The 57671-nt window shown below is 32.9% G+C and carries 54 protein-coding genes, 2 pseudogenes and 1 riboswitch (1 of these 57 only partly in view); of the genes and pseudogenes, 3 read left to right on the top strand and 53 right to left on the bottom strand.

Annotated features, from left to right (window positions below):
• The 31 genes and pseudogenes from CUL_RS0106555 to CUL_RS0106405 all read right to left on the bottom strand — a co-directional run.
• Positions 1-818, bottom strand: partial view of an ABC transporter permease gene (locus CUL_RS0106555; RefSeq protein WP_005582802.1) — the 5' portion only. The gene continues 28 nt to the left of window position 1, outside the view; 818 of the gene's 846 nt are visible here — the first part of the coding sequence; it begins with the start codon at positions 816-818; its stop codon lies off the left edge, out of view.
• Positions 819-887: 69 nt separating this feature from the next.
• On the bottom strand, positions 888-2051 hold the full coding sequence (locus CUL_RS0106550; RefSeq protein WP_005582803.1) for an ABC transporter substrate-binding protein: 1164 nt from the start codon (positions 2049-2051) through the stop codon (positions 888-890).
• 906 nt (positions 2052-2957) lie between these two features.
• The gene (locus CUL_RS0106545; protein WP_005584446.1) at positions 2958-3272 is read right to left on the bottom strand and encodes an AzlD domain-containing protein; all 315 of its coding nucleotides are present in this window, start codon (positions 3270-3272) and stop codon (positions 2958-2960) included.
• Complete coding sequence (locus CUL_RS0106540) at positions 3269-3982, bottom strand: AzlC family ABC transporter permease (protein ID WP_025640871.1); 714 nt, start codon at positions 3980-3982, stop codon at positions 3269-3271. The genes CUL_RS0106545 and CUL_RS0106540 overlap by 4 nt, the downstream gene beginning before the upstream one ends.
• Before the next feature lie 25 nt (positions 3983-4007).
• A pseudogene (locus CUL_RS16830) lies at positions 4008-4390 on the bottom strand (DUF4256 domain-containing protein).
• 208 nt (positions 4391-4598) lie between these two features.
• Positions 4599-5429, bottom strand: coding sequence for a sulfurtransferase (locus CUL_RS0106530; RefSeq protein ID WP_005584450.1), 831 nt, complete (start codon positions 5427-5429; stop codon positions 4599-4601).
• Positions 5430-5501: 72 nt separating this feature from the next.
• The gene (locus CUL_RS0106525; RefSeq protein WP_005584451.1) at positions 5502-5930 is read right to left on the bottom strand and encodes a 2-thiouracil desulfurase family protein; all 429 of its coding nucleotides are present in this window, start codon (positions 5928-5930) and stop codon (positions 5502-5504) included.
• A 191-nt stretch (positions 5931-6121) separates the two neighbouring features.
• On the bottom strand, positions 6122-6664 hold the full coding sequence (locus CUL_RS0106520) for a flavodoxin domain-containing protein (RefSeq protein WP_025640869.1): 543 nt from the start codon (positions 6662-6664) through the stop codon (positions 6122-6124).
• A 19-nt stretch (positions 6665-6683) separates the two neighbouring features.
• Positions 6684-7067: an FMN-binding protein gene (locus CUL_RS0106515; RefSeq protein WP_005584453.1), complete on the bottom strand. Its 384-nt coding sequence runs from the start codon at positions 7065-7067 to the stop codon at positions 6684-6686.
• A gap of 143 nt (positions 7068-7210) precedes the next feature.
• Entirely contained in the window at positions 7211-7429 is a 219-nt protein-coding gene (locus tag CUL_RS0106510) for a DUF2178 domain-containing protein (RefSeq protein ID WP_005584454.1), read from the bottom strand.
• Between the two features lie 172 nt (positions 7430-7601).
• Positions 7602-9236 carry a chaperonin GroEL gene (gene groL, locus CUL_RS0106505; RefSeq protein ID WP_005584456.1) on the bottom strand — a complete coding sequence of 545 codons (1635 nt, stop codon included), beginning with the start codon at positions 9234-9236 and terminating at the stop codon, positions 7602-7604.
• Between the two features lie 168 nt (positions 9237-9404).
• A complete protein-coding gene (locus tag CUL_RS0106500) occupies positions 9405-9686 on the bottom strand; it encodes a co-chaperone GroES (protein WP_005584457.1) in 282 nt (93 codons plus the stop codon).
• A gap of 233 nt (positions 9687-9919) precedes the next feature.
• On the bottom strand, positions 9920-10609 hold the full coding sequence (locus CUL_RS0106495; protein WP_005584458.1) for a DUF554 domain-containing protein: 690 nt from the start codon (positions 10607-10609) through the stop codon (positions 9920-9922).
• A gap of 112 nt (positions 10610-10721) precedes the next feature.
• Positions 10722-12677 carry an ABC transporter permease gene (locus CUL_RS0106490; RefSeq protein WP_025640868.1) on the bottom strand — a complete coding sequence of 652 codons (1956 nt, stop codon included), beginning with the start codon at positions 12675-12677 and terminating at the stop codon, positions 10722-10724.
• The gene (locus CUL_RS0106485) at positions 12664-13431 is read right to left on the bottom strand and encodes an ABC transporter ATP-binding protein (RefSeq protein ID WP_025640867.1); all 768 of its coding nucleotides are present in this window, start codon (positions 13429-13431) and stop codon (positions 12664-12666) included. The genes CUL_RS0106490 and CUL_RS0106485 overlap by 14 nt, the downstream gene beginning before the upstream one ends.
• A 105-nt stretch (positions 13432-13536) precedes the next feature.
• On the bottom strand, positions 13537-14607 hold the full coding sequence (locus CUL_RS0106480) for a sensor histidine kinase (protein WP_025640866.1): 1071 nt from the start codon (positions 14605-14607) through the stop codon (positions 13537-13539).
• 8 nt (positions 14608-14615) lie between these two features.
• Entirely contained in the window at positions 14616-15305 is a 690-nt protein-coding gene (locus CUL_RS0106475; RefSeq protein WP_005584462.1) for a response regulator transcription factor, read from the bottom strand.
• A gap of 9 nt (positions 15306-15314) precedes the next feature.
• Positions 15315-16202 (bottom strand): DNA-3-methyladenine glycosylase family protein, encoded by an 888-nt coding sequence (locus tag CUL_RS0106470; RefSeq protein WP_025640865.1) that lies wholly within the window; start codon positions 16200-16202, stop codon positions 15315-15317.
• A 159-nt stretch (positions 16203-16361) separates the two neighbouring features.
• On the bottom strand, positions 16362-17627 hold the full coding sequence (locus tag CUL_RS0106465) for a Glu/Leu/Phe/Val family dehydrogenase (RefSeq protein WP_005584464.1): 1266 nt from the start codon (positions 17625-17627) through the stop codon (positions 16362-16364).
• Positions 17628-17792: 165 nt separating this feature from the next.
• Positions 17793-18860 (bottom strand): butyrate kinase, encoded by a 1068-nt coding sequence (gene buk, locus CUL_RS0106460; RefSeq protein WP_025640864.1) that lies wholly within the window; start codon positions 18858-18860, stop codon positions 17793-17795.
• Positions 18861-18890: 30 nt separating this feature from the next.
• Positions 18891-19988 (bottom strand): histidinol-phosphate transaminase, encoded by a 1098-nt coding sequence (gene hisC, locus CUL_RS0106455; RefSeq protein WP_025640863.1) that lies wholly within the window; start codon positions 19986-19988, stop codon positions 18891-18893.
• A 68-nt stretch (positions 19989-20056) separates the two neighbouring features.
• Positions 20057-20959: a bifunctional enoyl-CoA hydratase/phosphate acetyltransferase gene (locus CUL_RS0106450; protein WP_005584468.1), complete on the bottom strand. Its 903-nt coding sequence runs from the start codon at positions 20957-20959 to the stop codon at positions 20057-20059.
• A gap of 91 nt (positions 20960-21050) precedes the next feature.
• Positions 21051-21626: an indolepyruvate oxidoreductase subunit beta gene (locus tag CUL_RS0106445; protein WP_005584470.1), complete on the bottom strand. Its 576-nt coding sequence runs from the start codon at positions 21624-21626 to the stop codon at positions 21051-21053.
• A 1-nt stretch (position 21627) separates the two neighbouring features.
• Positions 21628-23406, bottom strand: a complete 1779-nt coding sequence (gene iorA / locus CUL_RS0106440) for an indolepyruvate ferredoxin oxidoreductase subunit alpha (protein WP_025640862.1) — start codon at positions 23404-23406, stop codon at positions 21628-21630.
• Between the two features lie 190 nt (positions 23407-23596).
• Positions 23597-24964, bottom strand: coding sequence for a sodium-dependent transporter (locus tag CUL_RS0106435; RefSeq protein WP_025640861.1), 1368 nt, complete (start codon positions 24962-24964; stop codon positions 23597-23599).
• 300 nt (positions 24965-25264) lie between these two features.
• Positions 25265-27325: a sigma-54 interaction domain-containing protein gene (locus CUL_RS0106430; protein ID WP_025640860.1), complete on the bottom strand. Its 2061-nt coding sequence runs from the start codon at positions 27323-27325 to the stop codon at positions 25265-25267.
• Positions 27326-27514: 189 nt separating this feature from the next.
• A complete protein-coding gene (locus tag CUL_RS0106425) occupies positions 27515-28723 on the bottom strand; it encodes an electron transfer flavoprotein subunit alpha (protein WP_005584472.1) in 1209 nt (402 codons plus the stop codon).
• 28 nt (positions 28724-28751) lie between these two features.
• Entirely contained in the window at positions 28752-29252 is a 501-nt protein-coding gene (locus CUL_RS0106420) for an electron transfer flavoprotein subunit beta/FixA family protein (RefSeq protein ID WP_269077321.1), read from the bottom strand.
• 405 nt (positions 29253-29657) lie between these two features.
• On the bottom strand, positions 29658-30449 hold the full coding sequence (locus CUL_RS0106415) for an electron transfer flavoprotein subunit beta/FixA family protein (RefSeq protein WP_005584473.1): 792 nt from the start codon (positions 30447-30449) through the stop codon (positions 29658-29660).
• Positions 30450-30470: 21 nt separating this feature from the next.
• The gene (locus CUL_RS0106410) at positions 30471-31610 is read right to left on the bottom strand and encodes an acyl-CoA dehydrogenase (RefSeq protein WP_005584474.1); all 1140 of its coding nucleotides are present in this window, start codon (positions 31608-31610) and stop codon (positions 30471-30473) included.
• Positions 31611-31877: 267 nt separating this feature from the next.
• Positions 31878-32525, bottom strand: coding sequence for a redox-sensing transcriptional repressor Rex (locus CUL_RS0106405; protein WP_005584475.1), 648 nt, complete (start codon positions 32523-32525; stop codon positions 31878-31880).
• A gap of 163 nt (positions 32526-32688) precedes the next feature.
• Here CUL_RS0106405 and CUL_RS16825 point away from each other — a divergent pair, with 163 nt between their 5' ends.
• Both CUL_RS16825 and abc-f read left to right on the top strand, forming a co-directional pair.
• Positions 32689-32904 (top strand): hypothetical protein, encoded by a 216-nt coding sequence (locus tag CUL_RS16825; RefSeq protein WP_025640858.1) that lies wholly within the window; start codon positions 32689-32691, stop codon positions 32902-32904.
• Positions 32905-32981: 77 nt separating this feature from the next.
• Complete coding sequence (gene abc-f, locus CUL_RS0106395) at positions 32982-34889, top strand: ribosomal protection-like ABC-F family protein (RefSeq protein WP_005584477.1); 1908 nt, start codon at positions 32982-32984, stop codon at positions 34887-34889.
• Between the two features lie 160 nt (positions 34890-35049).
• On the opposite strand, the gene tsaD is transcribed toward abc-f, so the two are convergent.
• From tsaD to CUL_RS0106300, 18 genes are all read right to left on the bottom strand, one after another.
• Positions 35050-36069 carry a tRNA (adenosine(37)-N6)-threonylcarbamoyltransferase complex transferase subunit TsaD gene (tsaD, locus tag CUL_RS0106390; RefSeq protein ID WP_005584478.1) on the bottom strand — a complete coding sequence of 340 codons (1020 nt, stop codon included), beginning with the start codon at positions 36067-36069 and terminating at the stop codon, positions 35050-35052.
• Between the two features lie 12 nt (positions 36070-36081).
• Positions 36082-36531 (bottom strand): ribosomal protein S18-alanine N-acetyltransferase, encoded by a 450-nt coding sequence (gene rimI / locus CUL_RS0106385; RefSeq protein ID WP_005584480.1) that lies wholly within the window; start codon positions 36529-36531, stop codon positions 36082-36084.
• Positions 36532-36533: 2 nt separating this feature from the next.
• Positions 36534-37232 carry a tRNA (adenosine(37)-N6)-threonylcarbamoyltransferase complex dimerization subunit type 1 TsaB gene (tsaB, locus tag CUL_RS0106380; RefSeq protein WP_025640857.1) on the bottom strand — a complete coding sequence of 233 codons (699 nt, stop codon included), beginning with the start codon at positions 37230-37232 and terminating at the stop codon, positions 36534-36536.
• Positions 37229-37690, bottom strand: a complete 462-nt coding sequence (tsaE, locus tag CUL_RS0106375) for a tRNA (adenosine(37)-N6)-threonylcarbamoyltransferase complex ATPase subunit type 1 TsaE (protein WP_005584483.1) — start codon at positions 37688-37690, stop codon at positions 37229-37231. The genes tsaB and tsaE overlap by 4 nt, the downstream gene beginning before the upstream one ends.
• Before the next feature lie 285 nt (positions 37691-37975).
• A complete protein-coding gene (locus CUL_RS0106370; RefSeq protein ID WP_005584484.1) occupies positions 37976-38581 on the bottom strand; it encodes an ECF transporter S component in 606 nt (201 codons plus the stop codon).
• A 111-nt stretch (positions 38582-38692) separates the two neighbouring features.
• A riboswitch (FMN riboswitch) is annotated at positions 38693-38811 on the bottom strand.
• Between the two features lie 71 nt (positions 38812-38882).
• A complete protein-coding gene (locus tag CUL_RS0106365) occupies positions 38883-40004 on the bottom strand; it encodes an ATP-NAD kinase family protein (RefSeq protein WP_005584485.1) in 1122 nt (373 codons plus the stop codon).
• 4 nt (positions 40005-40008) lie between these two features.
• Positions 40009-41169 carry an amidohydrolase gene (locus tag CUL_RS0106360; RefSeq protein ID WP_005584486.1) on the bottom strand — a complete coding sequence of 387 codons (1161 nt, stop codon included), beginning with the start codon at positions 41167-41169 and terminating at the stop codon, positions 40009-40011.
• A 54-nt stretch (positions 41170-41223) separates the two neighbouring features.
• Positions 41224-42573: a sensor histidine kinase gene (locus CUL_RS0106355; RefSeq protein ID WP_025640856.1), complete on the bottom strand. Its 1350-nt coding sequence runs from the start codon at positions 42571-42573 to the stop codon at positions 41224-41226.
• A gap of 16 nt (positions 42574-42589) precedes the next feature.
• Complete coding sequence (locus CUL_RS0106350; RefSeq protein ID WP_005584490.1) at positions 42590-44689, bottom strand: Tex family protein; 2100 nt, start codon at positions 44687-44689, stop codon at positions 42590-42592.
• Between the two features lie 116 nt (positions 44690-44805).
• Positions 44806-45910 (bottom strand): peptide chain release factor 2 gene (gene prfB, locus CUL_RS0106345; protein WP_097677629.1). Its coding sequence is split into 2 segments (ribosomal slippage): positions 44806-45834 and positions 45836-45910, totalling 1104 coding nucleotides; the frame shifts between segments, so codons are not numbered across the junction.
• A 40-nt stretch (positions 45911-45950) separates the two neighbouring features.
• Positions 45951-48674 (bottom strand): preprotein translocase subunit SecA, encoded by a 2724-nt coding sequence (gene secA, locus CUL_RS0106335; protein ID WP_025640855.1) that lies wholly within the window; start codon positions 48672-48674, stop codon positions 45951-45953.
• Positions 48675-48769: 95 nt separating this feature from the next.
• Positions 48770-49288, bottom strand: coding sequence for a DUF5317 family protein (locus tag CUL_RS0106330; protein ID WP_005584493.1), 519 nt, complete (start codon positions 49286-49288; stop codon positions 48770-48772).
• A gap of 86 nt (positions 49289-49374) precedes the next feature.
• A complete protein-coding gene (gene hpf / locus CUL_RS0106325; protein ID WP_005584494.1) occupies positions 49375-49905 on the bottom strand; it encodes a ribosome hibernation-promoting factor, HPF/YfiA family in 531 nt (176 codons plus the stop codon).
• 417 nt (positions 49906-50322) lie between these two features.
• Positions 50323-50793, bottom strand: a complete 471-nt coding sequence (locus tag CUL_RS0106320; protein ID WP_005584495.1) for a flagellar protein FlgN — start codon at positions 50791-50793, stop codon at positions 50323-50325.
• 3 nt (positions 50794-50796) lie between these two features.
• Positions 50797-51192, bottom strand: a complete 396-nt coding sequence (fliS, locus tag CUL_RS0106315; protein WP_005584497.1) for a flagellar export chaperone FliS — start codon at positions 51190-51192, stop codon at positions 50797-50799.
• An 18-nt stretch (positions 51193-51210) separates the two neighbouring features.
• Positions 51211-52974, bottom strand: coding sequence for a flagellar filament capping protein FliD (fliD, locus tag CUL_RS0106310; protein WP_005584498.1), 1764 nt, complete (start codon positions 52972-52974; stop codon positions 51211-51213).
• An 11-nt stretch (positions 52975-52985) separates the two neighbouring features.
• Positions 52986-53351 (bottom strand): flagellar protein FlaG, encoded by a 366-nt coding sequence (locus CUL_RS17950; protein ID WP_005584499.1) that lies wholly within the window; start codon positions 53349-53351, stop codon positions 52986-52988.
• A gap of 50 nt (positions 53352-53401) precedes the next feature.
• Positions 53402-54082: a TVP38/TMEM64 family protein gene (locus tag CUL_RS0106300; RefSeq protein WP_005584500.1), complete on the bottom strand. Its 681-nt coding sequence runs from the start codon at positions 54080-54082 to the stop codon at positions 53402-53404.
• 132 nt (positions 54083-54214) lie between these two features.
• Here CUL_RS0106300 and CUL_RS0106295 point away from each other — a divergent pair, with 132 nt between their 5' ends.
• Positions 54215-55114: an FUSC family protein gene (locus CUL_RS0106295; RefSeq protein WP_025640854.1), complete on the top strand. Its 900-nt coding sequence runs from the start codon at positions 54215-54217 to the stop codon at positions 55112-55114.
• 82 nt (positions 55115-55196) lie between these two features.
• Here the strand turns inward: CUL_RS0106295 and CUL_RS19710 are convergent, their stop codons facing one another.
• The 4 genes and pseudogenes from CUL_RS19710 to CUL_RS19700 all read right to left on the bottom strand — a co-directional run.
• Positions 55197-55538: a M3 family metallopeptidase gene (locus CUL_RS19710; RefSeq protein ID WP_236616445.1), complete on the bottom strand. Its 342-nt coding sequence runs from the start codon at positions 55536-55538 to the stop codon at positions 55197-55199.
• A 46-nt stretch (positions 55539-55584) separates the two neighbouring features.
• A complete protein-coding gene (locus CUL_RS19705) occupies positions 55585-55896 on the bottom strand; it encodes a hypothetical protein (protein ID WP_025640852.1) in 312 nt (103 codons plus the stop codon).
• A 62-nt stretch (positions 55897-55958) separates the two neighbouring features.
• Positions 55959-56894: a DMT family transporter gene (locus CUL_RS0106280; protein ID WP_005584503.1), complete on the bottom strand. Its 936-nt coding sequence runs from the start codon at positions 56892-56894 to the stop codon at positions 55959-55961.
• Between the two features lie 542 nt (positions 56895-57436).
• Positions 57437-57671 (bottom strand): annotated as a pseudogene (locus tag CUL_RS19700) (ISNCY family transposase); the annotation flags it as partial.

Here is a 57671-nt window from a genome sequence, read left to right as displayed (position 1 = left end):
CATACAAATTTGTTTCGTTCTATAAATCGAATACTATAATCTAATAGTGAACCTATCATTCCAATACTAATCATACCAGCCATAACTATGTCTATTTTGGCCAATTCATAGGCATGGGTAATCAAATATCCTAATCCTGATATACTCCCTGGTAACATCTCTGCAGATACAAGGCTAGTCCAAGCACTGCCTAATCCCGTTCGCATGCCATTTAAAATAGTTGGTGCAGCTCCTGGGAGTAATATTTTGAAAAAAATATCCGCTTCACTTGCGCCTAAAACTCTAGCTGACTCTATCAAAGTTTTTGGCACCTGTGTAATCCCATGTATAGCACTAGTTACAATAGGATAAAAAGCTCCAAGAAAAATAATGAAAGTCATAGATATTTTAAAATTATGAAGATATATATACCACATACCTTGCTTAAGGCCTAAAACAGTAGCTATACTGCCTACACCAAACCAAGCTAATACTAAAGGAACCCAAGCCACTGGTGGAATAGGTCTAAACAAGGATAATATTGGATTAATTATTTGATCCGCAGTTTTCTTATATCCCATTAATATACCAATAGGAAGACCAATTAATAAGGCAATTATATACCCAATCATAACCCGGATTAGACTAATTATAATATTTACTATTAAAGACCCTAAACCAATCATATTCTCAGTAGGTGTAAGGAAATGTCCTAGTACTGAGCTTAGCTTAGGCAATATTAATTGATTATCTATATGTTTAGCACCATAACCCCACAATATTAAAATAACTACTGGTCCTATCATAGTTTTAACTGCATTTAATATATTCTTTTTCAATTATATCTCCCCATTTTTACAAGAAAAAATTCTACGCATAAAATGCTAGAACTTTTCCTATCATTATATTTAGTTGTTTATATACTTAAAATTATAAAATTCATCCTCAATATCTTCTAACTTTCCACCTTTTAGATCCCCATCAAACTTCTCTAATTCATCTAGCAAATCGAAATATATACCTACACCTTCTTTCCATTTGTCTGAAACCTGCGTAGTGAATACAATACTAGCTGCATCAACAGCTTCTTTCGAAACCCCTATAATTTCAGATAATATCATTGAGGCTTCATCTCTGTTACTATTAATCCACTCTGCACTATATGTAAACAAATCTACTAAAGCTTCAAATACTTCTGGATACTCTGATATTACATCGGCTCTGCCTGCAAAAACACAGCAAGGAAAATCATACCATTGACCTTCAGGTGGAAATTCATTTAACTTTAAAGCTATAGAACCTATGCCTTCAGCCTCTGCCGCCTCAGGATAATGGGATGGTGCTACCCATGCATCTACCTGGTCCCCGGAAAAAGCTGGTAGTAAGTTTTTTGCTCCTTTTAAATCGACCAATAGAACATCTGCATCAAAATCATTTGGATTTTCTGTAACTTTTATATCTGCTTGTTTTAGAGCTGTTTCAAGCACAATTCTAGGTGCCGATACAGGTGAATGGTATCCAATTCTTACAGGTGTCTCGGAATCTAAGATATATTGAGATACTTCCTCCCAGTTATTTAATTCAGTTCCATGTGGGAATACTAATCCAATCCCATCCACGTGAACTGGGCACAGCACTTCTACATCTGTACCTTGATCCTTTGCCGATAACATCCCTGTTACAGAATTAAGAGCACAATCAAGCCGCTTTTGTCCTAACATTACAGCAGACTCTGAACTTCCTTTTGTAACTATAGTATTAATTAATGCTAATTTTTCTCCTTCTTTATAAAGTTCATATTGTTCTTTTTCAATGATTGGCTTCAGCCAAATCCCTGAATCTTTAAATTCTTCGCCCCGAGCAGATGCTACTAACATAACACTAGCATGAAGATCAAAATCCCAAGCCATATTTATAACAGGCACTTCTTCAATAGTATCATCTTTATTGTCATCAATAATATTTTCTTCATTGGAAGTATTAAGCTCCTCAGTTTCCTGTTTTGTACACCCACCCAAAATACTTAATACCAAAGTGAAAACAAGTAAAATAGAAATTACTCTTTTATTCATTACATTATGCCTCCTTAATTAATAGTATTTTATAGGTTGTCCATGACTCCATAAACTTGTATAAATTTGATTACTATACATTGAAATCGCAATTTTTCTTTTGTAATATATGTAAAATATTAAATTATCAGTTACAAAATATCCTAATAAATGAAAATCTAAACCAATTTCATATAAATATTTAACACTTTATAATATTTCTACTGTTTTAATAAACTCTATAAAATAAAAACACTTTCTAAAATGACCCTCCACGGTTTATATTATAGTCTTTTAGAAGAATAATCAAATTGAAAATATCTATAGTTAAACAAGTATCAATCAAATTTTATTATAAAAAATTTGATTGAATATTGTTAAATCAGTTCTATGCGTAAAGTTCACTTTATATCCCTTTGCCCCTTGGTGAAAAAGATCATAACCTAATAAATAAGTTCATACCCTTTTCTACTATTTCAATTTAATATTCCTTTTTATTTTTAAACATTCTACAGCTTGAGAAAAATTATCCCAGTCTATATCATATTTTTTACGTCTTAGAATGCATACCTTTAGTATTACCATTAGATTAATACCCTCTAGGTCCTTTAATAAAAGGTTTTGGATACAATACTCTATTCATGTGAATTGTTTGACTGGCTCTTTTTATGCTCATATAGCCTTAAAATCAATTTCTAGCTGCATTGACTTTGGAAAAGCTATCCTTAAAATATTTCGTAGATTTAATTTTATAATAATCTTGATTGCACTTTTTACAATTTATTAAATATTTTATTATAACATTTATGGAGGAGTTATCTACCGTATATGCAACACTGGTTCAGTTTCACTTAGATCTAATAAGCACTATCAGTTTGGCAGCCTGGCAGACATTAAAACCCATCTTAGAAATTTCTAAGATGGGTTTTATATAATTACAGTGGTATTTATTATTGCAAAAGCTAACAATATTCCCGCTAATACTGATAAAACTAAATTCTCTTTTATATAGGACAAAATTCCTGCCATGCCTATGCCTGCTATAGTCGCAATTTTCATTCCGTTCCCTGCTGTCATAATACCCCTAATTATTAATATACTCAATGAAGTATAGGGTATATAGCTCAAAAATTTCTTTACACTCTTATTTATTTTGCCATCATTCAATGCAATGAAAGGAATTAGTCTAGGCAAATAAGTAACTACCGTCATTCCTAATATCAATAAAAAATAGTTTTTCAATTTTCTCTCTCCTCGTTGTTTTCATTAAAGAATTGTACTCCTAAAATAGAAGATACAATTATCCCCAAAATTATATCCCAACCTGAGGTAAATATATTGGAATAAAATATCAATATATATATTAATGCAGATATTATAGATAAAAATAAAATATTTCTTGATTTTTTTATTTCTGGAAATAATAAGGATGCAAACATGGCATATAGTCCAATACTTAAACTAGTTTGTAAAGAAACGGGTAATATCTCTCCTACTGCATATCCAACCATAGTTCCTAAAGCCCAGGAACAGTAGGCTAATACATTTATAGCAAATACAAAAGGTAAGGTAATTTTTTCTTTATTAAAAGAAATTACTGAAAAGGTTTCATCGGTAATTCCAAAGGCCAAAACCGGCAAATACTTCTTAGGGATACCCTTAAATTCTACTGCTAAAGATGCTGACATCATCATATGTCTAAGATTTAATAAAAATGTTGCAAGAATTATATTGGCTGCTGTTACTCCTGCGCTCATCAAATCCAAGGCCATAAATTGGCTAGCTCCAGCATAAACCATCATTGACAATAGGCTTGTATCCATAAATGAAATAGAAGTATTCTTAGATAATAATCCAAATGCCATTGCTATTGGAAAATAACCTATAACTATGGGTAACCCTATTATTATAGCTTCTTTAATCTTATCTTTAGTATTTTTAGCACTTTCCATAACCATCGCCCTTCTCTACTTTAATTTAGTGAAAATTACTAATATTAGAAGGTGTTTTCACCCAACTGGATGTTTTAGTATCGAATTTTCCAGGTTTTTGCAGCTTTCGGTATTGTTTTTCCGTCAAAATCTCAATACCCATGGCAGCAGCCATATCAATAGCGTTATTTTCAGGTTTATGTTTTTTCCTTGATTCTAATGCTTCACGATCGTAGCAAACACTTCTGCGACCTTTAGGACTTTCTGGTGAACAATCATAAAAAATGTATTCATCAGTTATTTTATCATAGCCAACAACATCCGGTTCTCCACCGGTTTTACCATCTCGTTGAGGGACCACAGTTTCCCAATATTAGCTTCTAGTTTAGCTTGTACTTTAGTCCATTCAAGATCTTTATGGTAGTTCATCTTTTTCTCAAAACGAGTTTTTAATGTTCTGAGTAGCTCTTCGCGTTCTTCTGGTAACAATTCTTTTTTGTTGCTGGTTTTATTTTTCTTTATCATATTATTTACTCCTTTACTGTTTTACTCACAATTGTAAGAATGACAGCCTTCTCCATCAAACTTTGAAACAGATACTAGATCTTTTATATTTACTTTTATGAAATATTTTCCCTTATTTCTCCTTAATAACTACATTGTCATCATAGCTAATCCAATCACTATAGCCACCTGGGTACAGTTTTGGACTAAGTCCAATCTCATCCATAAATAAAACATTTACCGTACCCGTTATACCAGAACCACAATAAACAATTATTTCATCATACCTTTTTAAAGGTTCAAAATAATCTTTTAATTCTTCCATAGACATCATTTTCCCGCCAGCTACTAAGTTCATCCAAGGGAAATTCAAAGCATTAGGAATATGTCCTGGTATTTTATCTAGTGGTTCCTCTTGTCCTGAATATCTTTCATAGGCTCTAGAGTCAACTATAGCAATTTTATCTGAACTAGTAGCTGCCTTAACATAATCCATATCCACTACCATAGACTTATCGATGTTTAAACTCAACGAATCAGACTCTTTAGGCTTTATTATTTCTTCTGTTACTTTTAGGCCGCTATTAAGCCAACCTTTCATACCTTGTTCAAGTATAAATACATTGTCTTTCCCAAAGTATTTAAGAAGCCACCATAGTCTACCTGCCATGGCATAATCTCCATCATCGTATATTGTTATTATGGAATTATCCTTTATACCTAGCTTTTTCATAGCTTCAGCAAAATCTTCCATATCAGGTAGTGGATGTCTACCTCCATAGGTTCCTAATTTTCCAGTCATGGTTTTCTTAAGGGAAACAAATTGGGCACCTTTTATATGGTATTTTTGATATTCCTTAAAACCATATTCAGGATCGTTTAACCCTCCTCTAGCATCTAAAATCACCAAATTATCTTTTGACAAATTGTTCAATAACCATTCTTGAGAAACAAAATTTTTCATATCATCACCTTATATCATATTAGAATGTGTTCTACTATTTTTATACCCATTTTCCCTCGACTTACTGTCCTATTATGAAATAGTTTCTATTTCTGATTCACCTATAACTTTAACTCCATTTTCAACCAACACTTCTGCAGTAACTCCATTGCCATCTATCACTTTGCCAGAGAATGTTCCATCATAGATTTTTCCATAACCACAGGAAGGGCTTCTTTCTTTAAGAATTGCTAGTTTACAATTATAAAATTTAGCAAGTTTTAAAACTTCCTCAGCCCCTCTTTTATAATTTTCACTTACATCTTCACCATTTTTCGTAATTACCCTATCCCCTATTATTTCTGCTGGTTCTCGTGGAATTTTTAATCCTCCAAATATTTCTGGACATACAGGGACTAAGTGGTATTTATCTTTCAAAGCATTGGCCCTTTTTATAAACATACCTTTTCCATCATATCTACAATTTACTCCTAATAAACATGCACTAATTAGAACATTCATGTTCTTTTGCCTCCTCTCCAATATATGATCATTTTTCTATTTATCTATTTATCGCTATTCATCTTATTTTCGTATACAAATATTGCAATAATCATCGCAATAGCTGCATGAACAAATGGAAATATAATGAAATTAATATTACAAGGGCTATTAACCTATTTCTTTAGGATTATGATTTGTTTTTTCTAACTTTAATTTTTATCCATTAAAAATGTAATTAAAGGTTTTATAGTGGTTCTATCAATAAAATCAACCTTTCCACCATATGTAGCCAACAATTCCTTATCTTCATTGGATAATTCATTAGCATCTTTTTTAGAAAGCATAGTTTTAAGCATTGCCATCATAGATTTATGTACAATTCCTAATTTTTTATAATCAATTCCACCTCTTAAATGGAAAAATTTAATACTCTCCCTCAGTTCTTCTGATGGAAAGTTTTTTTCTATAATGGGAGTAAAGATTTCTTTATTTTCAGTGCCAGCTAGTCCTACTGTAAAAACTATTATTCTTTTGTCTTTTAAAATATTATAGTTTTTGGTTATAATAGACACTCCAGCAATTCTACTTGCATATAGGCCACCGCCATAAATAATTGTATCATATTCCATTAATTTATTAATATCCATCTGGGAACACTCATATAAATCTGCCTTTGCATCTTCAGCTATCCATTGGGCATATTTTTTAGTACTACCATATCTGGATTTATACACAACAGCTATTTTATCCATTCATTCTACCCCCTGCCTTTTATTGACCTAAAGCATTTTCTACCGCTTTAAGTATTACTTTACTGCTAACCGTTGCTCCTGATACTAAATCTACATTTAATTTCTGCTTTTCAATTATTTCTTCGATAATTGCTTCAGCTTTTTCTCCAAAACCATTTTGGTGTTCTAAAATTTTAATATCATATATTTCATTATTCTTAACAACAACTTCTACTTCTACCTTTACAGGCGAGAGAATATATTCTCCTGTATATGATCCATCTTGTATACTAGATAAATCCACAGAAGAAACAATCATCTGATTAGCCTCCTTAACAATATTACTGCTTATAATTTGCCATCCTACCCCTATAATCCCAATAAGTGCAAATATAATCATTGGGATTAAAAACTTCTTACCCATATAACTCCTCCTACTGATAATTTTTTTACTAATCAAATTATTAAAAAAAGGCAGGTATTTTAAATATTGCCTGCCTTATTGATATTTTTATTTTACTACTTTGATATTATATTTTCAAGATTCTATTTGGAATTTTATAGTTATTATATTTTCTTATTCCAATATAATTGACTTAATTTCATAACAATAATCATAAAAAGCATCATACCAATTATATAAGCATTTAATTTTTCATTCTGCTTAATTGTAGTAACAATATAGCATATTGCTAAAATGAATATCATAATATTGTGAGTAACATAAGCAGCTTTATGTTTAATCATTATAAGCCTTTCATCTTTCTCTTTCAATTTACATTCCATTTTCATCCTCCTCATAAATAAAAATATCTTATGTACTCATTTCAAAAAAACGGGCTATTTTAAATGCTAGGAGAATTGAAGGATTATATCTACCATTTTCCAGAGAGCCAATATTTAATAAATAATATAAGAAATTAAAACCTCTGAGTTTCCTCAGAGGTTTTAATTAAAATTACATCATTGGCATTCCGCCGCCCATTCCGCCGCCACCCATGCCGGCCATTGGGTCTTCTTCTTCCACATCTACTACAGCAGCTTCTGTTGTTAATACCATTGAAGCAACGGAAGCAGCATTTTGTAGAGCTGAACGAGTTACTTTAGTTGGATCTGCTATTCCTAATTCTATCATATTTACATATTTTTCATTTAATGCATCAAATCCAACTCCTGCTTCTTTTTCTTTAACTTTCTCCACTATAACTGAACCTTCAAGTCCTGCATTTGCAGCAATTTGTCTTACTGGTTCTTCTAATGCTCTAACTATGATGCTTACACCAGTTTTTTCGTCTCCCTCAGTTTCATCTAATAATTTAGCTACGGCTGGGATACAATCTACTAATACAGTTCCACCACCAGGTACCATACCTTCTTCTACTGCCGCTCTTGTTGCAGCTAAAGCATCTTCTATTCTTAATTTTCTTTCCTTAAGCTCAGTTTCAGTAGCAGCACCTACTTCGATAACTGCAACTCCACCTGATAATTTAGCTAATCTTTCTTGTAATTTTTCCTTATCGAATTCGGAGTCAGTTTCTTCAAGTTGAGTTCTAATTTGTTTTATTCTGTCTTGGATATCGGATTGAGAACCTTCTCCATCAACGATTACCGTGTTTTCTTTATCAACTTGAACTCTTCTAGCTTTACCAAGCATATCGATTGTAGCTTCTTTTAAGTCTAAGCCTAATTCTTCAGCAATTACTTGACCACCAGTAAGTATTGCTATATCCTGAAGCATTTCTTTTCTTCTATCGCCAAATCCTGGAGCTTTAACAGCTACACAGTTAAAGGTTCCTCTTAGTTTATTTACTACTAATGTAGCTAATGCTTCTCCTTCTATGTCTTCAGCAATGATTAATAATGGTTTACTTTGTTGTACTATTTGTTCTAATATTGGTAATATATCTTGTATATTGGATATCTTCTTATCGGTTATTAAAATATATGGTTCTTCCATTTCTGCTACCATTTTATCTGTATCTGTTACCATATAAGGAGATACATATCCTCTATCAAATTGCATACCTTCTACTACGTCTAAAGTAGTCCCCATAGTTCTGGATTCTTCAACGGTAATAACTCCATCATTACCTACCTTTTCCATAGCTTCTGCTATTAATTCCCCTATTTCTTCGTCTCCAGCAGAAATAGAGGCAACTTGTGCAATGGATTCTTTTGTTTCTACTTCTTTTGAAAATCTTCTAATTTCTTCTACAGTTTTATCAACTGCTTTTCTAAGTCCATTTTGAAGTATTATTGGATTAGCACCAGCTGCAACATTTTTTAAACCTTCTCTTATTATAGCTTGTGCAAGTAACGTAGCGGTTGTAGTTCCGTCTCCTGCCACATCTTGAGTTTTAGTTGCAACTTCTTTAACTAGTTGTGCTCCCATATTTTCATATCTATCCTCTAATTCTATTTCTCTTGCTATAGTAACACCATCGTTAGTGATAAGTGGGGCACCAAATTTTTTATCTAATACAACATTTCTTCCCTTTGGTCCAAGAGTTACCTTTACAGTATCAGCTAATTGATTTATTCCTTTTTCCATAGAACGACGAGCAGCTTCGTCAAATTTAATTTCCTTAGCCATTATATTCACACTCCTTTTTTTATTCAGTTCACAATTTACAGTTCACAAATCATAATTATTCGAACCTAGCTTTTAGATTTTAAATCCTTCACTGACGCTCAGGATGACAATTTTAATTGACTCACCAATTGTATTCAATTGTGCACTGTACTTTGTGCAATGTTTAAACTATTCTACTACTGCTAAAATATCGTTTAATTTGAGTATTGTATATTCTTCTCCATCTATTTTTACTTCTGTTCCTGCATATTTAGAAAATATTACCCTATCATTTACTTTAATTTGATCCTTTTTCTTCTCATCATTAAGTATGTCTGCTCCTATAGCAACCACTTCAGCCATTTGTGGTTGTTCCTTAGCAGAGCTTGGCAGAACAATACCTGACTTAGTCTTCTCCTCTGCCTCAACTAATTTAATTACTACTCTGTCTCCTAATGGTTTAAGGTTCATATTACTACCTCCTTATATTTTAATGATTTTTCCCATTTTATTAGCACTCATCGTTGTTGAGTGCTAATATGTACAGTTATAATGTTACTTAATAAAAAAAAGAGAATCAAGTCCTAAATTTCCTTAAATTTCATTAATAATCCTGTTTTTTCTAATTATTTGTAGTTTTTCTCTTTTTTTTATTGAATATCACCTAAACCCTTCCCCCTAATCCTTTTTTATTCAAAACACCTTTAAAAAGCAAAAATAGAGACTAAAACATAGTATATCAATGGAATAAAAATAGCTGGTAGCATATTTCCCACTTTTATTTTTTTCAATTCCAATATATTTATTCCTATGGCCATAATGAGAATTCCACCAACTGCAGACATTTCAAGTATTACTTCCGGTGTTAAAAATTCTTTTAAATATGTAGCCAATATGGTAACCAAACCTTGATATATGAAAACTGCCATAGCAGAAAAGGCCACTCCAATTCCTAATGTAGAGGCAAATATTATGGAGGAGATACCATCAAGTATAGATTTAGCAAAAAGGGTGTTATGATCGCCTAACAGTCCACTTTCTAAAGAACCTACTATAGCCATAGCTCCTACACAATAAACTAATGACGCCGTTACAAATCCCTTGGAAAAATTGGAATCTCCTTTACCAAACCTTTTTTCCATTTTATCTCCTAAACTATTGAGTTTCTTTTCAATGCCTATAGTTTCCCCAATAATACTGCCTAAAACAACACTAATAATCACCAAAATAGTGTTTTCAGATTTTATTGCTCCCATTATTCCAATAATTATAACGGAAAGCCCTACCCCATCCATAACGGTTTTTTTATACTCATCTTTTATGCCTTGTTTTATAATTATTCCAATTATGCTTCCTAAAATTATTGCAGTAGAATTGACTAAAGTTCCTAACATATACTCCCCCACCTTTATCATAAGTAAAATTTTATATATAGATAAAGAATACACTATTTAGCAGAATATTTCCAGATAAAAATGAAGAACAACCCGATGGTTGTTCCCTAATTTAATTATATTTTAATTTATTTATATAAATTCCTCTTATGGCTATAAAATATATTATTTGGAATATTGAATATCCTAGCATAACTATTAATCCGTTTTTGAACAAACTACCTTCCAGTAAGTTTGAAAGGGACTTAAGAGCAAAGAAAGAGTGGAATGTACTAACTACAAAGGGTAAGAAGAATATAATCCCAATTTGTTTGGTTATTATCTTATTTATTTCTTTCTTCTTAGTACCTATCTTATTTAATATACCATATTCTATTCCATCCTGTTTTATTTCATTAAATAATTTAAAGTATATTATACTTCCTGATGCTATAAGAAATAGGAAAGCTATGAAAAATCCAATAAATAAAATCAAGCCATAAAGTCTTTTTACTTCTCTATAAGGCATTACTTTTGAGTAAAAGCTCCTCTCGTATCTATCCCCTAACATTCTTCTTATTTCCATAGAAGCTTCATAGGACCCTCGCCAATTTTCCAATTTAAATCCATGGAATAAGAACAAATCCTTTTCTATAATGTTTTTAATTGCATAATCAAAATCCTTATCATTAAAAATTAAAGCATCATAATAACCAAGACTGGGCAATGCCATAATGCTACCATGGACTTCCTTGTCTAGTTTAAACTTCATTCCCTCTCCATTTATGTTTAAAACTATTTCATCCCAATTAGTATGCCTATCCTCTTCACTAATCTTATCTGACAACATAGTTTGTTTAGTATTGTGAGGAAAATTATATACTATTTCATTTTCTTTAATTTGTATTGGTTTTCCTCCTATAGACTGGACAATTTTATTATAGTCAGTATTGGATATTACCACAAATTGTTCTTTTCCTGTCCCTTCTGTTGTAAAATTTGAAAGCACTGCTCCTTTTATTTTGTGGATTGTATTTGTTTTAATATCCTCTTTTTTTAATATTTCTTCTATACTATCCGCTACCTCATCTTCTAAAGTTTCTCCTCTTTGCATTATTGCCATATCATGAATGGTATTTAAACCTGTAAATCGAGTACTTTCAGTGTAGAATGAAAAAATAGTGCCTGTAGCAGTGAAAGTTATTGCACCTAATATAGAAGCTAAAAACAATACCTTAGCCGTATCTTGCAATTTAAAAATCATTTGTGAATAAGCTACTAAATTAGTTTTCTTATACAATATACTTTCATTCCTAAGTATTTTATTAGCCACAGCTATACTAAACTGGGTAAATAAAAAGTAGGTGCCTATTATTACTATTAATGTTACTGGTATCATAGCTAAAGGTACAGCAATACCTTGGACAATCCAGGCAGTGATATAGCCTATCAAAAGCAACCCAATCCCTAGCATAGCCTTAGGTTTAGAAAATTTAGGTATTGTCTTAGGTATTTTACTAGATTTTAGTTGCTCTATTATCTCCTTATCTTTTATATGAAATAGCATAATTATGCTGATTATCTCAAACAAGGTAAAAAAGACTACTACAGTTAAACCTAAGGCTTTTAAGGATATATTTAATGGTAATGCTAAGCCTAAAAAACCTTCCATTATCATGAAGAATAACTTTGAAAACACAATCCCTGTTAATATTCCTGTTCCTATGGATAAGATTGATATTATTGTATTTTCTATAAGGACATATTTCTTTATCTGCTTTCTGGTCATTCCATATAAAGATAGAAGTCCAAATTCTTTTCCCCTTGATTTTAAAAATATGGAAGTAGAATAGCCTACAAATAGTATAGAAAATATTACTATTATGACTTGGCTAATTATCATACCGTTAGCAGCCCCCATCCTTACAACGGGATGCCCATCAGCAGTTCTCACATCTACTGCTGGATGAAATACAAAGTTTGCGAATATAAAAAAAGCTGTGACTGCAAAAGCATTACTTAAACAGTACATTATATATCTATATAAATTTCCCTTAACATTTTTTACCGCCATATTAGATAACTTCATTATATCCACCTCCAAGAAGGGATAATGCATCTAATATCTCGTTGAAAAATGCCTGCCTATTAGATTTTTTAACTAATTCCGTGAAGAACTTTCCATCCTTAATCATTATTATCCTATTGCAGAAACTTGCAGCAAAGGCATCATGGGTTACCATAACTATTGTTCCATTCTTTTCCCTATTTATTTTCCCTAAAGAAGACATCAAATCAAAAGATGCTTTAGAATCTAAATTTCCAGTTGGTTCGTCGGCTAAAATTATTGCAGGATCATTTATAAGGGCCCTAGCACAAGCAGTCCTTTGTTGTTGCCCCCCTGATATTTCGTAGGTTCTCTTATTTAATATTTCTTTAATATTTAACACAGACGCTATGCTATCAAGCTTTTCTTCAATTTTTTTCCTATTCATTTCTTCTAATACCAATGGTAGGATTATATTTTCTTTTACGGACAGAGTATCCAATAGATTAAAATCTTGGAATATGAATCCTAAATTGTTTCTTCTAAATATGGCCAAATCATCTTCCTTTAATCTGTAAGGGTTTTGCCCATTTATTAAAACTTCTCCCGAAGAAGGCGAATCTATAGTAGCAAGGATATTTAAAAGGGTAGTCTTTCCTGAACCTGAAGGTCCCATTACTCCAACGAATTCACCAGATTTTATACTCATGTTGAAATCTTCTAAAGCTTTAACAGATATACCCTTACCTTTTCCCCCATATATTTTAGATAAATTTTTGGTTTCTAGTACGGACATTTTCTTACCTCCCAATTCATATTTACCTATATTATAAAAAAACGAGAGAAATCCTACCATCGATTTCTCTTTCAATCTAATCTATTATCTTACAATCTTGAAAGACTAAGATTCTAAATCGTATATATTTCTTCCTTGATAAAAGATTATATGCACCTTTGTTCCAATTCCCTCTTGGGATTCTATAAATATATCATGACCTAATCTGTCTATTATATATTTGGTAAGGTAAAGTCCCATGCCCGTTGACTCCTTATATCTCCTGCCATTTTCTCCAGTAAAAAAGGGATTAAATACCCTGTCCAAATCTTGCCTAGGTATACCAATGCCAGTATCTTCTATGGTAAGTATTATTCTTTCAGATTCTTCTTCAACCTTAACTTTTATAAATTTTTTCTTATCCTTTTTTACTTTAGTATATTTTATACTGTTAGAGATTACTTGATTTACAACAAATTTTATCCATTTTCTATCGCTTTTTATCCTTTTATCTTCTTCTGAAATTATTTTTGGATATACAGAATTAGTAATAAAAGCATTTTTATTATCATTTATCACATTCCTTACTATTTCCAGTATGTTTATTTCTTCTACTCTAAAATCTTGCTCAAAATCATTGACTCTTAAAGCATATAATGCCATTTCTAATCCATTAGACAGCTTCTCTATCTCCTCTTCCATGCTTTCATAGCTCTTCTTAGTATTTTCGTCTATATTTTTATCCTTTTCATTTTCTAATATAAGTTTAATTACAGATATAGGGGTTTTCATCTGGTGAATCCATCTATTGTTAAAATCTAATTGAATCTTATTTAACCTTTTATATTTATCTAAAGTATTCTCATAGATCATATAATTCTTTGTTAGCAGTTCTTTATAAATATCATGCTCTTTACTTATATTATCAGGTATATTAAATATATACTCTAAGCTTTTGTTATCTTCCAATCCATTATTAATAGCATTATAAAACCTCTTCTTTTTAGAATAGTCTATAGAAATTAGTAGAATTAAAAAAACCAAAGATAAGATAAGGGCATAGACTATATTAGAAATCTTAACCCTTTCTTTTCTAATGATTAAATCTAGCATCATCACTACCATAACAAAAATTGAATTGATAAAATAAAATATTATGAATAAACCCCTGTCCTTTAGATAATCTCTAAATTTCATATTTACACCTACCATGTTTTTACCATAGAATAGCCTTGGCCTCTTTTGGTTTCAATTGCATCCTTTATACCTAAATCCTCTAACCTTCTTCTTAGTCTAGCTATATTAACTGAAAGGGTATTATCGTCAACAAAGTCCATATCGTCCCATAGCTCTTCTAAAAGAGTTTCTCTAGATACTATATCTCCTAAATTGGATAATAATATATATAACAGAGCAAACTCTCTTTTACTAAGTTCAATTTTATTATTATGCCATTCTATGGCGTTTTGAGTTCTATATAGATACAGCCCTTCCACTTCATATATATCTTTAGAGTCATTCTGCTTATATTCTCCATAGGTCCTACGGATAACGCCTTTTACCTTTGCTAATAATAAATCAAAGGAAAAAGGTTTTATAATATAATCATCTCCTCCATTTTCTATGGCCATAACCTGATCCATATCAGAAAATCTAGCTGAAATAAATATAATGGGTACATTGGATACAGTCCTTATCTCTCTACACCAAAAGAATCCATCATAATTAGGTAGATTTATATCAAGTAGGACCAGATGAGGATCTACCTCTAGAAATTCCCTTTTTATATTGGAAAAATCTTTAGCGGCAGATACTATATATCCATATCTTTCTAACTTGTCCTTCGTTAGAGATACGATCTTTTCATCATCTTCAATTATATAAATTCTATACATTTTATCACCTTATTTTTTCTTCCCTATCCCCAATTCTCTAGCATAATAAAATAAATATTGTTGGGCAAATCCCCCAAGGGAACCAAAGTTTTCTTCAGCATAGGCAGAAATCTTTTTAGTGCTGGTATTCTCTTTAAAGTATAAACTTTCCATTATCCTCTTCACCCATACATCTACAGGAAAAGCTTCATTTTTATTTAGGGAAAATAATAAAATACAGTTGGACACTTTGGGCCCTACACCGGGAAGTCTCATTAGTATTTCTTTAGCAGTTTCCGTTGGTAGTTGGAATAGCTTATCTAAGTCTATTTCCTTATTTTTAATCATTTTAGAGGTATTCACAATGTATTTAGCCCTATAACCTACCTTACAATTATCTTCTAATTCCTTTTCATCTATGCTAGCTAAAATTTCTGAACTAGGGAAGGAAAAATACTCCTTTCCATTATATGAGCCTATAGACTCTCCATACTTTTGACTGATTAACTCTATAGACCTTTTTATCCGTGGTATTTGGTTATTGGCGGATATTATGAAGGATATAGTTGTTTCATAAGGTTCTTGATTCAGTATCCTTATACCTTCGCCAAATTTAATAGCTTCATTAAGTATTGGGTCTTTGGATAATTCTTTCTTTATCTCCCCATAATCTCTACCTAAATCAAAATAATCATACCATATGTTTTCAAAATCTTCCATATTAGTATTAGAAAATATAATATCCTTGCCATCTCTTTTTACATTGATTACTTTGCTTTTGTGGATAGCTGTATAACTATCATCTTCCTCCACATGCCATCTAAAAGCCTGACCACATTCAAAAATATGTTTAGGTTCAAAATCCATCATGTTTTTTATTATTATTTGATTATTTTTTTCTATTATATTTGAATCCATTTTACTTCACCTCCGACTTAATTATTATACCCAAAATAATTTAATTAAGACAGTGGACGAGGTGACAGGTACTTTGTCCATAAAAAATGGACAAAGTACCTGTCACCTCGTCCACATAAAAAATGGGACGGCTATACCCGTCCCCACTGTCCGATTTTATTAATACCATCCTCTTAATTTCATTACGTCAGCTACCTTTTTAACTGAAATCATATAAGCTGCTTCTCTTATTGTAACGTCTTTTTCTTGTTTTAGAGCCCATATATCCTTAAAAGCATTAACCATTGCAATTTCTTGTTTTTCTTCTACTTCTTTTTCTTCCCAATAGTATCCATATAAATTTTGCACCCATTCAAAATAGGATACTGTTACTCCACCTGCATTTGTTAAAATATCTGGTGTAACAGGAATTCCTCTTCTCTCTAGTACTTTATCAGCATCTGGTGTAATTGGGCCATTAGCTGCTTCACATACTAGTTTAGCATTGATCTTTTCTGCTACTTCAACTGTTACAGCATTCTCTAAAGCTGCAGGTATAAGTATATCCACATCTAATTCCCAGAATTCATCTAGAGATATTTGTTTAGCTTTTGGATACCCAACTAAATTCCTATGTTCATCCATATAAGCTTTCATATCAGCAAAATCTAAGCCATCTTTATTATATAATGCATAAGTTCCAACGGATGGAGCCCACTCACCAACTGCTACTATTGTAGCCCCTTGGCCTTGAACATTTTTCACTGTATAACTTCCTACATTTCCAAAACCTTGTATGGCAACTTTGGCACCCTTCATTTCAATTCCAAGTTCTCTAGCTGCTTCCCTAGCTATTACTGAAACACCAAAACCTGTTGCTTCGTTTCTACCTTTTGAGCCGCCCCATTCAACTGGTTTTCCAGTAAGTACTCCAAGATTTGATCCACCAGTTAATCTATTATATTCATCTACCATCCACGCCATAACTTGTCCATTACTTCCTACATCTGGAGCAGGTACATCTATTTTTTCACCTAGATATTTATAAAGCCCACGTATATAACCTCTAGAAAGTCTTTCCAATTCACCTTGGGATAAAGTCAACGGGTCAACGGTAATTCCACCCTTCCCGCCACCATAAGGAACACCCATTACTCCACATTTAAATGTCATCCAAACGGATAGAGCTTTTACTTCATCAGGATTTACTCCTGGATGGAACCTAATACCACCCTTACCAGGTCCTATGGCGTCATTATGTACCGCCCTATAACCTTTGAATACTTTCATAGTACCATCGTCCATCTTTACTGGTATTGAAACTTCAATCATTCTTTGAGGTTCCTTTAATATTTCATATACAGCTGGTTCTAAACCTAGAGCATCACAAGCTGCTTTCACCTGTTTCTGAGCGCTCTCCAGTGGGTTTAAACTTTCTTTAGCCATTATACTATACCTCCCTTTAATTGGTTTGTGAAAAGGTTTTCATTTCAACCACTTTATTATAAAAGTATTTAGTTAGTTATTTTATTGCCATATCTATTTTATCACTGGTATGAAATAAGTTCAAGTAAAAACAAATATAATTAAAATCAACATCAACATGAATTTCTACTCAGTATATTCCCTAGCCTCTTCTTCCCCCCTTAATACTCGTAGTATTCCATAAGCTAAAGATTCCATTTCATTTTCTCCTGGCATTATTTCAACTGGTGCAATATATTTTACACGTCTTTTAATCCATGAAGTAACCAATTTAGAGTATGCAATTCCCCCTGTTAGAATAATTATATCCACATTACCTTCTACTACAGTTGCTAGTTCTCCTATGCCTTTAGCAACCTGATAGGCCATGGCTTCATAGATTAATCTTGCTTTCTCATCACCGTCTTCAATCATCTTCTCAACTTCCCTAGCATCTAATGTGCCTAAATAGGCTCTTAATCCGCCATTTCCCCTTAGCTTTTTTTGCATAATACTCTTATCGTATTTACCTGAATAGCATAACTCTATAAGCTCTCTACATGGAACCCTACCAGCTCTCTCAGGGGAAAAAGGACCTTCATCATCCGAAATAATATCTACTATTCGCCCTTTTTCATGGACATTTAGCGATATTCCACCACCTAAATGAGCAACAACTATATTCATATCTTGATACCTTTTACCCCGTTTTTTAGCTGCCTTTATAGCCATAGCTCTTGTGTTTAACACATGACAAGTGCTGGTTCTCTCTATATCAGGCATGCCAGATATCCTTGCTATATGGTGTAATTCATCAGTTCTCACCGAATCATATATATAGGCCTTAATCCCAGCAGCTTTTGCTATTGCATAAGCAATAGGAGCTCCTAGGTTTGAAGCATGCTCCATAGCTGGTCTATGCTTTAGAGTATCCAGCATTGCTTCATTTACTACATAAGCTCCAGAATTTACTGGTGGAAGCATACCTCCCCTTCCTACTACTGCCGATAATTTACCAATATCATAGCCTTTCTCTTCTAAAAATGCCATTACTAGGTCTTTCCTCATTTCATATTGTTCTTGAACATTTTCAAACTTTTCAATGACTTGGACAGGGTGATCTAAGGTTTCGATAAAAACTTCTTCTTCATCCTCATATAATGCTATCTTAGTTGAAGTTGAACCTGGGTTAATAGCCAATATCTTATAGCTCATCATAGGTCTCCTTTCTTCCTTGTCAAATATTTATTTGTTTAATACTGCTTTAAGCTCGGTTATAAATTTCTCCGTTTGCCTTACTGTTCCGGTACTTACTCTTAACCATGTATCCCAGCCCCAAATATTACCTGCCTTTATTATTATACCTCTCTTTAATAGTTCTTCGGATACTACCTTAGAATCCCTATTTACATTTACAAATACGAAATTAGCATTTGATTTTATATACTCAAGTCCAAGGCTTTCAAAGCATTCTTCCATCATACCTAGAGATTTATAGTTCAACTCTACTGTTTTGTTGATATGCTCTTCATCCTTTAATGCTCCCATAGCTGCAGCCTGTGCAAGTCTATTTACATTGAAAGTACCTTTCACCTTGCTCATTTCAGTAGCAATTTCCTTTGATGTAAGTATATAACCTACACGTACTCCTGCAATTCCTGTTACCTTTGAGAAGGTTCGTAGTATAATAGTATTTGGTCTCTTCTTCAATATCTCCAATGTTTCAGGGTAATCAGGATTGACCTTAGCGAAATCATAATATGCTTCATCAAATACGAGGACTACATCTTCTGGGACATTTTGCACAAGGTATTCAACTTCATCCTTTGTCATTATATTTCCTAAAGGGTTGTTTGGATTACAAACATATATTAGCTTAGTATTGCTATTTATCTTTTCAATATATCCTTTAAAGTTTTGTTTATAGTTTTCCATAGGAACAGTTACATTTTTTCCGCCCATGTGTTCTACCCAGATTCCTAGGATAGTAAAGGTAGTACTTGATGTTACAAGCTCATCCCCTGGATTTATGAAAGTCTCTGCAATTATTTGTAATATTTGCTCTCCACCATTCCCAACAACTATATTTTCTACTTCTAAACCATGCTTATTAGCTAATTCTCGTCTTAATTCCACAACTCCTGGATCTGGATATATATTTATATTATTAAGCTCCTTCTTAATTGCTTCAACAGCCTTTGGAGATGGCCCCAATTGGTTTTCGTTAGAAGCCAGTTTTACAACTTCATCTATTCCATATTCCTTTTGTACCTCTTCTATAGGTTTGCCAGGTACATAGGGTCGTAGTTTAGATAATTCCTTTTTAAATAAACTTTTAGACATATTATCATTCTCCTTTATGATTTGTATTGGTCAATAGTAATATCTAACTAAATTATACTCCAATAGTATTAAACAGAAGCTGCCGAAAGCACTAAAGATAGATATTTTTCTTCCATTGAAGAACCTCTTGACGTCAGGACAATAGGAGTTTTTGCACCAACAACAAATCCTGCCATCTTAGAATTACCTGAATATATAAGTGATTTTGCTAAAATATTGCCTACCGTTATATTAGAAGCCAATAATATATCTACATCTCCAACAACAGAACTATTAAAACCCTTTATTTTAGCAGATTCCTCATTTATAGATAGATCATAGGATATGGGACCTTCTATAATACAGTTTTTTATCTCTCCCCTTTCATTCATTTTCTTTAATTCTGCTGCATCTACTGTCTCTGGCATCTTTGGGTTAACCCTTTCCACAGCTGCCAAAACCCCTACCTTTGGTTTTTCATAACCAAGAGACATCATTACATCTACTGCGTTTTGAATTATTTGTTTTTTCTCTTCTAGGTTAGGATACATGACCATACCCCCATCAGTAATAACCAATAGTTTATGGTATGTAGGTATTTCTAAAATTGCGAAATGGGACATAAGTTTCTCAGTTCTAATCCCTTTCTCCTTGTCCACAACAGACCTTAAAAGGTCAGCGGTTTGAATTTTCCCCTTCATTATGAAATCCGCTTTATTGGTATTTACTAATTCAACAGCTTTATAAGCAGCATCTTTGTCATCTTCCACATCTATGATAAGATTATCATCCAGTACATAATCCTTATTATTTAAAATTCCTTTTATTTTTTCCTCATTTCCAATCAGTATAGGATCGACTATTTTATCCTCTTTAGCTTTAAATACCGCTTCTAAAGTATGCTCATCTTCAGCAACTGTTACGGCTACCTTTCTCTTTTTTCCAAATTTGCTGACTTTTGTTATCAATTGATTAAAATTGTTAATTACCATAATTAATCTCCCCAAATCAAATTTTAATTTATTTATTGTTCAGTAAGAAGTTGCAACTTCTTACTAAACAATAAATCTCATTGAATAATAGCTATATTGCACTATTTCCTCTTTGGAATGCTTTTAAATTTATATCAACAAATTTTTCTTTTATATTATCTTTTATTGCTTTTTCCCAATCAATATCCGATAAATCCATTGCTTTAACTAATGCTCCAAGTAATACAATATTCATAACCTTCATATTTCCTAGTTTCTCTGCAATCTCTGTTGCATTTATTACGCTAGTATTAGCTTTGTTTCTAATAGTATCTATTACTCCCTCTGGATAATCTCTTTTACCCATAAGTATAGGAGCTGAAGGAATTTTATAATCGTTTACCACAACTTTGCCATCAGGTTTCAAATATTCTAACCATCTTAAGGCTTCCATGGTTTCAAAAGAAACCAATACATCTGCCTCACCTCTACCAATAATAGGTGAAGATACATCGTCTCCAAATCTTACCTGTGTAGAAACACTACCTCCTCTCTGAGCCATGCCATGAATTTCAGACATTTTAACATCATAACCTGCTTCAACAAGACCTGCAGATAATATTTTACTTGCAAGGATTGTTCCTTGTCCTCCCACCCCTACTAATAATATACTCTTTGTTTTAGCCATTCTATTCACCCACCTTGCTTATTGCTTTAACTGGACATACTTGCATACATACTTCACAGCCTACACATTGTGTTTCATCAATACTTGATTTTTTAGCTGCTTTGTCAAAGTATATTGCTGGGCAGCCTGTGTTTACACACATTTTACAACCAATACATTTATCTTGGTCTACCTTACATACACCTGGTACATATTCAAATTCTTCTATATCATATTCCGATAGTTTTTTAAGTGCACAAGGCCATCTTGAAATTACTACCGAAGGTCCATCAAGATTATAGGCCCAATCAAAAGTTTCCTTGAGTTCATCTAGTTTTAAGGGATTAACAGTTCTAACATGCTCGATTCCTAAAGCCTTTACGATTTCAGGAATATTGGCCATCTTAGTAGATTCCCCTTGAAGAGTATAACCTGTACCTGGGTTGTCTTGGTGTCCAGTCATACCAGTTACCCTATTGTCAAGTATACAGGTAATAGTGTTGCTATTGTTGTATACTACATCTAGTAGACTAGTCATTCCAGAATGGAAGAAAGTAGAATCGCCAATAACACTAACTACCCTCTTATCATCATTATATTTATCGATTAATTTCTCCATGCCATGTCCTAAACTAACACTGGCTCCCATGCATATAGTTGTATCCATAGCATTTAATGGCTCTGCTCCACCTAAAGTATAACAACCAATATCCCCAGATATTATAGTATTCTTTCTCTTACCTAGTTCATAAAAAAAACCTCTATGGGGACATCCTGCACACAGTGTTGGAGGTCTATTTACCACAATGGATTTATCATAATCTATAGTTTCCCTTTCTTTATCAAGTAGTGCTTTTTCAACAATTTCCGGATTTAATTCCCAAATATTAGGAATTTTATCCTTACCCATACAATGGATGCCAGCAGCCTTAATTTGTTCCTCCATAAATGGTTCCAATTCCTCTACCACATATAGAGTCTCCACTTCCTCAGCAAATTTTCTAATTTTCTCCATTGGAAGAGGGTAGGTAAATCCTAGTTTGAAATAGGATGCATTATCCTTGAATGTTTCCTTAGCATATTGGTAGGCTACCCCAGATGAAATTACGCCTATTTTTTTATCATTCCATTCAAAATAGTTTAGATCCGTTTCGTTAGAAAACTTTTCTAATCTCTTAAGCCTTTCTTCTACTTTTACATGTAATTGTTTTGCAACTGCAGGAGCTACGTAGTATTTCATCAAATTCTTTTCATATGGCTTTAGAGGCACTTCTTTTCTTTCCCCCACTTCTACTAAAGATTTGCTATGGCATATCCTTGTAGTCAATCTCATTAAAACAAGTGTATCAAATCCTTCACTTATTTCCATAGCAGATTTAACCATATCTTTAGCCTCCTGGCTATCACTTGGTTCTATCATGGCTACTTTTGCAGATTTTGCGTAGTATCTATTGTCCTGTTCATTTTGAGACGAATGTAATCCGGGGTCATCAGCAGTAATCAATATCATTCCTCCATTAACCCCTGTATAGCCTGCAGTGAAGAATGGATCAGCTGCCACATTTAATCCTACATGCTTCATGGCAGCTAGAGACCTGGCTCCAAATATGGAAGCGCCTAAAGCCGACTCTAATGCAACTTTTTCATTTGGTGCCCATTCCGCTATTACTTCTTCTTTATAAACAGCTAATTCTTCCAATATCTCTGTACTTGGTGTTCCAGGATAAGCAGCTGCATAATGAATACCAGCTTCGTAAGCACCAAGAGCTATAGCTTCATTTCCCGTCAATAGCTTTTTCATTTAATGTCCTCCCTTTCGTCAAAAATTATTTTGGTAAAAAGGTTTTCCTTTCCTTGAATAGGTTTTGTTTAAGATATTATAAATTTTGTTTTTGAAAACAAAGGAAGGAAAACCTTATGATAGATTATTTAGTTACAATAATTTTAGATTCAATAAAAAATAATGCAAAATATATGCCATCAATTATATTTTATATTTTTAAAATTCCAGTAGCAGTTAAAAACACAAGTATTAATAATATGGGAACAAGGTATTTAGTTAAATTATACCAGATATTGAATAATCTAAATTCAAATTTACTATTACTAGTAACCTCATCTTTAGCAACTTGTTTATCCCATACCCAACAAATTACCAAAGCCCCAGCTAATCCGACTAAAGGCATGGAAATATTGGATACGAAATAATCGTATAGATCAAAGAGTCCTAAACCAAATATTTCAATATGACTCCAACTTCCAAAACTCATTAAAGGCGGGATACCTAATAACAATACAACTATGCTCATAATAATGGCCGCTTTTTTTCTCTCCATCTTTTTTTTCTCAATAAGATAGGTCACAGATACCTCTAACATGGAAATAGAAGATGTTAAGGCAGCAAAGAAAAAGAAAGCAAAAAACATTGCCCCAAAAAAAGCTCCAAATGGAATTTTACCAAAAATACTTGGTAAGGTTACAAAAACTAACCCTGGACCTTCACCTGGTGATACCCCAAAAGCAAATACAGCAGGTAAAATTGCAAGTCCAGCTAATAATGCAACAAGTGTATCGGTGATTACAACTGAATATGTAGCCTTAGGCAGACTTTCATCTTTGCTTAAATAACTTGCGTAAGTTGCCATAGCACCAGAACCAAGGCTTAGAGTAAAGAAAGCCTGGCCTACAGCAGCTACAATAGTTGAGCCTGTTACTTTAGAAAAATCTGGCTTTAAATACCAAATCACACCTTCCTTTGCTCCTGGAAGCGTCAAAGAACGAATAACTAGCACAATTAGCAACACGAACAATGCAGGCATTACAATAGAAGAAACTCTTTCTATCCCTTCCGTAATACCTTTAACTATAACTATAGTATTGACTGCTAAAAATATAATTGTAAATATAGCAACTTGAGGAGAATTCACAATAAAATTACCAAAGATCGATTCTACTTCCCCTGAACTTATGCCGGTAAATTTCCCTGATATAATTTGAATAAAATAATAGATTGACCAACCGCCAATTATATTATAAAAAGACATAAGAACTGTAACTGCTATCATTGAAAGAAATCCAGGGATTCTAAATCTTTTATCATACTGACCATATGCTTCAACAACATCCGAGCCTCCATGTCTACCTATGGCCATTTCAGTCAGTGCAATAGTAGCCCCAATTATAAATATACTTACTAAATATATTATGACAAATGCCCCACCACCGTGGACACCAGTAATATATGGAAATCTCCATATATTACCCAAACCTACTGCAGAGCCAGCTACCGCCATAATAAAACCAAACCTAGTTTTAAACTGTTCCCTGCTACCTTTTGTTTGTAATTCCGTATTGTTCACAATAATCCTCCTTAATTCATTTTTTCATTTACTTTAGCCATTACTTAATCAACTTTCCATAATCCATTTGCATTACCTCCCTATTTAGTTTTAGACTTTTAATATACAACATTTTGAGAATAGATTCTAGTACTTTAACTTATTAAAGATGCATTTTCTATGCCAATAAATAATAGTTAGAACTTTGTGAATATTTTCACTATTTTTAATATGAATGCCACCTATCTTCTTAAAAAACTTTTCATCCTAACAGTTTTTATAATAATAATTGGGTTAAATGGTATTGTAATTTGGTACCATTTAACCCAATCTAATATATTCCAAAATATTTAACCCTTCCCTAGTTATTACAGTTCCTGCTCGTCCTTTACATACTTTTACCATTTGCAATTCCTCTAATTCAATCAACATTCTTCTAATCTCTTGTTCGCTTAAAAATATTCCATTTGATTTTGCTATTTTATGAATGCTCCTTCTTCCCAATCTTCTATTATTAATATAAGCTTTCTTTAACTCTTCCAATATAAAAATATATTTCCTTAAGTCATGGCTAGTAGTTTTTAAAAATTCTATCATTATTTCTCTTTGAATTTGAATATTCATTTCAGTATCTAAATTTTCTTCGTATTCAAAGGGTAGATCTTTTGCATCTATTATTCTTGAATCTAAATTTACAAGATATTCTACACAATTTATTATCTCTCTTACATTTCCATCCCAATTGTGGCTCAATATCAATTCTTTTGCCTTTTCTGTTAACATAAAATTGCCATTAAATTGCTTTTTTGTTTCTTCAAACAAAAATAATATATCTTCCTTTCTAGTTCTTAAAGGGGGTATTTTTAGCGGTAAAACGTTCAGTCTATAATATAGATCTTCTCTAAATTTTCCTTCATTAACCATGCTTTTTAAGTTTTTGTTTGTAGCTGCTATTACCCTAAAATCCACATTTATTATACTATCTCCTCCTAGTCGTACTACTTCCTTTTCCTGAAGGACTCTAAGGAGTTTAACTTGAAGGTTCATGGGAATTTCGGAGATTTCATCTAAAAACAAAGTCCCATTATGAGCCAATTCAAAAAGTCCTGGTTTCCCACCTTTACGCGCACCGGTAAAAGCACCTTCTTCATATCCAAATAATTCACTTTCCAAAAGACTTTCTGGAAAAGCACCACAATTAATAGCTACAAATGGATAATTTTTTCGCGGTGAGCTATTATGAATTGCTTGAGCAAATAGTTCTTTTCCTGTGCCTGTTTCCCCAGTAATCAATATTGAAGAGTTAGAATTTGCCATTCTTTTGGCAATACTTTTGCTTTTATTAATAGCACTGCTTCTACCCATTATATTATTGAAATGATATTTTGCCACATGCCCTTTTCCAATTAACTGTTTTCTTATCTTATGTTGTCTTTTTTCAGTATCCTTGTATCTCCTCATTATGGCAACAGCGCCATAGGATTTGTTTGAATGTACTAAGGGGTTTATAGATACTACAACGTATTCCCCATGGATTTTTATCAATTTTTCTTCTATGGATTCTAAGTCTCTGAGAACATGTTTAAATGGTATATGAGGAAATAATTCTATTCCATTTTTGCTGATCATATCCTCTTTTGAAAGGCCTATAATTTTTTCAGCATTATGATTAAATAAGAATATATGTCCTTCGGTATCTATACCAATAACCCCTGCATCGATAGTTTGAAGCAATATATCCAACTGACTTTCACGGCTATTAAGCATTCCCAATATCTCTTCTAGCCCAAAATTAGCAGATTCTACTTCCACATAAGATTTTGAAATATCCTGTCTATTTAACATATGGATTAAGTCGAATTTAATTCCTATGTCCATTATGGTGTTAAAGTCTAAAAGACTATTCCCTATATTAATAATCTTCTTTGCATAAGCTGGCAAATGCTCAGATTGGCCCAAGATAATAACAGGTTTATCATTAATATCTTCTTTCCCCACTGTCCAATAGGATTCCAAACTAATATGTCTTACACCTAATTGGTAGATTACTGATATCATCTGTTCTGTCATTTCAGGGCTTTCATCAATTAGAATTACCTTGCTACTTTTTTTAATTTCCATTATCTTTTGTAAACCTACCCGAGATATTGTTCTATTAGCAAATATTATATCCGTATCTTTCTTTATATATTTTTTTACCTTTTCAAACATATCATATGAGGGGACCAATACCACATCTGTATCAATATTTTTGATAGTATTAATATCATCTATGGTAACTTTTTTAACAATAATGCTTTCAGCAAACAGAGCCCTTATCTGTGCATAGTATGAATTTACCGATTCTATACTATAGCTTACAATAGCTAATGTTTTTTTCATGAGGTTCTCCCACCTACTTCCAAATTGTCTATAATTAAACTTATCATAAAAGGGATAAGTATTCAATTTATAATTGTATAAAAGGGCATTTTGCCTTCAACAAATATAAGTAAACCTTCTGTTATCTATATTAAGAATAATAAAAAGGCACGAGGTTATATATACAACATAACCTCGTGCCTTTGTTGATTAATTTACGCTTTCTATTATCTCATCTATATTATCTAAACCTTTTATTAACTCTGGCAATACTTCATATACATCTCCAACTATTCCATAATCTGCTACTTCAAATATAGGTGCATCTTTATCTTTATTGATAGCAATAATAATCTTTGACTCCTGCATACCAGCTAAATGCTGGATTGCTCCTGAGATACCGCAGGCCACATATAAACCAGGTCTTACAGTTTTCCCAGTTTGACCTACTTGATGAGGTTGATCTATCCAGCCAGCGTCTACAGTAGCACGGCTAGCTCCCACTACTCCACCTAATTTTTCTGCTAATTCTTCTATTAGTTTGAACCCTTCTGGAGTTCCTAATCCCCTACCACCCGATACTATAATAGGTGCTTCTTCTAATTTAACCTGGGCTTTCTTTTCTTTTACAAATTCTATAACCTTTGCCTTAATATCTTCCTCCGTTAGTTGAGGATCAAATACTTCAATATTGCCTTCCCTATTTTCATCATATTTTGCCTTTTCCATAACTCCTGGTCTAACTGTAGACATCTGAGGTCTATAGTTAGGACATATTATAGTTGCCATCAAATTTCCGCCAAAGGCTGGTCGTGTTTGCATCAACCTTCTATTTTCTAAATCTACATCAAGTCTTGTACAATCTGCAGTAAGCCCTGTGTGTATTCTAGCAGAAATCCTTGGACCTAAATCCCTGCCTATATTGGTAGCGCCAATTAACATAATTTCCGGTTTTCTTGTTTTAATTAAATCACATATTACCTTAGTATATCCATCTGTTGTATATACTTCCAATAAAGGACTATCTGCATATAAAACATTGTCTGCTCCATATTTGACTAGTCTTTCTGCTAAATTATTAACATTCCTACCTAATAAAATAGCCGTTAACTCTGTACCTAATTCATCGGCAATCTTTCGTCCTTCTCCAAGAAGTTCTATGGAAACATTCATTAGATTTCCATCTCTTTGTTCCGCAAAAACCCAAACTCCCTCGTATTCTTCTATATTAACTCCTTGTTTTTTCTCCTCTTCCTTTTCTATAGCTTCTACGGGACATTTTTCGACACAAACTCCACATGCAGTACATTTATCTGTTATAAAGGCTTTATCATCTACCATATCTATAGCTTCAAAAGGACAGGCGCTAACACATACGCCACAACCAATACATTTTTCTTCCAATACTTTTACTGCCATACCTACATCCTCCTCTCAAGAATAAAAATTATATGATTTTTTCCTCTTTTAATCTAACGATTAGTTCTCTTGCTTGTTCTTTAGGACTTCCTTCAATGATTTCTGATTCACCGCCTCTTCCTGGCGGAGTAAAAGATTTATTAACTTGGGTAGGTGAACCATCTAGCCCAATATTATTTTCATCAGCTTTGATATCTTTAGCCGATAATACTTTAACCTTGTCCCCTTTATAGGCTTCATATATTCCTTTTATAGATGGATATCTAGGCTCATTTAATTCTTTGATAGCAGTAACTAATACTGGCATTTTAGATTCTATCATAAAGTATCCATCTTCAAGGGCTCTTCTTGCCCTAACCTTACTATTTTCTATATTAAGTTCTTCCACATAGGTTATCTGTGGAATACCTAAATGTTCTGCAATTTGAGGCCCTACCTGGGCAGTATCTCCATCTATAGCTTGTCTTCCACAAAATATAATGTCATAGTTTCCTATATGCTTAATACCAGCAGCCAAAGCAGTAGANATGGGATAAAGTTTATAAAATCCGTTCAGTAGTAGAGCAGTCCATAAATCATTTTAAAGAAAGTTTCTGTATTGCTGGACGTAAAACCCAAAATGAGAAAACCATTCATGCCGATTTACTACTAGCAGGCATCACACAATTAATTACTGTTGTCCTTGCTGATAAAATACATAAGCACGAGTACATCAGAAGTTTAAAACCATTAATTGCTTAGGTATTTATTTTAGATATTCATTTTTCTAGAAATTTGATACCTTTATTTTGTGTACCCTTTTTTAAGAACAACTTTTAGTTCTCGCTAAACTTTCACTTGGATTCCACTTTCCATTCTTGAAACTCTTTTTTTGAAGGATCTATATTCCTATTATTCAGTTTTTAGAAAGAGTTTCGCAATTACTTAATAAAAATTATATGATTTTTTCCTCTTTTAATCTAACGATTAGTTCTCTTGCTTGTTCTTTAGGACTTCCTTCAATGATTTCTGATTCACCGCCTCTTCCTGGCGGAGTAAAAGATTTATTAACTTGGGTAGGTGAACCATCTAGCCCAATATTATTTTCATCAGCTTTGATATCTTTAGCCGATAATACTTTAACCTTGTCCCCTTTATAGGCTTCATATATTCCTTTTATAGATGGATATCTAGGCTCATTTAATTCTTTGATAGCAGTAACTAATACTGGCATTTTAGATTCTATCATAAAGTATCCATCTTCAAGGGCTCTTCTTGCCCTAACCTTACTATTTTCTATATTAAGTTCTTCCACATAGGTTATCTGTGGAATACCTAAATGTTCTGCAATTTGAGGCCCTACCTGGGCAGTATCTCCATCTATAGCTTGTCTTCCACAAAATATAATGTCATAGTTTCCTATATGCTTAATACCAGCAGCCAAAGCAGTAGATGTAGCCCAAGTATCAGAACCTGCAAAGGCCCTGTCGCTTAAAAGGATTCCTTCATCTGCACCCATAGCGATAGCTTCAATCAAAGCTACTTCTGCTTGGGGAGGCCCCATACTAAGGACGGTAACTTTTACATCTTTATTTCTATCTTTAATCTTTAATGCTTCTTCTAAAGCATTTTTATCATCGGGATTGATAATACTTGGTACACCCTCACGAATTAGGGTACCTTTGACAGGATCTATCTTAACTTCATTGGTATCTGGAACCTGTTTAACACATACTATAATATTCATCTATATTCCTCCTTCACCTAGTTATCTTAAAAGGTTAGCTGCAATAACCATTTGCTGTACTTGAGAAGTACCTTCATATATTTCGGTAATCTTTGCATCCCTCATCATTCTTTCTACAGGATAATCCTTAGTATATCCATAACCACCATGTAATTGGACACATTTTGTGGTAACATTCATTGCTGTGTTGGCTGCAAATAGCTTAGCCATAGCTGCTTCTTTATTATAAGGCAACCCATTTGCCTTATTATAGGCTGCTTTGTAAACCAATAACTTTGCAGCTTCTATTTCAGTAGCCATATCAGCAACCATCCATTGTAAACCTTGGAACTTAGCTAAAGGTCTACCAAATTGTTGTCTCTCCTTAATATATTTAATGGTTTCCTCTAAAGCACCTTCAGCTATACCTAAAGCTTGAGCCGCTATACCTATTCTTCCACCGTCTAATGTTGACATGGCGATTCCAAATCCTTTCCCCTCTTTCCCAAGGAGGTTTTCTTTTGGAATTATACAATCTCTAAATATTAGCTCTGCAGTAGATGAACCTCTAATACCCATCTTATCTTCAATTTTACCTATAGTAAAGCCAGGAGTATCCTTCTCTACTATGAAGGCGGATATACCTCTAGTGCCTTTGCTTCTGTCCGTCATAGCAAATATTATATAAACATCTGCTTCTCCACCGTTAGTTATAAATAGTTTAGTTCCATTTAATATATAATTATCTCCATCTAATACTGCCACCGTTTGTTGCCCTGCTGCATCTGTTCCTGCATTAGGTTCCGTTAATCCAAAAGCTCCTAACTTTTCTCCTTTTGCCATAGGAACTAAGTACTTCTCTTTCTGTTCTTCTGTCCCATATCTATAAATTGGCCAACAACCTAAAGAAGTGTGGGCAGAAAGTATAACCCCTGTAGTGGCACATACTTTTGATAATTCTTCTACAGCTATGGCATAGGCAACTTCGTCCCCCCCAGCTCCACCGTATTCTACAGGAAAAGGTATGCCTAGAACATGATACTTAGCCATTTTTTCCACTGTTTCTCTTGGGAATCTGCTAGATTCATCGATTTCTGCTGCAATAGGTTTAACTTCCTTTTCAGCAAATTCTTTCAATACATTTCTTATCATTTCCTGTTCTTTTGATAAATTGAAATCCATATTTTTCCCTCCCTGATTTTAACTACTACTCTACATATTTAATTATAAACCATTTTACTAATTATTTCTATAAAATTTGTTAATTTTTTGACCTTTCTGTCTATATTTTAATCCAATACTTATTTAATATTGCCATTGCAAACGCCTATAATTTCAGGTTTTCCTAAGATTATAGGCATTTGCACACAATTTTTGTTAAATTAATATTAAATTTTTAGAAAATAACTGGGTTTATTGTGATATGTTTGACGATATAATTTGATATTATTAGTCTCTGATATAATCTGACTTATTATTTAAAAAATAAGATAGAGTAAATAAGGATTCGTTAAGATGAACATTTTCTACTATCATTTCATCATCCACCCTAAGATCTGCTGGGGCAAAGTTCCAGATACCTTTTATTCCACTTCTACTATAGATATCTGCAACATCTTGAGCGCTTTCCTTAGGAGTAGTTATAATACCAATTTCTACATTGTTTTCTTTTATATATTTTTCCAACTCATCTACATCTCTAATTTCTATATCTCGGATTTTCAATCCTATCAGTTTTGGATTCTTATCGAATAATGCGAGGATTTTAAATCCTGCATCTTGGAACCCTTTGTAATTTGCAACTGCCTGACCTAAATTACCAGCTCCCGCAATTACAGTATTATAAACTCTGTCTAATCCTAATATTTTACCTAACTGATCATGTAGTTCCTCTACATTATAGCCATAACCCTGTTGCCCAAATCCGCCAAAGTTGTTTAAATCCTGTCTTATTTGAGAAGCAGTAAAACCGGTCATCTTGCTTAATTCTTGAGAAGAAATCCTATTAATTCCTTTTCTAAGTAAATCTCCTAAATATCTATAGTATTTAGGCAATCTCCTAATCACAGTTATGGAAACTCTATTTTCTCTCTCCATTTTCACACCCCTATCTATTCCTAATTAAAAATTTTGGCTGATATTATTATAACACTTTGTCATTAATAGGTCAATTATAGCTCCTTTTTATCCATTTTAGTAAATGTATATTAAAAAATATATTACCTATAATACTACTATAGCAACCAAAAAGGAGGAAATTATGGCAAGTAAAGAACAATTAAGAAAAATAGCTATATACTGTGATTCTTATAATCCACAGAAAGAAGATTCTTTAGATATGACTTCTCAAGTATATGATGAAAAATTTGAAAGCTGTGAGAATTGTAGCCATTTTACTAAAGAAAGAAAATGCGATGTAGACTTAATAGATAAAGTTCTCACAAGTTTAGCTATGGAACTAGATTTAAAATCCTAATGAAGCCCTATACTTTAAAAGGGCTATTTTTTTTGGTAAAATAGAAGATACAGTATGTAAAAGTTAGGAGATTGAATATGATAGTTCTTTCATGTAATAATATATCAAAAACTTATGTAGTTGATAAAATTTTAGAGGATATTAGCTTTACAATAGAGGATGGAGATAAAATTGGCCTTATAGGCCTTAATGGATCGGGGAAAACCACGCTTTTAAATATTTTAGTAGGAAATATTTCTAAGGATGAAGGGGAAATCTATGTCCAAAAGGATTTAAAAATAGGATACTTGCGGCAACATACGGATATGAATAGCGACAAAACTATTTTTCAGGAATGTCTTGAGGTTTTTGAACCTTTAATTGAAATGGAAAAAAATTTAAGGACCTTAGAACATGAAATTAGTCATGAAAGTTCTAAAGGCTCATCGAAAAGATTAAACCAGCTAATGGCTGAATATTCTAATCTACTTGAAGAGTTCAATAATAAAAATGGCTATGGTTATAAAAGTGAGATTAAAGGAGTTTTGAAAGGTCTTGGTTTTAAGGAAGAAGAATTTGATAAAGAAATAAATGTATTAAGTGGAGGCCAAAAAGCAAGGCTTTCTTTAGCCAAGCTATTATTGGAAAAACCTGATCTATTATTATTAGACGAGCCTACTAACCATTTAGATATTGATGCTATAAATTGGTTAGAGTCCTATCTTTTGGAGTATAAAGGTGCTGCCTTAATAATATCCCATGATAGATATTTTTTAGATAATGTAGTGACTAGGATATTTCATTTGGAAAATTTAAAATTAAAAACATATAATACTAATTATTCAAGATTTATGAAAGAGAGAAAAAAAGAACTGGAATTGTTAAAGAAAGATTATGAAAATCAGCAAAGGGAGATTAAAAGACAAGAAGAGATCATTAAGCGATTTTATAATTATGGAGATAGGCGCTATATAAGGCAAGCTCAAAGTAGACAAAAATTACTAGATAAAATGAAAACCATAGATAAGCCTTTGGATACTAAAAAAGTAAAAATTTCCTTTGAACCAAAGATAAAAAGTGGTAAGGAAGTCCTTAAAGTTGAACAACTGGAAAAATCCTTTGGAGATTTTAAATTATTAGAGGATATTAACTTTACCATATATAGGGGAGAAAAAGTTGGACTAATAGGGCCTAATGGAATAGGAAAGACTACTCTGTTTAAAATGATATTTGGGCAGATTCCTTATGATACAGGTAGTATCACTTTAGGTCATCAGGTTCATACTGGGTATTTTGATCAAGAACAAACTAAATTAAACTTAGACAAGACAATAATCGATGAAATATGGGATGAAAACCCTAAATTTGACCATTATCAAATACGGTCTATCCTCAGCCGATTCCTATTTATTGGAGACGATATATTCAAAGAAATAGAAGAATTGAGCGGTGGGGAAAGGGGAAGGTTAGCCCTTTTAAAGATGATGCTTTCTAACGCTAATTTCCTTCTAATGGATGAACCCACTAACCATTTGGATATTTATTCAAAGGAAGTACTGGAAGATGCCCTTAAAGATTATGAGGGGACTCTTTTGGTAATATCCCATGATAGGTATTTTTTGAATAAAGTTACGGATAAAATATTGGAATTGACAAAAGAAGGAATTGCTGAATATCTTGGAGATTATGATTATTATTTGGAGAAAAAAAATGAAATAATAGTTGAAGAAGAACATGATTATAGGACAAAAACTCAGATTAAACTGGAAAGAAAAAAAGAAAGAGAACGAAGGGCAATAGAAAAAAAGAGAAAAAAGGAAATATTAGCATTGGAAGAAATAATTGAAGAAAAAGAAAAGAAAATTGAAGAATTGGATAGATTATTATGCCAACCTGAATTGTATGAAGAACCAGATAGAATTATCCAATTGACTAAGGATAGGGAGAATATTCAGATGGATTTAGATTCCCTCTATGAAAAATGGATAATATTAACAGAAAATTAGTTTTCCCATTTTATCTCCATCTTATACACAGAATCCACAAAATTATCCACATGTACTTGTCCTATTTTAAGTGTTTGGACAAGCCTTTCCACATTATCCACAATCCTTTATTGTAAACCTATAAGGTTTTGTGAAGATAATGTGGAAATATTGTTGATAATTATCCTTTTAACTCTAAATTTGGCTCTACGTTTAAATATAGGTCGGAAACCTGTCCCTCAATATAATTAAAGTAGGCAGCAGAACCTACCATGGCAGCATTGTCCGTACACAGTATTCTAGAAGGATAGTATATATCTATTTTCTCTTCTCGGCCTCTTTTTTCCATTAAGTTTCTCAATCCTTCATTAGCTGCTACCCCTCCAGCCATAACTATCTTTCGGGATTTCCTTTCCTTTGCAAGTTTTATGGTCTTTTCCACCAGAACTTCTATTACCGCTTGTTGAAAACTTGCCGCTACATCCTTAACTACTATTTCCTCCCCTTTTTGTTTAGTTTGATTGAGATAGTTTAATACTGCAGTCTTTAGACCACTAAAACTAAAATCGTAACTATTTGGTTCTAAATATACCCTTGGAAAATCTATAGCATTGGGATTACCTTCTTTAGACAATTTATCTATTAATGGTCCTCCAGGATAGGACAGGCCTAAAGCTCTTGCTACTTTATCAAAGGCTTCTCCTGCTGCATCATCTCGGGTTCTGCCAATTAATTCGTATTGAGTATAGCCTTCTGTTTGAACTAGATAGGTATGTCCTCCTGATACTATTAAACAGGTAAAAGGAGGTTCTAGATCCTTATGATCTATATAGTTGGCACAAATATGGCCTTCTATATGGTTTACCCCTACTAAAGGTTTGTTCAAGGCATAGGCTATGGCCTTGGCGCTAGATATACCCACAAGTAAGGCTCCCACCAACCCAGGACCTTGGGTCACTCCTATTAAATCTATATCATTAAAGCTAATACCTCCATCATCTAAAGCTTGTTGAATGATCACATTCATATTTTCAATATGTTTTCTTGAAGCTACTTCTGGAACTACTCCTCCAAATTTTTTGTGAATTTCTATTTGAGAAGAAATAATATTGGACAAAACTTCCCTACCATTTCTAATTACAGCACAGGAAGTTTCATCACAGGAAGTCTCTATAGCTAATGTTAGTATATCTTTCTTCATGTTTTCACCTCATTAAAATTGGATGCTTTTCCACATTATTATTGCATCTTCGTTATTATCCTGATAATACTTGGGCCTAATTCCATATTCTTTAAATCCATATTTTTTATAAAGAGATTTGGCTATTTCGTTGGACTTTCTAACTTCCAAGGTCATAGCTCTTATATTTCTATCTATGCATAATTGGATAAGGCCTTCTAAAAGTTTGTTGCCAATGCCTAATCCCCTATATTTTTCATCTACCGCAATATTGGTAATATGTCCTTCATCTAATATAAGCCATATGCCTCCATAACCAGCTACATCTCCGTCTATTACTGCTACTATGTATTTGGCTAATAGATTCTTAGTTAGCTCTAATAAAAAGGCCTCCCTTGACCATGGAGGAGTAAATGCTTTCTTCTCAATTTCCATTACTCGATCTAAATCTTCTTCTCTCATTTCCCGAATGGATATTTCCATAATTAACTTTCCCTCTTTCTTAACTCTCGTTGTGCTTGAGATTCCCTTAGATATTCTGGAACAAGATTGTAATAATTGTATTGATTTTCTCCATGTCTATTTAATAAAGCCAACTCTGCTATACTTGCTGCCCTACAACTATTTAAGCTAATTGGAGATAACCTTACCTTACCTTTCAAACTATCCTCTATCTTTTCTTTATGAAGTAAAGCACCGTTGCCATTTACCATTATATTATCATAATCCTTATTAAGTAGTTCTAATAATTCTTCCATTTCCTTTATTGAAGGTTTTAATATATTAATAAGCCTGCCCTTTTCCCATTTATATATACCTGTATAAACCCTATTCCTTCTAGCATCTATCATAGGTACTATGGTACCTCCATGAGCTAAATTAAAGGCTAATCCCTCTAAAGTAGAAACCCCTATAATAGGCTTGTTGAATACATGGGCAAAGGATTTTACTGTAGCAATTCCAATTCTAAGACCTGTAAAGGAACCAGGCCCCAGGGATACCCCATATAGATCTATATCTGATACTTGTAAGTTTAAACTATCCAACATCTCTTTGATCATTGGCACTAAGCTTTCAGAATGACTCATATCTTGGTTTAAAGAATACTCTCCTAATAATTTTTCACCATCTAAAACAGCACAAGTTGCCATCATAGTAGATGTATCTACCCCTAATACTCTCAATTTATATTCAACTCCTTAACTATTTTATCATATCTATCCCCTTGTCCTGATAGAGTTATTATCCTTTCATCCAGTTCTTTCCCCTTCTCAATATTAATATTTATCCTATTTGCTGGTAAAATTTCTTCTATTTTATCTCCCCATTCTACTATGGTAACACCATTGGAGTAAAAATAATCTTCATAACCTAAATCTAGTAGATCCTCTTCGTCTTCCAATCTATATACATCAAAATGGTATAACCAAACTCTGCCCTTGTACTCATTAATTAGTGTAAAAGTAGGGCTGGTAATATAATCAGAAACTCCTAAACCCACACCTATAGACTTAGTTAAAGTAGTCTTTCCAGCACCTAAATCTCCTGTTAAAGATAGTAAATCTCCACCCTCCAAAAGCCCTCCTAGTTTTTCTCCAAACTCTTTTGTTTCCTTCAACCCTTTTAATACTATTCTAACCATTAAATCAACCTTCCTATTCTATAAACTACCTATTATTATAACACGGGGTTATTCAATTCACAATTAACAGTTCACAATTTCTTAGGTCTAGCTTTGGGGGCGGAATTCTTTCCTTTAATCCCATTAATAATGATTAACTAATTTACAATTTAAGAAATGATTGGCAAATAAAAAAAGAGAGTCTTCACTTTCGTTTAGGATGGAGCTTGTCATTCTGAACGATGTGAAGAATCTCTTCCTTCAATCATCAACTATGCACTAGACATTCTGAATTGATTAAAATTGTTATTTGTGTAGTAGTGGTGATACTCTTTTATATATTAACAAAGTTACCAAGGTAACTACAATACCTTTAAATAGGTTAAATGGTACCACAGCATATAGAATCAAGGTTTTAAAGTCTACTACATATTTGTTTACTGCAGAACCCATGGCCACAATCTTATCTATAGGTAGTCCAAAAAGCTTTGCATAGAAAGGAATCATAAAATAGTAATTAATAAGAGATATAGATACGGTCATAACTAGTACTCCTACGGCCATTCCAATTATTGCATTTTTAAAAGTCTTTTCCCTATAGTAGAATAATCCAGCAGTATAAACAAATATACTACCTACGATAAAGTTAGCAAATTCTCCTACACCACCGGTGCCAGAGCCTTCAACTAGCAAGTTTAGTAAATTCTTAACTAATTGGACTAATACTCCTGCCATAGGCCCTAAGGCAAAGGAACCTATTAGAGCTGGTACATCAGAAATATCGAATTTTAAAAAGGTAGGTGTAAACCATAGGGGAAAATCTAATAACATCAATATTAAAGCAATTACAGATAAAACTGATATCTTTACCATGGTCTTAGTATTTAGATTTTCCTTTTTTAATGTGTACATAAAAAATCCCTCCATATATTTATTTCTTCAGGGAGGTTAATAAAATAAGCCCCGAAATAAAACTTCGGGGCGTAGATAACAGACATAACAGATTAAACTTTAAGTATAATCTATGATCTTCTTCCATCCAGACTTTAACTGTCGGCCTTGGAATTTCACCAAGTCAACCAAAAATTTGGCTCGCGGGCTTTACCGCCGGTGAGGAATTTCGCCTCGCCCTGAAGATATTTATTTAACTACATAAAGTATAGTATAATATTTATCAATTGTCAATAGTTTTAAATTGTCCCTTATCAATTAATTAAAGTCCCTTTAACATATGGATTGCTTCTTCTGTATAACTGGTTCGAACTTTCATATAACCATTGAACATGCTATTTACTTCATCGTCTCCTGTATCCACCAATAAAGGCCTTCCCTCTAAGGACATAAGTTTCTGTTTTGAAGCAATAATAATTATGTTTTCCCTTCCTACCCTTTTTACTACTTCTCCGCTAAGCTGTTGATTGCCTCTTCCAAATATATAGCCTTGACCACCAATTACAGTAACTATTATTTTGGCTTTATTGTCTTCTAAATGTTTTAATATATCTTTTTCATTGACATCAGAGGCTACTAACTTTCTATTCTTAACTAAATCTATCCCCAATAAAGTATTAGGTAGCCCTAGTTTTTCCATTATTGGTCTAGTAGAGGTACCCGATCCTATTATATATAGTATATCTTCTTCCATTTGTTCTATTATTTTATCCGTTATTCCATCTATGGCCGCCTCTTCTCCAACTATTCCACCAGATTTTTGATTTTGGACTAGTTCTGGCTCAAAGGGCACTTTCATATAGCCATATAATTTTGCTGTAACTTGACCTTGTCTAAAGGCCTCTTCATCAATATCCATAACTTCCATTTCCTTTATTTCCATTTCTTCTCCTTGGAGGTATTTTAAAGCTACCTCCCCTGCAGACCTAGGATGATTAGCATAGACTCCTGAATGGATTTTTACCCCTGCAGGTATACCTATAACTGGGACCTTATCCCCTATTACATTAAAGAGATTCCTTGCAGTTCCATCTCCCCCTGCAAATAATATAAGGTCCGCTCCATGACATGCCATCTCAGCAGCTACTATTTCCGTATCCTCTTGGTTATATCTTTCCTTTGCTTCACCTACTATATTAGGTTTAAAACCCAATTCTATAGCTTCTTCTCCTCCCATACTTCCAGGACCTGTTAGCATTTGAATTTGATCCTTAATGGGGATTAAAATCTCTAGGGCTTTTTTAGCTTTTTCAGGAGCCTCTGGAAAAGCCCCTAATTCTATAGCTTTTTTCAATACTTCTTCTCCATCAGTACCTTTTAACCCTACTTTGCCACCCATACCCGCAATAGGATTTACTATGAATCCTAGTTTCAAAACATTCACCTCTCTAATTTTTATAGACTATTTCTCCATTTATAATGGTCATATAGGTTTTACAATCGATATCCTTAATTGGATTACTGTCAAATATTACTATGTCTGCATCCTTACCTATTTCTATACTACCCACTCTATCATCAATTCCAACAATTTCTGCAGCATTTATAGTTATGGCCTTCAAAGCCTCCATCTCATCTAAACCAGATTTATGGGCTAATCCTGCGCATATTGGAAGATACTGTAATGGTATAACTGGAGAATCAGTAGTTATAGCTACCTTAACCCCAGCCTCCCCAAGAATCTTTGGAGTATCGAAAGTAAGGTTCTTCAATTCGAATTTCGATCTATTAGATAGAGTTGGTCCTACAATAGCCCCTTTTCCTTCCTCCGCTAGATAATCTGCTATCAAATGCCCTTCAGTACAATGATCTAATGTAATATCCACATCAAATTCCTTCGCAATCCTTAAGGCAGTAAATATATCATCAGCTCTATGGGCATGAGCTTTTAGAGGAATTTCTCTATTTAATACCTTGGCTAAAGCCTCCATCTTCATGTCGTATTCTGGCATCTTGGATGGATCCTCATTTGCCAGCTCCTTCTTCTCTAAATAGTTCTTAGCCTTAAATAGACTTTCCCTAAGGATAGCAGCAGTAGCCATTCTAGTTATTGGAGATTTTTTCTGAGATTCATATACCCTTTTTGGATTTTCACCAAAGGCTATCTTCATAGCTACAGGTTCTTTAATTATCATATCATCTATTCTCCTACCATAGGTCTTTAAGGCCACAAACATTCCACCTATAACATTAGCTGAACCTGGTCCAGTAACAGCGGTAGTAACACCACCCATATAGGCTTCCTTAAAAGATATATCCATAGGATTAATCCCATCTATAGCCCTTAAATGAGGAGTCACCGGATCCACCATCTCATTTCCATCGCTACCTTCAAAGCCTATTCCTTCCTCCCACATACCTAGATGACAGTGAGCATCGATAAATCCTGGTAATACCATTCTCCCTTCAGCGTCAATTACTTCAGCATCTAACGGAGCAACTAAATCCTTTCCCACTTCTAATATTTTCCCATCTTTAATGAGAATGGAGCCATTTTCTATAACTTCTCCTGTCATGGTGAATACTTTGCCATTTTTAATGAATATCATTTAATCTCCCCCCTAAATTATTTCGTTACACTAACTAATATTATAGCCATAATTTCAAACATGGGCAATATTATCTTCAACTTTCAGTGCAGGAAAATAGATTATAAACTTAGTCCCTTTACCTACTTTACTTTCCACATATACCTTTCCATTATGTTTTTCAAAAGTCTTCTTTGCAATACTAAGTCCTAAACCTGTACCTTTAGATCCCTTAGTAGTAAAATAGGGTTTAAATATTTTGTTTTTAGTTCCTTCATCCATCCCTTTTCCTGTATCAAAGATTTCCAATACTATATGGTCTTTCACATCATAAGTCTTTATAGTTAATATACCCTTATTTTCCATTGCATCTATCCCATTTAATATAATATTTATTATAGAATGCCTAATATCGTATTCATTTGCACATATATAACTTTTAGAGTTTAAATCCACTACTAATTCCATATTTCTAGCATCTCTATCGGATAATTTAAATTTATGTTTTACCATCTCTATACAATTATTAATTATATAATCAAACTCATATATATCTTTTAAGGATTCGTAATTTCCTTTAATATGGTTTTTTATTCTATCGGTAATACTTTTACCATCTAAGGCAGTCTTGCTGATTATTTGGAGATATTCTTTGATTTCCTCTAAATTTTCTAGGAATAAGGACAGTTGAGCATAGCCTAATATGGTAACTAATAGGTTGTTGATATCGTGGACAGTCCCTTCCATTAGTTCACCTAAAGTCCTTAAATATTCATTTCTCATAATTTCCTTATCATATCTATCATCAATGGCATGAAACTCAGCTAATAGGATTAATGACTGATGGACTAATTGAGATGGAGTAAAATATTCAAAATCGCTAGTCCGATCAACTAAAACAAAATCATGATTACTCAATATAGGATTAATATAATTATTATTTAGTTCCTCTATAATATATCTTAGAATAAATCCAGTTTTCCCCGAATTCTTTACAGTTTTTAGTTTATTATAGAAATACTTTATATCATCATTTCTAATTGTATTCCAACAGGAATCTAAAGTTATATATACTTGGTTTTTATTAGATCCCTCTTCATCCAATAGGCTTATTCCCTTTTCTATTGCCTCCATTAATCCATATATGTCGATAATATCACCTTCTAGTAGGAAGTTCTCCCTACAGATGAATATTAATCTACCCATATTCATAAGTTGATCTATATCCAGCTCCCAAATTTTTTTTAAATAGTCTATACACTGGTCTTCTCTATACTTAGAACATATGTAGACCATTCCACCACCGTTATTGAAATAATTTACTATATGGCTTTTTAGTGGTTTCCTTCCCTCCCCAGGGTCATTAGAGCTAATTACACCGATAAATGCATTATTACTATTTAGTATCTTTTCAATATCCCACATTTACAACCCCCCAAATTTAAACATCCTTCATACTAAGGCTAATCCTCCCTCTGTCAATATCTATTTCCAATATTCTAACCTGAACAATATCTCCAACCTTAACTATTTCCTTTGGATGTTTAACGTATTTATTAGATAGATGGGATATGTGAATTAATCCGTCCTGTTTCACGCCTATATCAACAAAAGCGCCGAAATCCACAACATTTCGCACAGTGCCGGTTAAAATCATATCCTCCTTTAAATCCTCCATCTTTAATACATCGGTTCGAAAAATAGGTTTAGGCATCTCTTCCCTTGGATCTCGACCTGGCTTTTTAAGCTCAGTAATTATATCCTTTAGGGTTAAAGTACCTACTCCAAATTCTTTTGAAAGGAATTCTATATTGTTTTCATCTATATTTTTTCCCATTAATTTCTTTGCAATAGGATAGGACTCTGGATGGACTGCTGTATTATCTAATGGATTATTCCCTTCCGGAATCCTTAAAAAGCCTGCACATTGAGTAAAAGTCTTAGGCCCTAACCCTTTTACCTTCAATAATTCCTCCCTATTAGTAAATTTGCCTTTTTCTTCCCTATATTCAATTAGATTTTGGGCAACCCTGGAGGAAATACCTGAAACATACCTTAATAAAGAAGGACTAGCAGTATTTAAATCTACCCCTACTGTATTAACACAATCTTCAACTACTCCCTCTAAAGCCTGATTTAATTTCCCTTGATTTAAATCATGTTGGTACTGACCTACTCCAATATGTTTTGGGTCTATTTTTACCAATTCTGCCAAAGGGTCTTGTAACCTTCTTCCTATGGATATGGCTCCTCTAATAGATACATCTAGGTCTGGAAATTCTTCCTGTCCCACTTCTGAAGCTGAGTATACAGAGGCTCCTGCTTCATTTACTATGATATAGGATAGGTTTTTATCTATTTCCTGAAGCATACCCGCTACTATCATCTCAGTTTCTCTAGAGGCAGTTCCATTCCCTATGGCAATTATATCCACATCATACTTAAAAATAAGGTCTTTTAACTCTTTTTTTGCCTTATCTACCTGATTCTGAGGCTCTGTTGGGTATACAGTTGTATAATCCAATAGCTTCCCAGTATCATCCATAACCGCCACCTTACAACCAGTCCTAAAAGCTGGGTCTATTCCCATGACGGTTTCCCCCTTAACTGGAGGCTGCATTAACAATGGTTTCAAATTAAGAGCAAATACTTTTATTGCTTCTTCTTCTGCCCTTTCAGATAAATTGCTCCTTATTTCCCTTTCCATAGAAGGGAATATTAACCTCTTGTAACTATCCTCTATGCTGGCTTCTAAGTATTGTTTTGTTTCAATTGAGTCATTGATTATCACTTTAGATTTTATCTTTGACAATATCTCTTCATTAGGAAGTACTAAATTTACCTTGAGAACCTTTTCCTTCTCCCCTCTGTTTATAGCCAGTATTCTATGATTAGCTATGGTTTTTAAAGATTCTTTATAATCATAATACATCTCATATACGGATTTTTGCTGCTTTTCTACCCCTTCAGTTTGTAAAATGCCCTTATTATTAGCTATGTTTCTTATAATATCTCTATACTTTGCATCATCAGAAATTATTTCTGCAATAATATCCATAGCTCCTTCCAAAGCTTCTTCCTCTGTATTCACCCCTTTCTCTTCATCTAAATATCTCTTAACTATTCCATCTAATTCTCCCTTATCAACCTTTTGAGCTAATAGTATATTAGCTAACCCTTCTAATCCTTTTTCCTTTGCAATAGTAGCCCTAGTCCTTCGTTTTGGTCTATAGGGCCTATAAAGATCTTCAATTCTTTGAAGGGTTTCAGATTCTAAAATATCCTTTCTTAAATCATCAGTTAATTTTCCTTGTTCTTCAATTAATCTTATTACCTCTTCTTGTCTATCCTTTAAATTTCTCAAATAATTCAATCTATCAAATAGGTCTCTTAAAACTGTATCTTTTAAATTACCTGTCTGTTCTTTACGATATCTAGCAATGAAGGGAATAGTATTTCCTTCATCGATTAAATTTATAGTGTTGGTAACTTGGAATGGTTTTAGCTGAAATTCTTCTACTAATTTTTTGACTATATCCATATTTATCTCCTTTCCTATTTGTTGGTTTATTGTAAAAAGATTTACTAATCTATATAGTATTATTCAACAAAAAATTAAAAAATCCTACCTGTTTTTAAAAAAATAGCCTTCTTTATTTAGAAGGCCTTTTGTTTTAGATATTCATTTATAAATAAGTCAATATCTCCATCCATAACTTTGTCTATATCTCCTATTTCCACCTCTGTCCTATGGTCCTTTACCAGGCTATAGGGGTGGAATATATAAGAGCGAATTTGGGAACCCCAAGCTATCTGAGTATATTTCCCCTGTAGATCTTCTATCTTCTCTTTCTGTTCCTCTTCCTTTAATTGTATGAGTTTGGCCTTTAACATTTTCATAGCAGTTAATCTATTACTATGTTGAGACCTTTCATTTTGGCATTGGACTATGATTCCTGTAGGTATATGGGTTACCCTGACAGCTGAATCCGTAGTATTTACATGTTGTCCTCCAGCACCACTGGCTCTATAGGTATCAATTTTTATATCCGATTCATTTATTTCTATATCCATATCATCATCTAGCTCAGGATATATATCTATACTAGCAAAAGAGGTATGCCTTCTATTGGAGGAATCGAAAGGTGATATTCTCACCAGTCTATGAACTCCTTTTTCAGATTTTAAATAACCAAAAGCATTAAACCCTTTTATAAGCATAGTTACAGATTTGATTCCACCTTCCGTATCTGAAAGTAGGTCTAGTATTTCTACTCGGAAACCCTTTTGTTCAGCCCATCTCTTATACATCCTAAATAGCATTTCTGCCCAATCTTGAGCTTCTAAGCCTCCAGCCCCAGAATGGATGGATAGGATAGCATTATTTTTATCATACTCTCCATTTAATAAGGTGGAAAGCTTAAATTTCTCTGCTTCATAGGAGACTTTTTCAAAATTTTCTTTTATTTCTTTATATACATGATAATCTTCTTCTTCAAGGGACAGTTCTATTAAAACTTCCAAATCCTCTATACTATTTAATAAATCTTCATATTCTTTTACTGCCCCTTTTAAATTGCTTATCTTTTGCATGATTTTTTGAGCTTTATCTGAATCCTGCCAAAAATCCTCTGCAAAGGACTTTTTCTCTAGCTTCTCAATCTCCTTATTTAAACCATCGATGTCAAAGTGAAACACCCAATTCTTCTATCATCTGTCTAATTACTTCCACTCTTTCCTTATATAAATAAATTCCCTCCATATTTGCTCCTTTCTTATTGCAATTGTCCGTTGTCAACTAGTTAAGCTCCACAGCATTTCTTATATTTTTTGCCGCTACCACAAGGACAAGGGTCGTTTCTTCCTATTTTTTTCTTTTTAACAATTGGCTGTTGGGATTTGCCTCCTGTGTTTAATGGTTCTGCTACCCTCTTTCTTTCCATCTTTTCCGGTGATTCTACATGGTATAGATATTTTACTGTATCTTCTTGTATACTATGGTTCATCTCTTCAAACATTTCAAATCCTTCGTTTTGGTATGCTCTAACTGGGTCTTCTTGACCATAGGCCCTTAGCCCAATTCCTTGCCTTAATTGGTCCATGGCATCTATATGGTCCATCCATTTACTATCTACAACCTGTAATAGGATTACCCTTTCGATTTCCCTAAACATTTCTTTCCCAATTTCTGCTTCCTTTTCTCTATATCTACTTTCTCCAATAGTGTAGAGCATTTCCACTAGTTTTTCCTTGTCTAAGGATTCAATATCATCAATTTTCAAACTGCCTTTAGGTATAAATATATTTGCTAAAAAGTTTTCCAATCCATTCATATCCCATTCTTCTGGATATTTACTCTGCCTTGTATAGATTTCTACTGCCTCTTCTGTTATATTTCTTACCATGCCTAAAATATGTTCTCTTAAATCTTCCCCTTCTAGAACCTTCCTTCTTTCAGCATATATTACTTCTCTTTGTTTATTCATAACATCGTCATATTGTAATACATGTTTTCTAATGGCAAAGTTATTGCTCTCTACCTTTCTTTGAGCATTTTCTATGGATCTGGTAAGTAGTTTATGCTCTAATGGTTCATCATCAGGCATGTTTAAACTATCTACCATATCTTTCATCCTCTCGCCTCCAAAGAGTCTCATTAAATCATCTTCTAAGGATATATAAAATCTAGATGAACCTGGATCCCCTTGTCTTCCAGAACGGCCACGAAGCTGATTATCTATCCTTCTAGATTCATGTCGTTCAGTACCTATAATATGGAGACCACCGACTTTTATTACCTCTTTAGCTTCTTTTCCCGTATTTTCCTTATGCTTTTCATAAAGCTGTCTATATTCTTCTCTAGCTTTAATAGTTTCTTCATCAGATATTTCAGCAAAACTATCAACCCTAGAAATTATTTCATCAGAATATCCTCTTTTTTTCAATTCCAATTTAGCTAAATACTCTGGATTTCCACCTAGCACAATATCCGTTCCTCTTCCCGCCATATTGGTTGCTATGGTTATAGCTCCAAACCTTCCTGCTTGAGCTACTATTTCTGCTTCCCTTTCATGTTGCTTTGCATTTAATACTTCGTGAGGTATACCTTCTTTTTTTAACATTTTACTCAATATCTCAGATTTTTCAATAGAAATAGTACCTACTAAGACTGGTTGCCCACTACTATGTTTTTCCTTAATCTCCTCTACAATGGCATTAAACTTTGCTTCCTCATTTTTATATACTACATCTGGAAAATCCTGTCGTATAACTGGTTCATTGGTAGGAATCTCCACTACATCCATTCCGTATATTTCTCTAAATTCCGCTTCTTCCGTTTTAGCTGTTCCTGTCATACCTGCTAATTTTTCATACATTCTAAAATAGTTTTGGAAGGTAATAGTGGCTAAAGTTTTGGATTCAGATTTTACATTTAATTTTTCCTTAGCCTCTATAGCTTGATGTAATCCTTCACTGTATCTTCTACCATACATGAGCCTACCAGTAAATTCGTCTACTATTATGACTTCTCCATCTTTTACTACATAATCTATATCCCTTTTCATAATATTTCTCGCTTTTAACGCTTGGTTTATATGGTGGGCTATTTCCATATTATTTGGATCTGCTAGGTTTTCTAAACCAAAATAACTTTCTGCTTTTAAAGTTCCTTTTTCAGTCAAAGTACAGGTCCTAGCTTTTTCATCTATTATAAAGTCCACCGTTTCTTCCTTTATCTCCCTATCGAAGGGATCCCTTTTTTCCTCCTTAGGGTCTACTATCCTACCAGTCAAAGTCATAACAAAAGCATCAGCTGCTTCATATAATTTAGTAGATTGTTCCCCTTGTCCCGATATTATTAATGGAGTTCTAGCCTCATCTATTAATATACTATCTACTTCGTCTACTATAGAATAGTATAATTTTCTTTGTACCATTTCTTCCTTATAGATTACCATATTATCCCTTAAATAGTCGAATCCAAATTCATTATTAGTTCCATAGGTAATATCGCAATTATAAGCGGCTTTCCTCTCTGTATTGTTCATACCATGAACAATGCAACCAACGGTTAGACCAAGAAATTCATATACTTTCCCCATCCACTGTCTATCTCTTTTTGCTAAATAATCGTTGACAGTTACAATATGAACTCCTTTGCCAGTCAGTCCATTTAAATAAGCCGGTAAGGTTGCCACTAAAGTCTTCCCTTCTCCTGTCTTCATCTCTGCAATCCTTCCTTGATGCAGAATGATACCTCCCATCAATTGGACTCTAAAATGTTTCATGCCTAATACTCGTGTAGAAGCCTCTCTAACCACCGCATAGGCTTCTGGTAAGATATCATCTAAAGATTCTCCTTTGTTCAACCTCTCTTTAAATTCTAAAGTCTTATTTTGAAGTTCTTCATCTGACAATCTTTGCATATCCTCATCTAAGGCTTCGATCTTGTCTACTAATGGTTCAATACGCTTTAATTCCCTTTCGCTATAAGAACCAAATATTTTATTTAAAAAGCTTTTCATACTTTTACCGCCTTTCAATATTAACTAATCTACAACATTATATTTTATCATTTATTAATATTCCAAACAAGGCAAAAAGTTTAGTATAGGTCCATTTAAAATCTATATCCACCCATAAAAGAGTCTTCTCCTAGCATTATTTCTTGGATTAAGGCAAATATTCCAAAGCTTATAATTAAATCCCCTAAGCTAATGATTTTGGGAAGTGGATAGGATTCAGAAAATAAAATTGTATCTCCTAAAAAAGGAAATTTAATATGATCCATTATAGGATTATTTATAAGATTTGGTCTTTCCCAATTATTTGTTGCCAATACTAGGAAATTTAATACATAGCCTAATAATACTACCCACAAAGACCTAAGTTTTAGATTAAAAAGTATTCCTATTAGGATTAAAATATAAGATAATATCTGCAACTGTTTATTATACAATAAAATTTTGTTTAAGCTATCTATCCCTTCTGCTTTAGATAAAAAACCCAATATGTATTGTATTAGGATTCCCAGAATAAATATCCACATGGTTTTATGGTTTATAGATTTAAATCTTTTTAAATTGCCTCCTCTGATCAATCCAAGAATTATTGAAATAAGTATAGCCTCTGCAAACATATTATCATCTCTCCTTCACCTATGACAGTAAAATAAAATTGCAGGATATAATATCCTGCAATTTTAAATCTATATCAATTATACTATTAAAACTCTGGTTCAATCAACCCATAGTTGCCATCTTTTCTTTTATATAATACGTTCAAATCGCCAGAGTCAGCATTCATGAATACGAAAAAATTATGTCTAAGTAATTCCATCTGTAAAATGGCTTCCTCTACATTCATAGGCTTCATATCAAATCTCTTTATTCTAACAACCTTTGGTCTATCCTCTTCATCTTCATTTAATGGCATAATATTTTCAAATCTTATAGTTTCCCCATTGTTATACCTTCTTTGAAGTTTAGTTTTGTGCTTTCTCATTTGACGTTCTAATACATCTACAGCCTTGTCAATAGAAGCATACATATCATCGCTTGATTCTTCAGCCCTAAGTATGGTTCCAGGTAGGTTTATGGTTACTTCAATAATCTTCCTATTCCTTTCTACACTATAAGTTACATTTCCTTCTGCATCCTTCTGAAAATATTTGTCTAGTTTTCCCAATTTCTTCTCTGTTACATCCTTTAACGCTTCTGTAACCTCCATGTTCTTTCCAACAAAATTTAGTTTCATAAACCCCAGCTCCTTTCATATAAGCTATAAGCCTATATCCTTTATTAATATAATATACCCACAAAAGGTAAGTATGTAAACATAAAAATATATTTAAAAATTTATTCATGGAGATTGAATAATTATTTACTATATAATTAACATATTATTGTTGATGACCTGTGGATAAATTTACAGCTTAATTGTGGATAATGTGGATGGTTTTGTGGGTAACTGCTATTATCACTAATATATTGTGGATTAATTTCTTGATAAAATCTGAATAAGTTTTTAATTCTATCTTTTTCTACTTTTTCCCTTATTATTAGAAAAATTTTTACTTCATATTTATTATTATTCTTGTGCCATGAAAATATTTATCCACAAGATATAGATAATTGGAAACAGAGATAAAAAAGAAATAGGCAAAATTAACTCCTATTTCTTTTCATCTATTAACATACTTCCATTCATAGATGGATTATATCCTTTATATGCTTTTTTTCCTTCTTTTAATTTTCTCAACTCGATTTTAGTCTGTTCTAACCTTTCTTTCATAGCTCCAGTGTTTTTATCATCCATTAAAGATATGGTCATAAGGGTGGAAGATACTTCCTTAACCACCTCTTTTAACTTAGTTAAATTAGGGTATTCTTCCAAGCTTAGCTCATCAATACCTTCAATGGAATGTTCTTTTTTTATTTGAGAAAAGATAGTAATAAAGGATAAGTCTAGTTCATCTATTTTTTTCATAAGGCTATCCTTCTCGTCCATTATCCTATTTAAATTTTCCATATTTTCCCTTTCTATTTCTTCCTTCTGATCCTTCGTTATATTATATATATTGTTTAATAATAAATTTTTCTCTTTAGTTATGGATATGAGTTGATCAATCCTATCCTTTGTCATATATTACACCTGCCTATTTTGATAAACCTTCTTTTTGACTTCCTTCATTACCTCTTTCCATATGTCTCTCATCTCCGTTAGTATTTCCAAAGCTTCATCTATAGGTTTTATTTCCTTATTTATATTTGCATCTATTAAATTGTTCATAATAAAATCATATAATTGTTTAAAGTTATTTGATATTTCATATTCCATATTTAATGATGAGCTCAGTTCCAAAATAATATCTTGAGCTCTGATCAACGCCTGGTGAGCCTTCTCTATCTGACTGTTTTCGATATTATATTTGGCAATATTCATAAATTTAATAGCGCCATCATACAACATCAGAGTTAACTCTTCTGGAGTAGCCGTAAATACTGTATTTTGTCTATACTGATTTAAGGCGTTATACGTCATCTTCCCCATCCTTTCCTTTTATCCCATAAACTGCTGCATTAGCCACATACTCTGCTGATTCATCCTAGATATGGCTCTTTCCATGGCAGTAAACTTTGCATAATAATTGTTCTCTTTTCTAAACAGCATTTGGTTCAAATCATCTATTCTTCTGCTATAATCCAATACATCTTTATCTAATAAACTAACGCTGCCATATTCAGTAACAAAATCCAGTAGAATATTAGACTTAACATTCCTATATAGATCTGTACTGTCTCCTGTGCCAGATTTCTTTATTATCTCTTCCATGCCAGCAATTAGGTTGTCATATATTCTGGTGACAATACCTCCTATTTGTTTGACTTCCTTACCATCTATTGTTTCCACTTTATCCGGATTGCTTTCTTTAAATAATAACTCCATTGTCCCTTCTGGATCCTTGGAAATAGCTTCCTTTAATTTTTGCTCATCTATTACTAGTTTACCACCGGCACTACCCCTAGCATATTCTTCTGTAGATATGCCTATTTCAGTAATAAGCTTAAAGGCCCCTTCTATACCTGCTGATTTTTCATATAGGGAACGTCTAACATTTAGCATAGTCCTTCCAACTAAATCATCAGATCTTAATAATCCTGATTTAGCCTTTTCTTCCCAAAGCTCTATATCTTCTTTGTCCATGGCTTTTTTCTGTTCTGATGTCAATGGTTTATAGTCTCTATAGACCTTTTCTCCTAACAGTTTGTTGGTCTTTTCAACTAATTCATTATATTCATTGACAAATTGTTCTATTTTTTCATATACTGAATCTACGTCCGTAGCTACGTTTATGGTAAATTCACCAGTACCTACAAGGTCCATGGTAATGCCGTTGATGGTGATACGGTTAGTAGAAGAATATATATTATCTGCTCCATTAAAACTAATTTCGGCGTCTTTGCCAAAGAACTCTTCTCCTATTATACTACTACCATTCTTGCCCCTTTCTCCATCAGTTAATTTTAATGCATTAATAAAGTATGCTCCTACATCATCAGCAGTTATTTCTATCTTGGCATCTTTCCCTGTATCTGTAGTCTGTAAGAAAAATCTATCGATACCTGCATCATAGGAGGCTTTAATTCCTAACGAAACATAATTTCCATTTTCATCTTTAACTTTAGCAGAGTTTATAAGCTTTGTTACATCGGTTAATTTAATATTGTCTAAATTTCCATGTATAAAGGCTGCCTCATAATCTATAATATCTCCATTTTCATTCATTACTGGAACAACTCTATCATCAATAATATTCCCTTCATCATCTGTTTCAAGATTTCCTATTACAATTTTTTTCCCATTTATAGTAAATTCAATTACATCTTCAGAATTTACCCCCAGCATTTCTTTAAGATTGGTATTTCCACCAATTTTATCACCACTAGCCAAACTAACTCCCTCAGCTAACTGAGTTACATTCACTTTATATGTGCCATCTAAAGCCTTCCCCGTACTGGATACTGCAGCTATACTTTCATGGGAAGATGTAGCTTTTTTAATCCAATTCAGGTTTTGGTAGGAATTAGGTATAAAGGTTCCCGTTCTGCTAACTGTAGTTAGACCAAACATCTTTCTTGTATTTAAAATAAAATTAGCAAAATCTTTGTTCAGGCTATTATACGCTTCCTGGCGCCATAATACAGTCTGCCTATCCTGTTCTACCCTGTCTACTTTTACCCTTTCTGCTTTCATCAGATTTTGTATCATCTCTTCAGTGTCTATTCCCGATGCTAGCCCTGTTATTCTCATAGTATTATACATAAGATCACCGCCTATATCCTTTCATCTACTATTATGCCAGATATTTCCCATATGGCCGCTACCAAATCTAAAATCTTTTCAGGAGGTATTTCCCTAATTATCTCATCTGTTGTTACGTCTATAATCTTTACCATTATCTGTTTAGTCTTTTCATGGATTGAAAATTCAAACCTCCTATCGAAGGCTACAAATTGTTTATTAGCTGATTCTATGGATTTTATCAATTCCTCTTCTGTATATCTTTTTTCTTCCCTCTGCAGTTTTACTGGTTCAACTGCTATATCTTTTGTTCCAAATTTCTTCATATTGGAACCATTTCTATTTCCATCATTATAGTTAATAGAATCGACTGCATTAGTAACCCCTTTAATTTGCATATCTATGGCCCCCTTAATATATTCTGTAATCTATATCGACAAGATTTGCTTCATTCTTTAGGATTAAATTTACTTTTTCTTTTCCATAAGATAATGGACAAAACATATACCCCTTTAATTAGAGCTGCAAACAATACTTGAAAGGGGTTCCGACCTATATTAATGGCCTTAACAAAAAAATAGGAATTAATAGCTTGGCCAGGGGCCAAACCCAAGACAGTGCCTAAAATATAATCTCTTACAGAAACCGAACTAATACCAGACACATAGTTTGCTACACTAAAAGGGATAAAAGGCATACTCCTCATGAAAAATATATAACTAATACCATGTTTTTCTATCTGGTAAGAGACTTCTTCTAAACTTACCTTCCTTTTTTTCCTATAATAGATTCTATTAATAATCTTTGCAATCTCAGTCTTAAATATCCTGGCAATAATGAAGGATAATATAGCTGCTATAAGTCCTCCAATTACAATATAAATAAAACCCTTTAGTCCAAAGAAAAATGCAGCCAATGGAGAAAACCAGGATAAGGGTACAAAAAACACCATTAAAATAGCGATAAATATGGTAAAAAAGACTCCAAATCTATCTCTTTCTTCTCCGGATAATAGAATTTCCATCAGGCTGTCCTTGTTAAATATATTGAGGCTTATAATTAAATAGATGAAAATAAATATGAATAACAGAATTAATCCAATTTTATAAATTTTTTTATTTTTCTCCATACCATCTACTCCTTACTCTACCATTATAATATATTTAGATTACTATTGCCATTTTCAGGGTAAAATATTAATATCTTGTCCACCTAGCTTTCCATTGGTATAATAATGGTACAATAGGAAAAGGTGAGTATTATGAAATTTGAAAAAATTGGTATGAGGACTATTAAAACTGCCTTAGCTGTTTCCTTTACTATATTATTATCTCAACTATTAAATTTAAGAAGTCCATTTTTTGCAGGTATCGCTGCCATAATTGCTATGCAAACCTCAGTATCCGAATCCTTTACTATGGCAAAAAATAGGATGTATGGAACTATTTTAGGTGGTACCGTTGCACTGCTGTTCTCTTATTTTGCCCCTGAAAATGTATTTTCCATAGGCATAGGAATAATAATTATCATTTATACTTGTAATCTTTTTGGTTGGAAAAAATCGGTACAAATTTCTACCATGGTGTTTTTATCTATTATCCTAAACTATGAAGAGGGTAGTAGATTAAACTATGCCCTTTATAGAACCCTAGATACTTTAATTGGATTGATTATAGGTACCTTAATTAATTATTTCATTGTACCACCGAAAGTGGAAGATAAGATTAGAGATTCTATTCACAATATGTATTCAGAATTCAAAGATATAATAGAATCCATTATATGGGGAGATGAAAGTGGGTCTTTAGAAAATTTAAGAAAATATTTGGCTGATGTGGAGGAGAATTATAATATACTTAAAAAGGATATTAAATTAAATCTTTGTAAAACAGATGATTGCTATAATTACGATTGGATGTTCAATACCTTTGAAGCCATTTATAACCATTTAAGTATTCTCTTTGCTATAGAAAAAACTCCCCAATTAACCGAAGAGAATAAAAGGGCTTTAGAAAGTTTGTTCAGTAAAGAAATACCCCTTCCATCTAATGAAAAGCTAGATGAATTAGATTTAGTATATAATTACCATCTAAAAAAACTTTTAAAGGGACTGAATTCTATCCAAGTAGCTTTATATAATGTTCAAAGTATAATTGAATAGTTTGTAACTTAAAATAATACCCTTTCCTTCACTCATAAGACTATAATTAGTCATTTTGAATCTAAGGAAAGGGTGTTTTTATTTAAAATTTGCTATCATCTATTGAATCTAACCATTCCTTTATTGGTCCTACTACTTTCTTAATGGTACCATCTATGAATGGATTTTTTAAACCAGCTAATTCTACTAACTCTAAAAAAGGCTTACTACCACCAGCTTTACATAGCTCTATATAATTTCCCCATGCCTTTTCCCTATCCTCGTTCATCTTAATCCAAAATTGGAAGGCACACACTTGGGCTAAAGTATAGTCTATATAGTAGAAAGGATTTCCAAAAATATGTCCTTGTCTGAACCAGTATCCTCCCCTGTTTAATAGATCATTATCTTCATAATCTCTAAAGGGCAGATATTTTTTCTCTATCTCTCTCCATTTAGCCTTTCTTTCTTCGGGGGTAGCTTCTGGATTTTCATATACAAAATGTTGAATTTACTAAAGCCTTATAGAATTCAGACACTATATTTTGATATATGGGCATATTTTCATCTAAAAAATCTTGCTCTTTTGAATAAAACTCATCTAAAGTATTGACAGAGTGACGAATATAGACTAAATTTCCCATGGTATCTACATTGGACCTAATTCTGTTGATTTCTGCCATTATCTCATTCTGTTCATCAAAGGTTTCTGCATTATTGAACTTTACCATTAATTCTTCAAACTCTTGATTAATAGCTTTTAAATCCGGTCTTTTATACTCATAATCTTTGAATTTTAACAATAATATCCCTCCTACTTTATATTTAATATCATTTTATCAGAAAACCGTTGAAATACCATCCCTTATTTTGAGGAGTTAAGATCTTTTCTATTATCTATATTCAATATTCCAATGCCTAATACTACCAACAGCAATCCAATAGCCAAGTTCATAGTAAAATATTCTCCCTTAACAAATAATGCTGAGAAAATGGAACCAAATATGGGGATAAAAAGCCTATACATGCTAACCTTCCCTGGAGAATTGTATTTCAATACCATGTACCATAGGGTAAAAGCAGCTGCTGATATAAAGGCTGCATATAATAATAAGGAGGTACTGGCTAAATTAAAATTAATATTGTTCCCTCTCAACCCAATTTTTCCTATCAATAATAATAATATAGAACCGGTAAACATCTGACCTCCAGAACTTGCAAAAGGACTCATATCTCTAGGCATAGTTTTCACATATATAGTAGCAAAGGCACTTAATATAGAGGAGATTATTAAAAATCCTTCTCCTGTAATTTTAAAGCTTAAATCAAAATTCTTCCCTAAATTTACAAATACTACTCCGCCAAAGCCAAGTAATAGGCTAATTACCCTTTTAAGATCTAATCTATCCTCTTGGTAAATAAAATGGGCCATTACTACAACAAAAAATGTACTTCCCGATTGGAGTATAGCACTTTTTATTCCCGTAGTATTAGCTACTCCAATATAAAAGAAAAAATATTGTAATGACGTTTGAAGCAACCCTAATATGATTATCGGTTTTATATGATACTCGCTAATTGGAACCCTCTTTTTAAATATGATCCCATGGATAAAAAACACCATAATTGAAGCTATGAAGAATCTTAGTCCAGCAAAATAGATTTTACCAAATATATCGGAAGGCTCTATTTCAAATAATTCGTACCCTATTTTTACCACTGGAAAAGCACTTCCCCATAAAGCCATACATATTAAAGATATGATTAGTATATTGAGTTTCTTAGTAAAAAATTTTTCCATTTGTTCTCCTTTCTATGTCCCAATCTTTTGTCAAATAACCAATTACCCATTTATGGAGTATTTAATAATTTTTTTAATAATTTCTAAAGTAATCGCCGTAAATAAATGAGCAAAGCATTGCAGAATATTCAATCCTTTGAAGGCATAAAATTTATTAACCGTCAATTTGGTTTAATTTAATATTATACCCAAAGGATGTCAATAGTCAATGAAAATGTCACATAAGAACATAGAAATTTATTCAGTGAAAATGTCACTTTTAATGATAAAAAAAATATATAACCGCATTTATTCCACGGTCCTATTGACATGGGGCCCCTGACCCCTCTGGACACCAAATTTTGCCGGAAATAGTCCTTAAAATGCAGGTATTTCCGCCGCAAAATTATACCAGAGGGGTCCTCCCCATATCAATAGGCTTTCGCGGCATAAACGCTTATAAATTTGGCTTTAATAAACCATATTTATATAAAAAGGTATGACAAATAAGCCCTTGAAAAAGGACTAAAAAAAGATATAATATTTTTAAGAGATTTTATCTCTTAAACCCATGCTCTTGTTGAGTTAAATAAGCCGTTTAATATTTCTTGGATTTCGGCATCTGTCTCTTTACGCAAGAGAACTTCCTCATACAAGGGTGTGGGTTTTTTATCAACTGATTGCCTCCAAGGATGATTTTTTGATGGTCTAGGTTTGTTCTTTTGTCGTCTTTCTGATAATGTTGAAACTGTCTTTTTAGGTCGTTCATCCAACATCTTAGTATTATAAACTATATCA

It is taken from the genome of [Clostridium] ultunense DSM 10521, from assembly GCF_000511955.1.
GTDB lineage: Bacteria > Bacillota > Clostridia > Tissierellales > Tepidimicrobiaceae > Schnuerera > Schnuerera ultunensis.
This window is presented reverse-complemented; position numbering and strand designations above follow the sequence as displayed.

Excerpts from the sequence above, each read along its gene's own strand:
- tsaE (WP_005584483.1), bottom strand. The coding sequence starts at position 37,690 with ATGGTTAGAATAGTATTAAAAGGGTTGAAGGAAACAAAAGAGTTTGGA.
- CUL_RS0106490 (WP_025640868.1), bottom strand. The coding sequence starts at position 12,677 with ATGAAGTTATCTAATATGGCGGTAAAAAATGTTAAGGGAAATTTATAT.
- abc-f (WP_005584477.1), top strand. The coding sequence starts at position 32,982 with ATGATAGTTCTTTCATGTAATAATATATCAAAAACTTATGTAGTTGAT.
- hisC (WP_025640863.1), bottom strand. The coding sequence starts at position 19,988 with ATGTCTAAAAGTTTATTTAAAAAGGAATTATCTAAACTACGACCCTAT.
- rimI (WP_005584480.1), bottom strand. The coding sequence starts at position 36,531 with ATGGAAATATCCATTCGGGAAATGAGAGAAGAAGATTTAGATCGAGTA.
- buk (WP_025640864.1), bottom strand. The coding sequence starts at position 18,860 with ATGAGCTATAAGATATTGGCTATTAACCCAGGTTCAACTTCAACTAAG.
- CUL_RS0106295 (WP_025640854.1), top strand. The coding sequence starts at position 54,215 with ATGAAATTTGAAAAAATTGGTATGAGGACTATTAAAACTGCCTTAGCT.
- CUL_RS0106355 (WP_025640856.1), bottom strand. The coding sequence starts at position 42,573 with ATGTGGGATATTGAAAAGATACTAAATAGTAATAATGCATTTATCGGT.
- CUL_RS0106280 (WP_005584503.1), bottom strand. The coding sequence starts at position 56,894 with ATGGAAAAATTTTTTACTAAGAAACTCAATATACTAATCATATCTTTA.
- hpf (WP_005584494.1), bottom strand. The coding sequence starts at position 49,905 with ATGAAACTAAATTTTGTTGGAAAGAACATGGAGGTTACAGAAGCGTTA.
- CUL_RS0106300 (WP_005584500.1), bottom strand. The coding sequence starts at position 54,082 with ATGGAGAAAAATAAAAAAATTTATAAAATTGGATTAATTCTGTTATTC.
- CUL_RS17950 (WP_005584499.1), bottom strand. The coding sequence starts at position 53,351 with ATGCAAATTAAAGGGGTTACTAATGCAGTCGATTCTATTAACTATAAT.
- CUL_RS0106450 (WP_005584468.1), bottom strand. The coding sequence starts at position 20,959 with ATGGTAATTAACAATTTTAATCAATTGATAACAAAAGTCAGCAAATTT.
- fliS (WP_005584497.1), bottom strand. The coding sequence starts at position 51,192 with ATGACGTATAACGCCTTAAATCAGTATAGACAAAATACAGTATTTACG.
- CUL_RS0106360 (WP_005584486.1), bottom strand. The coding sequence starts at position 41,169 with ATGATATTCATTAAAAATGGCAAAGTATTCACCATGACAGGAGAAGTT.
- CUL_RS0106465 (WP_005584464.1), bottom strand. The coding sequence starts at position 17,627 with ATGGCTAAAGAAAGTTTAAACCCACTGGAGAGCGCTCAGAAACAGGTG.
- CUL_RS0106530 (WP_005584450.1), bottom strand. The coding sequence starts at position 5,429 with ATGAAAAATTTTGTTTCTCAAGAATGGTTATTGAACAATTTGTCAAAA.
- CUL_RS0106495 (WP_005584458.1), bottom strand. The coding sequence starts at position 10,609 with ATGTTAGGAACTTTAGTCAATTCTACTGCAATAATTTTAGGAAGCATA.
- CUL_RS0106540 (WP_025640871.1), bottom strand. The coding sequence starts at position 3,982 with ATGGAAAGTGCTAAAAATACTAAAGATAAGATTAAAGAAGCTATAATA.
- CUL_RS0106500 (WP_005584457.1), bottom strand. The coding sequence starts at position 9,686 with ATGAACCTTAAACCATTAGGAGACAGAGTAGTAATTAAATTAGTTGAG.
- CUL_RS0106525 (WP_005584451.1), bottom strand. The coding sequence starts at position 5,930 with ATGAATGTTCTAATTAGTGCATGTTTATTAGGAGTAAATTGTAGATAT.
- CUL_RS0106370 (WP_005584484.1), bottom strand. The coding sequence starts at position 38,581 with ATGTACACATTAAAAAAGGAAAATCTAAATACTAAGACCATGGTAAAG.
- CUL_RS0106550 (WP_005582803.1), bottom strand. The coding sequence starts at position 2,051 with ATGAATAAAAGAGTAATTTCTATTTTACTTGTTTTCACTTTGGTATTA.
- CUL_RS0106510 (WP_005584454.1), bottom strand. The coding sequence starts at position 7,429 with ATGGAATGTAAATTGAAAGAGAAAGATGAAAGGCTTATAATGATTAAA.
- CUL_RS0106410 (WP_005584474.1), bottom strand. The coding sequence starts at position 31,610 with ATGGATTTCAATTTATCAAAAGAACAGGAAATGATAAGAAATGTATTG.
- CUL_RS0106430 (WP_025640860.1), bottom strand. The coding sequence starts at position 27,325 with ATGAAAAAAACATTAGCTATTGTAAGCTATAGTATAGAATCGGTAAAT.
- CUL_RS0106425 (WP_005584472.1), bottom strand. The coding sequence starts at position 28,723 with ATGGCAGTAAAAGTATTGGAAGAAAAATGTATTGGTTGTGGCGTATGT.
- CUL_RS0106415 (WP_005584473.1), bottom strand. The coding sequence starts at position 30,449 with ATGAATATTATAGTATGTGTTAAACAGGTTCCAGATACCAATGAAGTT.
- CUL_RS0106405 (WP_005584475.1), bottom strand. The coding sequence starts at position 32,525 with ATGGAGAGAGAAAATAGAGTTTCCATAACTGTGATTAGGAGATTGCCT.
- CUL_RS0106485 (WP_025640867.1), bottom strand. The coding sequence starts at position 13,431 with ATGTCCGTACTAGAAACCAAAAATTTATCTAAAATATATGGGGGAAAA.
- CUL_RS0106475 (WP_005584462.1), bottom strand. The coding sequence starts at position 15,305 with ATGTATAGAATTTATATAATTGAAGATGATGAAAAGATCGTATCTCTA.
- iorA (WP_025640862.1), bottom strand. The coding sequence starts at position 23,406 with ATGAAAAAGCTATTGACGGGAAATGAAGCTATAGCTCTTGGTGCTTAC.
- secA (WP_025640855.1), bottom strand. The coding sequence starts at position 48,674 with ATGAAAAGCTTTTTAAATAAAATATTTGGTTCTTATAGCGAAAGGGAA.
- CUL_RS0106480 (WP_025640866.1), bottom strand. The coding sequence starts at position 14,607 with ATGAAATTTAGAGATTATCTAAAGGACAGGGGTTTATTCATAATATTT.
- CUL_RS0106520 (WP_025640869.1), bottom strand. The coding sequence starts at position 6,664 with ATGGATAAAATAGCTGTTGTGTATAAATCCAGATATGGTAGTACTAAA.
- tsaD (WP_005584478.1), bottom strand. The coding sequence starts at position 36,069 with ATGAAGAAAGATATACTAACATTAGCTATAGAGACTTCCTGTGATGAA.
- CUL_RS16825 (WP_025640858.1), top strand. The coding sequence starts at position 32,689 with ATGGCAAGTAAAGAACAATTAAGAAAAATAGCTATATACTGTGATTCT.
- CUL_RS0106330 (WP_005584493.1), bottom strand. The coding sequence starts at position 49,288 with ATGTTTGCAGAGGCTATACTTATTTCAATAATTCTTGGATTGATCAGA.
- fliD (WP_005584498.1), bottom strand. The coding sequence starts at position 52,974 with ATGTATAATACTATGAGAATAACAGGGCTAGCATCGGGAATAGACACT.
- CUL_RS0106320 (WP_005584495.1), bottom strand. The coding sequence starts at position 50,793 with ATGACAAAGGATAGGATTGATCAACTCATATCCATAACTAAAGAGAAA.
- CUL_RS0106470 (WP_025640865.1), bottom strand. The coding sequence starts at position 16,202 with ATGGATTCAAATATAATAGAAAAAAATAATCAAATAATAATAAAAAAC.
- CUL_RS0106445 (WP_005584470.1), bottom strand. The coding sequence starts at position 21,626 with ATGGCTAAAACAAAGAGTATATTATTAGTAGGGGTGGGAGGACAAGGA.
- CUL_RS0106350 (WP_005584490.1), bottom strand. The coding sequence starts at position 44,689 with ATGGATATAGTCAAAAAATTAGTAGAAGAATTTCAGCTAAAACCATTC.
- CUL_RS0106515 (WP_005584453.1), bottom strand. The coding sequence starts at position 7,067 with ATGGGTAAGAAGTTTTTAATCCCAATGATTATATTTGCACTTATTGGG.
- groL (WP_005584456.1), bottom strand. The coding sequence starts at position 9,236 with ATGGCTAAGGAAATTAAATTTGACGAAGCTGCTCGTCGTTCTATGGAA.